The following is a 57671-nucleotide window of genomic DNA, read 5'->3' on the forward strand; positions in this document are numbered from 1 at the left end:
ATCTGTGCCCATCCGAGGCCGAAGGCTTCGGGCATTACCTGATGGAAGCGCTGAGCGTGGGCGCGGTGACGCTGGCCACCGACGGTGAGCCGATGAACGAACTGGTCAGGCCCGAGCACGGCGTGCTGATTCCGGTGGCCGAGGTGCGCCAGCGGCGTCTGGCGTCGTATTACTACGTGGATGCGGCCGGCATTGCGCAGGCGGTGGAAACCGCGCTGGCCTTGCCGCAGGCGCAGCTGGATCAGCTGTCGGCCAACGCGCGGGCGTTCTACCAGGCCAACGATGCCGCATTCGCCGCGCGCTTTCGCAATGCGGTGCTGGCGTCGTTGCCGGCAGATGCGGCGGAGGTCGCCACAGACGTGGCCCAGGCGGTCGTCGAGAACTGATGCCTTAATCCGGCTTGAGGCTTTCCCACGGTCGACGTGTGTCGCGTGCAGCACCGCGCGCTTGCTTGGGTCCCAGGTCTTGCACGCTGCATGACGGCGCACGCCAGCGATCGGCGCGCAGCGGCAAATGCACGACATATCGCGATGCAACGCTCTCCCTGACCAAGCGGGTACAGCCCGCCATTGCCATGTGCGTGCGGTAAGCGCATGCGCCATCCAGCCAGGGAGATTGACGATGGTCCAGACACGTTCCACAGCCGTTGCCATCAGTGCAGTGCTCGCAGTGATCGGCCTGGGCGGCTGCGCCAGTTTCTGCGGCGCGCCTTCCGGCGGGCCACCGCCGCCGCCCGCGCCACCACAGGCACAGCGTGGTCCGCCACCACCACCGCCACCGAGTGCGAGCGATCTGGCCGCGATGCAGGCCTGTGCTCAAGAGCAGGGAGTGGCCTTGCCCCCGCCAGTTGCGGCCACGCCGCATCCCGATGCGCCCACGCAGGGCATGGACCGCAGTGCGTTTGAGCGCTGTCTGGCCAGCAACGGCGTGCGGCGGCCAACGCCGTTGCCCGGCGGGCCCTGGCGCGACGGGCCGGCGCCAGATCGCCCGCACGGGCCTGGCGAACCACATGGTCCGCCACCCCACGATCCCGACTTCGACGCCGCGTTGCAGGCCTGTGCCACCGCGCAAGGCATCGCCCTGCCTGCGCCTGACGCGCCGCCCGTCGGCCCGCCACCGCCCGCGCTGTCGCAATGCCTGGAGGCCGAAGGTTTCGCGCCACCACCGCGGCACGGCTGATCGTGCTGATCACGCCTACCGTCGGTTCCAACTGCTGGCGGCGATGCTGCAGCTGGAGTGGGTTGCGCACGAGCGGCGGTCGCCCTGCGCGATGCACTGCTGGATCCGGACGAAGCGGACGCTGGCCGCGCTTGGCGGCCTCTACCTGGATCCTCTGACAACCGCCAGGCAGTCGCGAGGCCGACTGAAGCGATTTCCCTCCGTGATGCTTCAGCCGGGTCCTATCCGTACACCAGGCACCCGACGACACTCGGCAGTGTCGAGCACGCTACTGACAAGCTCTTCGCCATCGATTGCCCACTGTGTGGGCTCACCCGGTACGAATGATCGATGACGATGCGCGCAGGCAAGAGCCGGACACGATGAGTGCCGTGCCCGACGACACCATGCAGGACAACGCGGCGCTGCGGGACGAGCTTTCCGGCATGCGTCGCCTGCATGCACTACAGGTCAGCCTGGCGGCACAGGCCGATGCACGCATCGCGCTGCAGGAAATCACTGCGCTTGCCTGTGCCTTCGCGCGTACCGACTGCGGTTGCGTGCAACTGGTCAGCGCACACAACAGCGAGATGGAGTTGCGTGTCTATCGCGGACACGACGAACGCAGCGCATTCGTCCAGCAGTTCCTGAAGGACGGCTTCCAGGCGACCTGTGACACCGTGCGGCGCGAACGCCGGCAGTTGGTGATCGAGGACATCGAAACCTTCACCCCGTTAAAGGGAACCCCCGATTACGAGGCAGCGCTGTGCAGCGGCATCCGTGCTGCCCAGTTCACTCCGTTGTTCAATCGTGCCGGTGGCCTGCTGGGATTGCTCGGGACCCAGTTCACCGTGCCGTATCGGCCTGCGGAGCATGAACTCAGATTGCTCGAACTGCTCGCATGGACGGCTGCCGACTACATCGAGCGCCACCGTGCCGAGCTGGCACTGCGTACCAGCGAATCGCGGCTGGCCGCGCTGTCGGCGGCGAGTTCCGAGGTGCATTACCGCATGAGCGCCGACTGGGACGAGATGCACCAGCTGACCGCCGGCGAACGCGCTGCCGATACGATGGCGACCAACCGTTCCTGGATCATGGATTACATCCCTGCAGAGGATCAGCCGCTGGTGCGGAGCAGGATCGATGCAGGCATCCGCGCGCGCAGCGCGATCGTGTTCGAGCACCGGGTACGACGCGCCGATGGCAGCATTGCGTGGATGGCGACCAAGGCGGTACCGGCACTGGATGCGGACGGGCGCATCACCGAGTGGTTCGGTGCCGGCGCCGATGTCACCGCGCGCAAGCAGGCCGAGGAACACCTACGCGAGAGCGAGGCGCGGCTGACCTATGTGCTCGATCAGGTTCCGATCGGGATCGGCCTGTTCGATACGCAAGGCCGTTTCACCTACCGCAATCCACAATTGCGTGACCAGTTGGCAGAGCGGGTTCCTTCGCGCGAATCAGTGCAGGAGCAACCGCGGGCCGGCGTCGATCAGCAGGGGCAGGCGGTCGCGATCCAGGAATTTCCCTGCGCCCGCGCGCTGCGCGGCGAAGACACGACCGTGCCGGTGGATTTCATCGATCCTCGTAACGCGCAGCGCTGGTTGCGCATCACCGCGGTGGCTCTGCGCGAAGAGGATCGAGTGACCGGTGGCGTTGCGGTGGTGCAGGACGTCACGGTGCAGCGCCAGGTGCAGACGGAAGTGGGCGCGCTTGCCGAGCGCAATCGCGACATCCTCGAAAGTATTTCCGATGCCTTCTATGGCGTCGACGCGCAGGGGCGCTTCACCTACATCAATCAGAAAGCCGAGCTGCTGTGGGGGCGTGCTCGCGACCAACTGCTGGGAAACCTGCTGTGGGAGCAGTTTCCCGACTCGATCGGGTCGCTTCCGTATCAGGCGCATGTGCAGGCGTCGCAGACACGTCAGGTGGTCAGGCTGGAAGCCCTGTCGCCGGCATTGGGGTACTGGGTGGATATCAGCATCTATCCCACCAACGATGGCGGCATGTCGGTGTACTTCCGCGACATCTCCGACAAGAAACGCGCCGACGCGCGGCTGCGTGCCAGCGAAGAACGCTTCCGCACCGCATTGACGATCGAAACCGTCGGTGCGACCTACTTCGACATGGGCGGCCGCCTCACCGATGCCAACGACACCTTCCTGAAAATGAGCGGCTATAGCCGTGCCGACGTGGAAGCGGGCACGCTCTCCTGGCAGGCGCTGACCCCACCCGAAGCCAGGGACCTGTGCGAGCGGGCGTTCGAGGAACTCAAGACCAAGGGCAGTGCCACACCGTATGAGCGCGAATACCTGTGCAAGGACGGAACCCGGCGCTGGGCCCTGTTTGCGTCCAAGCGCTTGCCCGACGGCACCGGCTTCGAGTTCGTGCTCGACATCACCGACCGCAAGCTCACCGAAGCGGCGCTACGCGAAGTGCAGGACCGCAATGCCTTCCTGCTGACACTCTCCGACGCCTTGCGGCCATTGCCCGATCCGGCCGCAATCCAGGGCGAGGCCGCACGCGTGCTGGGCGAGCATCTGGACGCCGGCCGCGCCTACTACGTGGAAGTGGATGCCAGGGCGCAGCAGTACGTGGTCGAGCGCGACTGGCATCAGCCCGATGAAACCAGTCATGCGCGTCGCTTCGCGTTGACCGACTGGCCGATGCCCTGGCTGCTCGACGCGCAGACCTGGGTGGTGCGCGATGCCGCCATCGATCCTGCATTGCCCGACGATCAGCGCGCAGCCTACCTGGACAACCAGATCGCTGCGCTGATCGTGGTGCCGCTGATCAAGGGCGGCCGGCTGGTGGCCACCTTCGTGGTCAATCAACGCAGCGCACGCAACTGGAATGCCGCCGAGATCCGTCTGGCAGAGGAAACCGCCGAGCGCACCTGGGCGGCGCTGGAGCGTGCGCGTGCACAGAGCGCGCTGCTCGAAAGCGAGGAGCGCTACCGGGTGATCCTGGAGAGCGCGCTCGACTACGCAATCTTTACCACCGATACGCGCGGACACATCCAGACCTGGCCGCCGGGTGCGGAGGCGGTGTTCGGCTGGACCGCGGATGAGGCGATCGGCCAGCACATCGCGATGACCTTCGTTGCCGAAGACCGCCTGACCGGCGTGCCGCAGCGTGAGATCGAACAGGCCCACTACACCGGCGGCGCGCCGAATGTGCGCTGGCATCAATGCAAGGACGGCCGGCGCGTGTTCATCGAGGGCGCGACGCGGCCGCTGCGCGATGGCAGTGCCGAGCCGCTGGGCTATCTCAAGATCGGCCAGGACGTGACCCGGCGACGGCAGTGGGAAGATCGCCAGCAAGTGTTGCTGGCCGAGCTGCAGCACCGCACGCGTAATTTGATGGGTGTGGTGCGTGTGGTCTTCAATCGCACGCAGCGCAGCAGCAAGACCATCGCCGAGTTGGCGCTAATCTACAACGATCGCCTGGATGCCCTGGCGCGCGTGCAGGGCCTGCTGTCGCGCCTGAACGAGGGCGATCGCATCCTGTTCGACGAATTGATCCGGGTCGAGTTGTCGGCCATGGGCGCGATCGACGCGCAAGGCCATGGCGACCGCGTGACACTGGACGGCCCCGCCGGCGTGCGTCTGCGCTCCAGCACCGTGCAGACCTTTGCGCTGGCCCTGCATGAGCTGGCGACCAACGCTAACAAGTACGGCGCGCTTGCACAGGCCGGCGGCCAGTTGCGGGTGCGCTGGCGCCTGCTAGGTACCGCCAAGGGCACGCGCCTGCGCATCGAGTGGAGCGAGACCGGCGTGCACATGCCGGCGCCTGGCGAAGCGGCGCAAGGCTCCGGCTATGGTCGCGAGCTGATCGAACGCGCGCTGCCGTACCAGCTGCAGGCCGAGACGACCTACGTGCTGGGGCCGGACGGCGTGCGCTGCACCATCGAGCTGCCGGTGTCGGAGAGCATGCGTCTGGAAAGCGACGACAGCTGAAGATGCGTGCTGCGCCTGCACACGCCTGCCAGTGGTGTGCTGCAGTGCGACGACAGCGGCGGCCGGCACGCGTAATCCGCAGCAGCGCAGCAGCACGGGTCGACGAGCGGCAGGCGCCTGGATGGACGGTCAGCGCCATGGCTGGCGCGGATGTTGTTGCAGCTGGGCGCCGATCCAGGCCGCAGCCGTCTTCGGCGCTGGTTGAGCGAACTTCCTCGCGGGCATGGATTTTTTCGGGCGAATCCATATACTGCCCCCCAGTATTTAGCCGGAGCCGTCATGCCGCATTCGCCGCAGGAAAAAAAGCGGGCGCTAGCACGCGTGCGACGTCTGCGCGGGCAATGCGACGCGCTTGAGCGCGCGCTGGAGGCGGGCGCAGACTGTGCGCCTGTGCTGCAGCAGATCGCCGCAATCCGGGGTGCCGTCAACGGGCTGATGTCGCAGGTGCTCGAAGCGCATATCCGCGAGGACTTCGGCCACGCCGCCGCTTCCGACGCGCAGCGCGCCGAGCGGGTGCAGGAGCTGCTCGGGCTGGTCCGGTCCTATCTCAAATGAACTCCCACCGGGCCGGCGCCTGCCGTGCCCGTCCTTGAACCCCATCGTCAGGAGCGCCACCACATGAAATCCCGTGCAGCAGTTGCATTCGGACCCGGCAAGCCGCTGGAAATCGTCGAGATCGACGTCGCACCGCCACAGGCCGGCGAAGTGCTGGTCCGCATCACCCACACCGGTGTGTGCCACACCGACGCGTTCACGCTGTCCGGCGACGACCCGGAAGGCATCTTCCCGTCCGTGCTGGGCCACGAGGGCGGCGGCATCGTCGAGCAGGTCGGCGAGGGCGTGACCAGCGTCAAGGTCGGCGACCACGTGATCCCGCTGTACACGGCCGAATGCCGCAAGTGCAAGTTCTGCCTGTCGGGCAAGACCAACCTGTGCCAGGCCGTGCGCGCCACCCAGGGCAAGGGCCTGATGCCCGACGGCACCACGCGCTTCTCCTACAACGGCGAGCCGATCTACCACTACATGGGCTGCAGCACCTTCAGCGAGTACACCGTGGTGCCGGAGATCTCGCTGGCGGTGGTGAACCCGGAAGCGCCGCTGGAAAAGGTCTGCCTGCTCGGTTGCGGCGTCACCACCGGCATCGGCGCGGTGCACAACACCGCCAAGGTCAAGCCGGGCGAAAGCGTGGCAGTGTTCGGCCTGGGCGGCATCGGGCTGGCGGTGATCCAGGGCGCGGTGCAGGCCAAGGCCGGGCGCATCCTGGCCATCGACACCAACCCGGGCAAGTTCGATCTGGCGCGCAGCATGGGCGCTACCGATTGCATCAACCCCAAGGACTACGACAAGCCGATCCAGGAGGTCATCGTCGAGCTGACCGATGGCGGCGTGGACTTCAGCTTCGAGTGCATCGGTAACGTCAACGTGATGCGCTCGGCGCTGGAGTGTTGCCATAAGGGCTGGGGCGAGAGCGTCATCATCGGCGTGGCCGGCGCCGGCCAGGAAATCAGCACCCGTCCGTTCCAGCTGGTGACCGGCCGCGTGTGGCGCGGTTCGGCCTTCGGCGGCGTCAAGGGACGGACCCAGTTGCCGGGCATGGTGGAACAATCGATGAAGGGCGAGATCGATCTCGATCCGTTCATCACCCACACCATGCCGCTGGAAGAGATCAACGAGGCCTTCCACCTGATGCACGAAGGCAAGTCGATCCGCACCGTGATCCATTTCTGACCGTACGGCCAGGAGCGGCGCGCGGCCGCTTCCGCGCACGTGGTACCCGATACTCCGGGAGGGGCATGATGACCAGCGTCTCGATTCATCCTTCGGTAGACAGTGGTATAGCGCGTGGCGGTGCAGAAAGCTTTCAGGGCGGAACCCTTGAATGCCACTGCGCCAGCGACAAGGTGACCGTGGACGTGGCTGCGCAGACCGCGCACAACCACGCCTGCGGCTGCAGTAAATGCTGGAAGCCGGAAGGCGCGACCTTTTCGGTGATTGCGGTGGTGCCGCGCGACAAGGTCACGGTGACCGCGCATGCGGAAAAGCTCAAGATCGTCGACGAAAGCGCGGCGATCCAGCGGCATGCGTGCACCGGCTGCGGTGTGCATATGTTCGGTCGCATCGAAGACAAGGGGCACGCGTTTTACGGTCTGGACTTCATCCATACCGAGTTATCGCAGCAGTCGGGCTGGTCGCCGCCGGGCTTTGCGGCGTTCGTGTCCTCCATCATCGAAACCGGCACGCCGCCGGCGGACATGGACGGTGTGCGCGCGCGTCTCAATGAGCTCGGACTGACCCCGTACGACTGCCTGTCGCCGGGATTGATGGATGCGCTGGCCGCCAATGTGGCACGCAAGAAGGGCTTGCTGCACTGATCGCCCAACCCCGCGGCCGGCGCTCGTGCCGGCCGCAGGTTTTTATCGAAGGAATCTCATGGAACGTATCGAACACCATGCCTGTTTCGGCGGCTGGCAAGATGTCTACCGGCATCAGTCGCAGAGCCTGGACTGCAGCATGCAGGTCGGCGTCTATCTGCCCCCGCAGGCCGCCGATGGCCCGTTGCCGGTGCTGTACTGGCTGAGCGGGCTGACCTGCACCGAACAGAACTTCATCAGCAAGGCCGGCGCGCAGCGGTATGCGGCCGAGCACGGCGTGATCCTCGTCGCGCCCGACACCAGCCCGCGTGGCGACGATGTGGCCGACGCGGACGGCTACGACATCGGCAAGGGCGCCGGCTTCTATGTCGATGCCACCGAGCAGCCGTGGGCGGCGCACTACCGCATGTACGACTATGTGGTGAACGAATTGCCGGCGTTGATCGAAGCGAACTTCGCCACCAGCGGCGTGCGCGCGATCAGCGGCCACTCGATGGGTGGCCACGGCGCCTTGACCATCGCGTTGAAGAATCCGGGCCGCTATCGCAGCGTGTCGGCATTCTCGCCGATCGTGGCGCCCAGTCAGGTGCCATGGGGCGAGAAGGCATTTGGCCAGTATCTGGGTCAGGACCGCGCAGCGTGGCAAGCGTACGACGCCACTGCGTTGATCGCACAGGCACAAGAGCGCCTGCCGCTGTTGATCGATCAGGGCGATGGCGACGAATTCCTCGAGAACCAGCTGAAGACGTCGCTGTTTGAACAGGCTGCCAAGGCCGCCGGTTATCCGGTCACGGTGCGGCTGCAGCCCGGTTACGACCATAGCTACTACTTCATCGCCAGCTTTATCGGCGAACACATCGCACACCATGCCGCGGCATTGCGTGGTTGATCGTTTGGTCGAGTGCGCAGTAAATGCGTGGTGTGAGATGGTGGATGGTGGTGCGCATTGCGTTACGTTGCATTGCCGCGCTGCCGCGCTGCCGCGCTGCCGTGTTGCGTGGGCCGCGGCATGAGTAAAGCGTCGAATTGACCTCCCTTCTCCCCCTCGGGAGAAGGTGTCCCGCAGGGGCGGATGAGGGTACGGACGCATGAGCGGATGAGGGACGGGCGAAGCCCGGTGGAGCGGACAGGTGGGCTTGTAGAGCAGCCGATCTGCGCGTGGCTGCAGGGCCCTTGCCCGCCCACCCTCGCGGGACACGCCGCAAGTACGTCCATGTAGGCTCTTACGCGGCATCCATGCCGCGTAAGGTCCCGCGACGGTGAGCGGGCAAGGACCAGGCGAGATGGTCGGTGCGCTGGTGCAAGCAGAGCATGGCGTGCCGTTGTTTGGATAACGGCGTCCTGTCAGCTTTTCAATACAGCGCATTCAACAGGCAGGCTTCAACACAACGCCCTGCAAACTTCCTGGTAAGGCGCGCAAGCAGCCTTCTCGCATCTGAAGTCTGCGTCGACCAGCTGCGTCACATCATTATCTTGTCGGCTATAGCCATTGCCACAAACCAAGAACGGCTAACGCACCACCTGCGCCGCAAGCTTGCCCAATCGGCGCATCGCGCGCTCCAGCGTGTCGCTCCATGGCTGGCCGCAGGTCAGCCGCAGGTGATCTGCGTAGTCGCCACGGCTGGAGTACAGATGACCGGGCGAGGTGCCGATGCGTTCTGCCAGCGCGGCCTCGAACACGGCCTGGCCGCTACCGCCGTCGGGCAACTGCAGCCATAGCGATAACCCGCCTGCCGGGTCGCCCACGCGCGTGCCTTCCGGCCAATGCCGCACGATGGCATCGCGCAGCCGCTGCCCGTTGTCGGCCAGGGTGCGGCGCAGCTTGCGCAGATGCCGTTCCAGATCGTGTTGCGCCAGGTAATCGGCCAGTGCCAGTTGCGGCAGGCTGGCGCTGCCGACGGTGGAAAAGTACTTGGCGCGCACCAGGGCGTCGGTCCAGTCGCCACCCAGCAACCACCCCACCCGCAGGCCGGGCGAGAGCACCTTGGAGAACGAGCCGCAGGTGATCACGTTGGCATGGGTATCGAAATGGCGCAGCGGACGTGGACGTTGCCCCGACCAATCCAGTTCACCATAGATATCGTCCTCGATCACCACGGTGCCATGGCGTGCGCAGCTGTCGAGCAGTGCGCGCTTGGCGCTGTCGGGCGTGAGGCTGCCGCTTGGATTGTTGAAGTTGGGGATCAGCACCGCCGCACGCACCGGCGTGCGCTGCAGCAGCGTATCCAGACGCGCGACATCGATACCCTGGCCGGGACGGTTGGGTACTTCCAGCACCTTCAGGCGCAGTGCCGCCACCGCCTGCAGGATGCCGTGATACGTGGGCGTTTCCACCAGCACCACATCGCCCGGCGCGGTGAGCGTGCGCAGCGCCAGGCTGATCGCCTCCATCGCGCCGGCGGTGATCACTACTTCTTCCGCGTCGACGGTGGTTGCGCAGTGTGCATAACGTTGTGCGATCTGCCGGCGCAGTGCGGCGTGGCCTTGCGGCGGTGCGTAATCCAACGCCGCCGAGCGCTGGCGACGCAGCTGCCGCGACAGGGCCGCGGCCAGTTGCGCGGTGGGCAATAGCGCAGGCGCGGGGGTGGCAGTGTGCAGTGGCACCAGGTCGGTACGCGCCAAGGTGTCGAGCACGCGCTGCAAGGCCGGGTTGTCGACCACTCCCGGCTTGCGCCGACGTGTGACGGGTGCTGCGGCCGGCAATGCTGGCGTCGTGCTGCGTACGAAGTAGCCCGAGCGCGGGCGCGCCTGCACGCGCCCTTCGCGTTCCAGTTGCAGGCAGGCCTGCACGGCGGTCGCAGTGCTGATGCCATGGTTGGCGGCCAGTTGCCGGATCGAGGGCAGGCGCTCGCCGGCACGCAAGGTGCCGCCTTCGATCTGCTGCCGCAGCTGCGTGGCCAGCGATTCGTACAGCAGCATCTACGGGCGCCTTCTATCTGTATTGGTCGATTTGCAGCGTATCTGAATCTGTGATGGTCGGGTAGCACGTTGCAGACTGGCCGTGCCCGGTGAGTACGCCAGGTATGGATTTCCTTCTGTGAGGTTTGCCGTGCTGCTTCCTGTGTTTATCGTCGATGCGTTCACCACGCTGCGTTTCAAGGGCAATCCGGCAGCCGTGGTGCCATTGCAGGCCTGGTTGCCGGAGCCGGTGATGCAGGCCATCGCCAGCGAACACAACCTTTCGGAGACCGCCTTCTTCGTTCGCGACGACAGCGGGGTGTTCGACGTCCGCTGGTTTTCTCCGCTCAAGGAGGTCGGCTTCTGCGGGCATGCGACCTTGGCCAGCGCGTTCGTGATCGCGACGCACCAGCTGGCGGCGTTTCCACTGCGCTTGCGTGCGCCGGCTGTCGGTGAGATCGCCGTTGCCAGGGTGGACGAGCGCAGCTTCGAGCTGCGCTTCCCCAACCAGGAGCCGTCGCTGCTGCAGGTGGCGCCGCACGCGTTGTCTGAGTCGTTATCGATCGTGCCCCAAGCTGTCTATGCGAACGCGCAGGCGTATATCGCTGTCTACGCCGACCAAGCACAGGTGCGTGCGGTGACGCCGGATCTGGGCCGGATGCTGGCGCTGGCGCCGCGCGATGTGGCGGTCACCGCACCAGGCCTTGAGCATGATTTTGTCTCCCGCTATTTCTGGCCGTCCAACGGCGGCAGCGAAGATCCGGTCACCGGATCGATTCATGCCGCGCTTGCGCCGCTGTGGGCACGGCGGCTGGGCAAGACGCAGCTCACCGCGCTGCAGGCCTCGGCGCGTGGCGGCGAACTGCAGTGCCGGGTCGAGCCGCAGCATGTCTACGTGCGTGGCAGCGCTGTCCAGTATCTGCAGGGAACCATTGCGCTATGAGCACTCCCCTATTCGTGCATGCAGTACCGGCCGGCGCTGGGCGACGGGCGGTCTGGCAATTGCTGGTTGCCGAAGTCCTGATCGGTTCGGTCGGCGTGTTCGTCCACGAAAGCGGGCAGGATCCGGTGACGGCGGTGTTCTATCGCTGCCTGTTCGGGGCGCTGTTTCTTACCGTATGTGGCTTGGTCGGTGGACAGCTACGAGGGCTATGGCGCGAGCGTGCGCTGTTGCGCGATGCCATCATCAGCGGTGTGCTGCTGGTGTTGAATTGGGTGGCGTTGTTCGCCGGCATGGCGCGCTCGTCGATCGGCGTGGCGACCATGGTCTACCATGTGTTTCCGTTCGTGATGTTGCTGCTGGCCGCGTTGTTGCAGGGCGAGCGCACGCGGCGTGCCGATCTGGGCTGGACGTTGCTGGCATTCGTCGGCGTGGCCTGCTCGGCAAATCCGGCCCGGTTATGGCAGGCGGCCGACCGTGGCTATCTGATCGGCATTGCGCTCACGCTGTTGGCGGCGTTGCTATGCGGTGCGTCGCTGCTGATGTCGCGCCGTATCAGCCGTGAGCGGCCACTGGCAGTGGTGACGGTGCAGTGTTGGGTCGGCACGTTCCTGCTGGCCGGGTTTTCCAGCAGTGCGGCGTTGCATCCGGGCCTGCACTGGCTGTGGCTGGCGGGCCTGGGCGTGATCCACAGCGGTATCGTCTATGTGCTGTTCTACTCGTCCTATCGCCATCTGCATGTGGCCACGATTGCGGTGCTGGCGTTCGTGTACCCGCTGGTGACGCTACTGCTGGACTATCTGCTCTACGGCCACGCATTGGTGCCGGTGCAGTGGCTGGGCCTGGCGCTGATCGTGGTGGGCACGCTGGCGGTGAATCTGAAATGGCGCTGGCCGCGGCGTGTGGCAGACAGCGCACCGGTCTGAGCAAAGTGCCGCCGCGCAGTGCACGCGGCGGCCGTGGAACTCAACGCACGTCGCGCAGTTCCCAGTGGTGCCCTGCCAGGGCCTGCATGCGCTGCTTGAGCAGGTCGCCGGGGATGCTGGTGGTGGCGACCAGGTCCACACGCAGATCGCCCTGCTTGCCGGTAACCGTGGCCGACGGATCGGTCACGCCCAGGCTGGGGTCCACCGCGTCCGGGTCGGCCTGCAGCTGGCGCCAGCGATCGAACCAGGCCGGATCGCGCAAGGCGGCCTGCAACTGTTCGGCAAAGGCCTCGGCACCATGGGCACTAAAGCTCACGCTCGCATCGCCGCCGCGGGCGAGCTTGGGGTCGGGCAGGCTGATCGAGTAGCTGACAGGCATGTGCAAAGACTCTGATGGATGACTCCGGTACGTTAGTGCAGCGGCGGTGAGCGCTCCGTCGACAGGTGGGGACACGTGGGAGCCTCCAACTGCGGAGTCACGGCTTGTTCCGCGAGCGGGGAGGGCGCTGTGCGCTCGCCTCGCCAGGTTTTGACGGCATCTGGTGAGCGAGGCTGCGACTCGGAATCCCGGTTGCCTTTGTGTCCTTGTGTATTAGGGAGGAGGTCGCGCGGCTAGATCAGTTGTGGAGCGGCTGATCTGCGGCTCCACTGCAGGGCCCTTGCCCGCCCACCCTCGCAGGACACGCCGCAAGTACGTCCATGTAGGCTCTTACGCGGCATCCATGCCGCGTAAGGTCCCGCGACGGTGGGCGGGCAAGGACCAGTCCAGATGGTCGGTGTGCATGGTTTTTCAAAACAGCCGGTAACGGGTGCGGTGTCCTCGCCGCGCCCTCGACGCTGTGAGTTTGCTGCAGGGCCCTTGCCCGCCCACCATCGCAGGACACGCCGCAAGTACGTCCTTGTAGGCTCTTACGCGGCATCCATGCCGCGTAAGGTCCCGCGACGGTGAGCGGGCAAGGACCAGTCCAGATAGTCGGTGTGCACGGGCGAGCAGGGCGTGGCATGCAGTGTTTGCAGCATGGCTAATCAGTTGCCAAGACGAGCCAAGCAATCAGCAGGCTTTCGATAAAGCAACCTCAAAACGTCCTGGTGCGGTGACCTTGCCGGTTGCGGGACCCTTGGCGGCAGGGATGCCGCCGAGGAGCCTCCATGGACGGATTCACGGCGTGTCCCGCAAGCGGTGAGGGCACCGCGCCCTCGACCAACGAGGCTCTGCTCCAACCTCATAACGCCCTGACTCAAAACCTGGTCGTCCTGAGTTGGGACTAGAGGCAGAAGTTACCCGGAAACGACTGCATAGTGTGGAGACGTGACTGCAGACCGTCGCCACGCAGCATTTATGCGGAATTTACGCGGCGGCTGTCGCAGGTCCATAGCGACTTTACGCAACCCGGGCAGACACTGCGCAGGTTGGCGGAGCGGTTCCGCCGTGGACGATCCCGATGCATCCCTTGACCTGTCTGCTCCATCGCCGCTGCGCGCGCGGTGCGGCAGCGCTTTGCCTTGTCGGCCTGCAGACGCTGCATGCGCCGTCGCATCTCGCATCCATCGCGCCGCGTTGCGCGCGTCTCGGGGAGTAGCCGACATGCCTGCCTGGTTGTCCCTGTTGTGCGGCGTGGCCGTACTCGTTGCCGCCGCGTACCTGTTGTACGTGGTCCTGCGCCCCGAAGACTTCTGATGCGAGTGCGCTCCAATGATTGAAACTCTCCTTGTCTACGCGCTGGCCATCGTGCTGGCCTGGCCCCTGGGCCGCTACCTGGCAGCGGTGATGCGCGGCGCCCCGATGCCTGGCGACGTGCTGTTCGGCTGGATCGAACGGCCGTTGTATGCGTTGCTCGGTACCCGCCCGCAGCAGGGCATGTCGTGGCGTGGGTATGCGGTAGCGTTCCTGCTCAGCAACCTGGTTGTCGGCCTGCTGACCTGGGCAGTGTTCATGACCCAGGCGTGGCTGCCGTTCAACCCGGACGCCATTCCGAACATGCGCTGGGACACCGCGCTGCACACCATGGTGTCGTTCGTCACCAATACCAATCAGCAGCACTACTCGGGCCAGGCGCAATTGTCATACCTGGCGCAGATGACCGGCATCGTCGGCCTGCAGGTGGTGACGCCGATGATGGGTCTGGCATTGGCGGTGGCGACCTTGCGCGCATTGTTCGGTGGGCGAGCGGTCGCAACTGCGTCCGACACCTTGCCGGCATCCAATGCGACGGCCAGCGCCAAGCCACGGGTGGCTGGGCTGGAGGAGCCGGAGATCATGCCGCGCCCGGGGCGGCAGCAGTCGGCTTCCGGATTGGAGGCATTGCCGGAGGCAGACGTCGGCAATTACTGGGCGGATGTGATCCGCGCCAGCGTGCGTGTGTTGCTGCCGCTATGCCTGCTGTGGACCGTGCTGCTCGGCTGGCAGGGCGTGCCCTCCACGCTGCAGGGTGCGGCTACCGCCGCACCGCTGGACAGCAGCGCCGGCATGTCCAAGCAGACCATTCCGGTCGGGCCGGTTGCGGCGATGGTCGCGGTCAAGCAGCTCGGCACCAACGGTGGCGGCTGGTACGGCCCCAACAGTTCGGTGGCGTTGGAAAATCCCACGCCGCTGAGCAATCTGTTGGAGACCTTGGCGCTGGTGCTGTTGCCGATGAGCGTGGTGTTCATGGTCGGCTACCTGACCGGGCGCAAGCGTCTCACCGCGCTGGTATTCGGCACCATGCTGACGATGTCGGCCGCATCCACCGCGCTGTTGCTGTGGTCCGAAGCGCATTCGGCCAGCGCCAGCTCGGCTGCCTTGATGGAAGGCAAGGAGGTGCGTGTCGGCGCGGATGCGTCTGCGTTGTGGGCGGCCTTGACCACGCAGACCTCCAACGGCTCGGTCAATGCGATGCACGATTCGCTGGCGCCGTTGAGCGGCCTGGTCACGCTGGTGGACATGCTGATCAACGCGATCTGGGGCGGCATCGGCTGCGGCCTGCAGCAGTTCGTGGTGTATCTGCTGCTGAGCGTGTTCCTGGCCGGTTTGATGACCGGGCGCACGCCGGAGTTGTTCGGCCGCAAGATCGAAGCGCGCGAGGTGCAGTTGCTTGCGCTGCTGATCCTGCTGCAGCCATTGGTGGTGCTGGGCTTCACCGCAGTGGCGCTGGCGGTGCCGGCATTTACCGCAAATTCCAATCCCGGCTTCCACGGCATCAGCCAGGTGTTCTACGAGTACACCTCGGCCTTTGCCAACAACGGCTCGGGTTTCGAAGGCCTTGGCGATGCGACGTACTGGTGGAACCTGAGTTGCTCGGCGGTGCTGGCATTGGGCCGCTATCCCGCGCTGATCCTGCCGCTGATGGTGGCCGCGCGCATGGCAGTGAAGCGGCGCGCGCCGGAATCGGCCGGCAGCCTGCAGGTCGAAACGCCAACCTTCGCGCTGACCCTGATGGCGATCGTGCTGGTGCTCACCGTGCTGCAGTTCATGCCGGCACTGGTGCTGGGTCCTATCGCTGAACACCTCGCCCTGGCGGCGTCCTGAGAGTTTGAGCAATGTCTACGATCGATACGACTGAAAAACGCGCGCGCGGTGACGCGGCGTTGTTCGACGCCGCCGTGCTGGTGGCGGCGATGCGCGCGGCCTTCCTCAAGTTGGCGCCGCGGCACCTGCTGCGCAGCCCGGTGATGGCGGTGGTGATGGGTGGCACGCTGCTGGCGGCGGTGATCACCGCCAGCGGGTATGGCAATGCCGGGTTCGGCTGGGCGGTGACGGCGATCCTGTTCGTCACCGTGCTGTTCGGCAATTTCGCCGAGGCCATCGCCGAGGCGCGCGGGCGTGGGCAGGCCGCATCGTTGCGCCGTGCGCGCAAGGATCTGGTCGCCCGCCGGGTGGAAACCGCACTCGGCGGCCGCGAGACCCGCGTGCCGGCGGCAGAGCTGCGTCCGGGCGACTACGTGATGGTGTCCGAAGGCGAATTCGTCCCGGCCGATGGCGAGATCGTGCGCGGCGTTGCAACGATCAACGAAGCGGCGGTCACCGGCGAATCGGCACCGGTACTGCGCGAGGCCGGTACCGATCGCAGTGGCGTGATCGGCGGAACGCGCGTGCTCTCCGACGAGATCGTGTTCAAGGTCACCGCCGAGCCGGGGCATAGTTTCCTGGATCGCATGATCGCCTTGGTGGAAGGCGCCAACCGGCAGAAGACGCCGAACGAAATTGCGCTGACCCTGCTGCTGGCGGCGATGACGCTGACCTTCCTGATCGTGGTGGCCTCGCTGCCGGCGATCGCCGGCTTCGTCGGCGTCACGCTGGACCCGCTGTTGCTGATCGCGCTGTTGGTGTGCCTGATCCCGACCACCATCGGCGGGCTGTTGCCGGCGATCGGCATCGCCGGCATGAACCGCGCGCTGTCTGCCAATGTGCTGGCCAAATCCGGCAAGGCGGTGGAAGTGGCCGGCGACGTGGACGTGCTGTTGCTCGACAAGACCGGCACCATCACCTACGGCGACCGGCAGGCCACCGCGTTCCATCCGCTGGCCGGCATCGACCGTGCGCAGCTGCGCGATGCGGCAATGCTGGCCTCGCTGGCCGACCCGACGCCGGAAGGCAAGTCCATCGTCAAGCTGGCACGCCAGCAGGGCGCGGTGGCGGTCGAGCCGGAGGGCGCGCATTTCATCGGCTTCACCGCGCAGACCCGCATGTCCGGCGTGGATCTGGCCGGGCGCAGCATCCGCAAGGGTGCCGGCGATGCGATCGTGGCCTATGTGCAGGCGCAGGGCGCCACGGTGTCGCCGGAATTGAACGGCCGCATCGAAGAAGTCGCGCGTGGCGGCGCCACCCCGCTGGTGGTGGCCGAAGGCCGGCATGTGCTGGGCGTGGTCGAGCTGAGCGATGTGGTCAAGCAGGGCATCAAGGAAAAGTTTGCGCAGCTGCGTGCGATGGGCATCAAGACGGTGATGATCACCGGCGACAACCCGCTCACGGCCGCCGCGATTGCCGCCGAAGCCGGCGTGGACGACTACATCGCCCAGGCGCGCCCGGAAGACAAGCTGGCCCGCATCCGTGCCGAGCAGGCCGGCGGGCGGCTGGTGGCGATGGTCGGCGACGGCACCAACGATGCGCCGGCGCTTGCCCAGGCCGACGTGGGCCTGGCGATGAACTCCGGCACGCAGGCGGCCAAGGAGGCCGGCAACATGGTCGATCTGGATTCGGATCCGGCCAAGCTGCTGGCAGTGGTCGAAGTGGGCAAGCAGCAGCTGATCACGCGCGGTGCGTTGACCACGTTCTCGTTGGCCAACGACGTGTCCAAGTATTTCGCGATCCTGCCGGCGCTGTTTGCCGCGGCGATTCCGTCGATGGCCGCGCTCAACGTGATGCAGTTGTCCAACCCGCGGCATGCGGTGCTGGCGGCGTTGATCTTCAATGCGCTGATCATCCCGGCATTGATTCCGCTGGCGTTGCGCGGCGTGCGCTTTCGCCCGTCCAGCGCCACGGCCCTGCTGCGCCGGAACATGCTGATGTACGGCGTGGGTGGCGTGTTGCTGCCGTTTGCCGCCATCAAGTTGATCGACCTGGCGCTTGTCGCCACCCTGGGGAACTGAGTCATGACGATTTCTTCGAAAACCGGTACGTCCACGGCGCAGCCATTACGCGACGCCGGCGCCCTGCGCGGGGCGGTGATGCTGGCATTGTTCATCCTGCTGGGCCTGGGCCTGAGCTATTCGCTGGTCGCCACCGGCATCACCGGCGCACTGTTCCCCGAGCAGGCGCACGGCTCGTTGCTGCGCGATGACGCGCGTGTGGTCGGCTCGGCCCTGGTGGCGCAGCCGTTTGCCAATGCGCGCTATTTCCAGCCACGCCCCTCGGCGGCCAAGTACGACCCGAGCGCGGCGGCCGGCAGTAATCAGGCGCGTTCCAATCCCGACCTGCAAAGCCGCATTGCCGCCACGCGCGCCGAGGTGGCTGCACGCGACGGCATCGCACCGGAGGCGGTCCCGGCCGAGTTGATCACCCAATCCGGCAGTGGCCTGGATCCACACCTGAGCCCGGCCGGCGCCCAGGTCCAGTTGCGCCGCGTCGCCGCCGCGCGCGGCTGGCCGGAACAGCGCGTGGCCGCGCTGGTACAGGCCGCCACCGAACAGCCACAGTTCGGCCTGCTCGGGCAGCCGCGGGTGAATGTGCTGGCACTGAACCTGGCGCTGGATCGCGCGGGGAATGGGGAGTCGGGAATCGGGAATGGGCTAAAGCAACAGCACTAGAGCTGTCAGCTCGCGGTAGGCTGCACCAATCCCCAATCCCGCCCCCCAATCCCGGCCTCCATGATTGACGCCCGCACCCAACAAGCCGACGCGCTGATCGGCGAACTGCAGCGCGAACATGGTGGGCGCCTGACCGTTTTTCTGGGCGCAGCGCCCGGGGTGGGCAAGACCTACGCCATGCTGTCGCGGGCGCGCGAGCGCCTGCGCCAGGGCATGGACGTGGTGGCCGGGGTGGTGGAAACCCATGGCCGCAGCGAAACCGCGGCGCTGCTGGATGGCCTGCCACTGCTGCCGCGCGCCCGCATCAGCTACCAGGGCCGGGAGCTGGAAGAACTCGATCTGGACGCGTTGCTGGCGCGCAAGCCGAAGCTGGCGCTGATCGACGAGCTGGCCCATCGCAACGTGCCGGGCAGCCGGCACGAGCGGCGCTGGCAGGACATCGTGGAACTGCTCGATGCCGGCATCGATGTCTACACCACGGTCAACATCCAGCACCTGGAAAGCCTCAACGACATCGTGCTGCGCATCACCGGCGTGCGCGTGTCCGAAACCGTGCCCGATGCGGTGTTCGACCGCCTGCGCGACATCGTGCTGGTGGACCTGCCGCCGCGCGAACTGATCGAGCGCCTGCAGCAGGGCAAGGTGTATCTGCCCGAGCAGGCGACGCAGGCCTTGCAGGCGTTCTTTTCGCCCTCCAACCTCACCGCGCTGCGCGAGCTGGCGATGCAGACCGCGGCCGACCGCGTCGACAGCGATCTGCGCGACACCCAGGCCGCACGCGGTTTGCCGGGCACTGCCGCCTTGCGTCGCCGCGTGGTGGTGGCCATCGATGGCCGTGGCAGTTCGGATTATCTGGTGCGGGTGGCGCGGCGGTTGTCCGAACGACGCGATGCGCCGTGGACGGTGGTCACCGTGCAGACGCGCACCGTGGCCGACGCCGCCTGGCAGCTGGAGATCGACCGCGCGTTCGCACTGACACGTCGCCTGGGGGGCGATACCGCGCTGCTGCACGGCGCCAACGTCGCCGAAGCGTTGCTGGATTTCGCCGCGCAAAACGGCGTGTCCACGCTGGTGCTGGGGCGCACGCGCGAACGCCCGCTGGCGCGCATGTTCAACCGCACGCTGACCCAGCAACTGCTGCAGCGTGGCGCGCATTACGAACTGGTCATCGTCAGCTCCGCCGATGCGCGTGCACGCGCACGCCAGCGTTGGCGCAATCCGCGCCAGTGGCTGCAGCGTTACGACCTGGCCTTCGCGGCGATCGCCGCCGCTGCCGCGGTCGCGGTGGCGTGGGTGATCCAGCGCTGGACCGACATCGACGACCTGTCGATGGTGTTCATCGTCGCGGTGGTGCTGGTGGCCTCGCGCACGCGCATGGCTGCCGCGGTGATCGCCGCGCTGCTGAGTTTTGTCGCCTACAACTTCTTCTTCATCGAACCGCGCTTCACCCTGCACATCAGCGCGCGCCAGGGCGTGGTGACGGTATGCCTGTTCCTGATCGCCGCCCTGGTCGCCGGCCGCCTGGCCTCGCGCCTGCGCAGCCAGGTGCTGGCCTTGCGCGCCGCCAATGCGCATGCCAATGCGCTGCAGACGCTGGCCCGCGAGCTCAGCACCGCCGCCGACCTGGGGCAGGTGCTGGAAGCCGGCCGTCGCGCGTTGGCCACGGCCCTGGATGCCGAGGCCTGGTTGCGCCTGGAGCAGCGCGAAAGCGATGCACCGGCCAGCTTCGGTGCACTCGATCGCAGCGCGGCGGACTGGACCCAGCGCCACGGTCAGCCGGCCGGCCGCTTCACCGATACGCTGGCCGGCGCGCAGTGGTGGTGTCTGCCGGTGCGGCACGAACGCGGCAGCCTGGGGGTGGCCGCGCTGCGCTTTCGTCAGAGCGTGCAGCGGCCCGGCCTGGAGGAGCGTCGGCTGGCCGAAGCGATGGTGGAGGACATCGGCCAGGCGGCGCTACGCACGCGCCTGGTCGCCGATCTGGAAGGCGCGCGCGTCAGTGGCGAAACCGAGCGCCTGCGCTCGGCATTGCTGTCCTCGGTCTCGCACGATCTGCGCTCGCCGCTGGCCTCGATGATCGGCTCGGCCAGCAGCCTGGCCAGCTACGGCGATGCGATGGACGCGCAGGACCGCCACAGCCTGCTCGACACCATCCAGCTCGAAGGCGAGCGGCTGGATCGCTACATCCAGAACCTGCTCGATATGACCCGGCTCGGCCACACCGGGCTGACCTTGAAGCGCGACTGGATCGGCGTGGACGAGCTGATCGGCTCGGCCACGCGGCGGCTGCAGCGCTACCAGCCGGCGGTGCGCCTGCAACTGGATCTGGCCGCCGACCTGCCGGCGATCTGGGTGCACCCGGCACTGGTGGAACAGGCCATCTTCAACGTGCTGGAGAATGCGGCGAAATTTTCGCCAGCCGGTGTGGCCGTCACCGTGCAGGCGCGGCTGCAGGCCGGCGCCCTGCAGATCGATATCGGCGACCAGGGTCCCGGCATTCCCGAGGACGAGCGCGCGCGCATTTTCGACATGTTCTACAGCGTGGAGCGTGGCGACCGCGGCCGTCACGGCACCGGGCTGGGCCTGACCATCTGCCAGGGCATGATCGGCGCGCATGGCGGCAGCGTGGAGGCGCTGGCCGGCGCCGATGGTCACGGCACCACGATCCGCATTACGCTGCCGTTGCTCGTTCCCGCCGCGCCACCTCGCCCCGATGCCGACTGACCCCACTGCCATCCCGCCTGCCCGTGTGCTGATCGTCGACGACGAGCCGCAGATCCGCCGCTTTCTCGACATCAGCCTGCGTGCGCAGGGTTACCGCGTGCTGCAGGCCGGCACCGCCGAGGAAGGCCTGGCCACGCTGGCCGGGCAGGGCGCCGAACTGGTGGTGCTGGACATCGGCCTGCCCGATCGCGACGGCCACGAGGTGCTGCGCGAGATCCGCCAGTGGTCGAACGTGCCGGTGATCATGCTCACCGTACGCGCCGGCGAAACCGAAAAGGTCGCCGCGCTCGATGCCGGCGCCAACGACTACGTCACCAAGCCGTTCGGCGTGCAGGAACTGATGGCGCGCATCCGCGCGCTGCTGCGCCAGGCCGGCGCCGGCAGCACGGTGGAAGAGAGCGTGTTCGACGACGGCCGCCTGCACATCCACCTGGGCCTGCGCGAGGTCACCCTCGATGGCGAGGCGGTGCCCTTGAGCCGCAAGGAATACGCCTTGCTCGCGCTGCTGCTCAAGCACGCCGGCCGCGTGGTCACCCAGCCGCAACTGCTGCGCGAGGTGTGGGGGCCCACCCACGAGGAAGACACCCATTACCTGCGCATCCTGGTCGGCAAGCTGCGCCAGAAACTGCACGACGATGCCGCCGATCCGCACTACATCGTCACCGAACCGGGCGTGGGTTTGCGCTTTATCGGGGTGACGCGCTGAGCAGCGCAGCACAGCTGTTTTGTGGCGACGGCGCAGACAGCTTGAGCGAGATCCGGTCGTCCCGGACGGTGCAAAGCCGGGTGAGCATTCGATCGCGCGATGCGGGAGTCCGCAAGCACGTGGGTGCAATGCGGCCAGGACCGCGCCCTGATGGGGATGCCCTGGAACGAGACCAGGGGCGGGCCAAGGACATGGTCTGGAACGCGTTGCAGGTGCTTTCACGCCGCCGCTAATGGCATGCCAACATGCGCGGCGCAGCATGCGTCGGCATTTGGAAGAGGTGGGTGACATGCGGTATCGCTTCGGTGTGTTGTGGCTGTTGTCGGCTTGGCTGTTGTTGAGCGGCTGCGCGTTTGCACAGACCGTGCCGACGCCTGCGCAGATCATGCAGCTGCGCAGCGTGGGCGACCCCCAGATCAGTCCGGATGGTCGCCGCATTGCCTACACCGTCGCCCTCCCGCAGGCGCAAGGCAAGCCGCCGCTCAGCAAGATTTGGCAGATACCCGCACGCGGTACCGCTGCCGCGGTGCCGATGCCCTCAAGCGATGAGGCCAACGACCAGCATCCACGCTGGTCTGCGGATGGCCGAAGGCTGCTCTTCCTGTCGACGCGGCCGTTGCCGGACGACGCCACCCGCGAGCAACTGGCGCCAGCTCAGGTCTGGCAACAAATGGGAGGGTCGGCACCGCAGCTGCTGACGCGTTCGGCAGGCGAGGTCAGTGAGTTCTCGCTGTCGCCCGATGCGCGCCAGATCGCGTACCTGGCGCTGGATCCGCCCACCGCGCAGGCAACGGCCGATGCGGACGCAAAGCGCGATGCTGTGCAGATCGAGCGGCCAACCCGGTTTTCACGGGTGTGGGTGCGTGATCTGCACAGCGGCCAGACGCGTGTGCTGACGCCGCCCGGCCTGCAGGTGCACGACCTGGCCTGGTCACCGGACGGCCGGCAACTGGCGCTGCGCGTGTCCGACGGCACCACGCTCAACGACTACTGGTACGCATCGCGCGTGCAGCTGTTGGCGCTGCAGGACGGCGTGCTTAGTGCGGTGCTGGAGCCGCATGCCTCGGCATTGCCATTGCAATGGTCACCGGATGGCAGCCGGCTGCTGTATGGGCAACTTGGCGAGCACGGCATGGTGGCGCATCTGGTGGTGCACCAACTGCGCAGTCAGCGGCGTGTGGTGCTGGCACAGGACTGGCCCGGCACCTTGTGGCTGGCGCGCTGGCAAAACGACAGCAGCTTGATCGGCGAAGGGTTGCAAGGCGTACGTGGCGCCTTTCTGCGTATCGATGCCGACAGCGGGCGCTGGAAGCCGCTTGTCCGGCCGCAGATTCCGTATCAGGCATTCACCGTTGCGCGCAATGGCGATATCGCCTATCTCGGCCTGCGTGATGAACAGCCTGCCGAGGTCTGGACGCTGCGCGCTGGTCAGCTCGCGCAGCGCAGTAACACCAATCCACAGGTCGCCACCTGGGCGCACGGCCAGCTGCGCGAATTGCGCTGGACTTCATCGCGCGATGGGCGATCGATCGCGGGCGTATTGGTCACGCCGCCCGGCTGGAAGGCGGGAACGCCGTTGCCGACCTTGGTGCAGATCCACGGGGGACCGGCAGCTGCCTGGGCGTCCGGCTGGTTGGGGTCCTGGCATGACTGGGCGCAACTGCTGTCCACCCATGGTTACGCGGTGCTGTTGCCCAACCCGCGCGGGTCCGAAGGGCAGGGTGCGGCGTTTACCGAGCTGGCGCGCTACGACTGGGGCGGTGCGGATTTTCAGGATGTGCTCGACGGCGTGGACCAGCTCGAACGCGAGGGCGTAATAGATCCCGCGCGTCTGGCCATCGGCGGCTGGAGCTATGGCGGGTATCTGTCTGCATGGGCAGTGACGCAGTCATCGCGCTTCAGGACCGCCATCGTCGGCGCAGGCGTGGTCGATATCGGCGCCATGGCATTGACCACCGATGTGCCCGATTACCTGCCGGGCTATTTCGGCGACCCGGTGCGCAACCGTGTCGAATACAACGCACACTCGCCGATACGCTACGCCGACAAGGTGCAGGTGCCGGTGCTGATCCTGCATGGGCAGGCCGACCGACGCGTACCGCCATCGCAAGGCGACATGTTGTACCGCGCGCTGAAACTGCAGGGCACTGCGGTCGAGCAGGTGACCTATCCACGTGGCCCGCACTGGTTTTACGAAACCGAGCATGGCGCGGATGTGCAGCAGCGCGTGCTGGATTGGCTGGATGCGCAATTGCGTTGAGTCGTGGCGGTGCTGATCCGCAGCGCACCCTTGCTGCGGCGGGACACTCTCTCGACTTCGACTTCGACTTCGACGCCGATGATCGTGCCATCGGCGCACTGCGCTCTCCGAACCCGGAGACGAGCCAGGCCAGTGCAGCGTTCACCGGATCACGTTCGGCAATCCAGCTGCAACGCTGCAAGCCGGTCACTCAACGGGTGGCAACACCTTGCCCGGGTTGAGAATCCCGTCCGGATCCAACGCGGCCTTGATCGCGCGCATCGCCGCCAGCGTTGGTGCGCTGAAGGCCTGGGCCATGAAGTCGCGCTTGGCCACGCCGATGCCATGCTCGCCGGAGAGCGTGCCTTCCAGCGCCAGCACCAGCGCGAACAGGCGCGGCAATGCGGCATGTGCGCGCGCGTCTTCGTCGGCATCGGCCGGGTCGTACATGATGTTGACGTGCAGGTTGCCGTTGCCGGCATGGCCGAAGGCGACGATCGGCAACGCGAATTCGGCGGCAAGCGCTTCCACGCCGGCCACCAGTTCGGGGATGCGCGAGACCGGCACCACCACGTCCTCGTTGATCTTGCCCGGCTTGATCGTGCGCAATGCCGGCGACAGCGCACGCCGCGCGGCCCACAACCTGTCGCGCGCGCTGCCATCGGCGGCCACGTCCAGGCTCACCACGCCCTCGCCATCGGCGGCATCGTGCAAGGCCTGCAATGCGTAGGGCAGGGTGTCGTGATCGCCATCGGCTTCGATCAGCAGCATCGCGCCGGCCTCGGGCACATCGCTGCCGTTGCGGCGCAGTAATGCGATCGCACTGGCATCCATGAATTCCAGCATCGTCGGCGTGGTCGGTTGCGCCATGATGCGCGAGACCGCCGCCGCGGCGCTGGAAGCATCGCGATACAGCGCGCGCACGCCGGCTTGCGCGACCGCGCGCGGCGTCAGCTTCAAGGTCGCTTCGACGATGATCGCCAGGGTGCCTTCGCTGCCGACCAGCAGATGCGTCAGGTCGTAGCCGGTGGAATTTTTCGTGTACGCGCCGCCGCAGCGGATCACCTCGCCGGTGCCGGTCACAGCGACCAGGCCGAGCACGTTGTCGCGGGTGGCGCCGTATTTCACCGCGCGCGGGCCGCCGGCATTGGTGGCCAGATTGCCGCCGACGCTGCAGATGTCCGCGCTGGACGGATCCGGCGGCCAGAACAGGCCATGCGGCTGCAAGGCCTGCTGCAATTGGCCGTTGAGCAGGCCCGGTTGCACGATGGCGCAGCGATCGGCCGGACGCAGTGCAAGGATGCGAACCATGCGTGCCATCGACACCACCACGCCGCCGGAAAACGGCACCGCCGCACCGGTGGTGCCGGTGCCGGCGCCGCGCGCCACGATCGGCACGCCATGCGCGCGGCAGGCCTGCACGATCGCCACCACATCCTCGGTATCGCCGGGCAAGGCGACGGCGGCGGGCAATGCCCAGCGGCGCGAATCGTCCTCGCCATAGCGGCGCCGCGCGTCGTCACCGGTCAACCAGCCATCGGGGCCAAGCCGCGCGGCCAGCAACGCGGCCAGGGCAGTGGGAAGCACATCGGTCATGAAGTGTGATCCTGTGGTGCCGCGCGCTGGATGCATTTCCATCCCAGCACCGCGACGGTGAGCGGCAGCCAGACCCAGCGCAGCTCGGAGAGCAGCGTGGCAAGGCCGCGCGCATTGAAGAAACCGTTGGCGAAGGGCGACACGCGAATCGGCCGCCATGGCGCGAACCAGCGCGCCTCGCTCCAGGGCCAGGTCAGTGCAACGCCAAGTCCGCCGGAGGTCATCGCATCCAGCAGCGGATGCGACGCGGCGCAGACGAACAAGAACGCTGCTGCCTGCAGCGCGTCCGCACGCAACAGGCGATGCGCAACACCACCCAGCAGCGCGATCAGCCCGGCGAACAGCAACGAGTGGCTGGCACCGCGATGGCCGAACGCATCCGCATACGGAACATGCAACGCGAACGCCAGCACATCGGCATCGGGCAACATCGCCGCGACGATGCCGGCACCGAGCAGGCGCGGCGGCAGGCGGCCGCGTTCACTGGCGCACCAGAGCGCCAGCGGCACCGCGGCATGGGTGATGATGGTCGGCATCGCGCGTGAGTCGTTCGTCAGCAATCGTCGGCGCGGAAGGCGTCGCGGATCCAGTTCAGCACCGGCGGCTCGCCGCTGGCTTCCACCACATCGAAGCGGCACGGCAAGGTCGCCAGTGCCGGGTGATGGGCAAGGAATAATTGCGCGGCCAGCACCAGCTTGCGGCGCTTGCGCGCATCCACCGATGCCGCGCCGCCGCCGAAGCGGTTGTCGCGGCGATAACGCACTTCCACGAACACCAGTGCCTGGTCGTCGCGCATCACCAGGTCCAGTTCGCCGCCGCGGTAGTTGGCATTGCCCACCACCAGCTGCAACCCGGCCTGCTCCAGCAGCGTGCGTGCGGCGGCCTCCACCGCCGCACCCCGCTGCTGGCGCGCTGCCGGCATGGCGTCAACGGCCGTCGGCGATCGGCACCGGGCGGCCACCGTTGAAGGTGGACCAGGCCGGGGTGCGCAGCACGTTGCCGAAGCCATCCAGATGCAGCGTGCCGGTAGCGCCGCGCAGGCCGCCGTCGGTGCCGGTGGCGAGTTTTTCCAGATATGCGCTGATCTTCCAGGCGTCGTAGCCGAACGCGAACAGGCGCGCGCCGGGTCCGCGTGCGCTGGGCAGCGTGCTGGCGACCTGGGTCGAGGCCGGCAGCCCGGACACGCCCAGCGCGGTCCAGGTCTCGCTCGGGTAGATGATGCCGTCCAGGGCCAGGTCGTCTTCGACCTTGCCGGTGCCGGCCACCAGCTGCGAGGTGCCCACGCGCGACTTGCCGGCAAATCCGCTCAACGCCAGTTGCGGCGCCAGCGCGCGCGCGGTGTTGCCGCGCACCGCCAGGAATACCGCATCGGCAGCACCGTAGTTGCGCAGCTGCGCACCGATGTCGCCCGGTACCTCGGCCACGCTGATGCTGCCGGCGACGCTGCCGCCGCGTTCGCTGAAGCGGTCGCGGAAGGCCTTGATGGTGCGCTTGCCGTTGTCGTCGCTGGTGCCGACGATCAGCACGTTGCGGCGCTCGCGCGAGAGCAGGTATTCGGCGGCCATGATGCCGTCGTCTTCCGGCGCCAGCGAGAAGCCGGCGCTGCCGCTGGGCGGTGCCTTGTTGTCGGTGGGGCGGTTGAGCGCCAGCACCGGCACTGCCAATTGGCCGCGCGCGAACACGGCGCTGACCTCGTCGCGACCCAGCGGGCCGACCACGTAGTCGACCCCGGCGCTCACCGCCTTGTCGTAGGCGGCATTGGCGCCGGCGGCGGTGCCGGCGGTATCGAAGAAGCGCAGTTCCGGGCGGCGGCGGGTTTCGGCGTAGTAACCGGCCAGCAGGCCGTCGCGCACCGGCGCCGAGGCGGTCGCCAGGCTGCCGCTGAGCGGGAGCAGCACGCCCAGCTTGACCGGCGGGCGATAGCCGTCGCGTTCGGCCGGCGGGCGCTTGCTGGTGTCAAAGCCCCATTGCGCGTCGCGATCGAAGGCGCGTGGCAGCGCCAGCCCGCGGCTGATCAAGGCGCGGCCGGCAAAGTTGTACAGCGGGTCGCCCGCCGGCAGCGCCGCGGTGCGGCCCTTCAGCGTGGCATCGTCGAGTGCGGCGAGCAGGCGCACGATCGCGCGCTGGTTCTCGCTGCGCGGGGTGCCGGTCAGGCTGGCATCGGCGCGTGCGCGGTCGGCGGCGGCCCCGAACAGGTCGCCGGTGCCTTCCAGTGCGGCGGCGCGTGCCAGCAGCCAGCGGGTCTGCAGCGGCTGCGGCAGGCCTTGCGGGCTGTCGCCCAGGGCCTGCAACGCCTGCGCGGCCTGCTTGTCGATCACCGCCAGCTCGCCGGTCAGCAGCGCGAAGCGGGCGCGGTCTTCGCCGCTGAGATGGCGCGGGGTGACCTGCGCCAGCAGCGTGCGCGCACGCGCGTCATCGCCGGCGTCGTGCCAGCCGAACGCAGACGCGGCCAGCAGGCGGCTGCGCTGCGCACCACTGGCGCTGGCCGCCTCGGCTTCCAGTTGCTGCGCCGCCTCGCGCGGCTTGCCCTGGTCCAGCAACGCCAGCGCCGCGCTCTGGGTCGGCGAGGCGGTCTGGGTCACGCTGCTGGTGGCGCAACCGGCGGCCAGCATCACCATCAGCGACAGGGCGGAGATCCTTGCAACACGCTTGTTCATTTCAGATCCATTGGACGGGGCCCGCCGGGGCGGACCGTTAAAAACGCTACGATTCTACCCTTTGCCCTACGGAATACCGTTGATGACCTCCCCCGGAACCCTGCACGTGGTCGCCACGCCGATCGGCAACCTGGCCGACCTGTCGCCGCGTGCGCAGGAGGTGCTGCGTGGCGTGGCCGCGATCTGCGCCGAAGACACCCGCCATACCCGCCAGCTGCTCGGCCATTTCGGCATCGACCGCCCGTTGCTGGCCCTGCACGACCACAACGAAGAGGCCATGTCCGAGCGCATCGTCGCGCGCCTGCGCGAGGGCGAGTCGCTGGCCATCGTCAGCGACGCCGGCACCCCGCTGGTCAGCGACCCCGGCTTCAAGCTGGTGCGCGCCGCCCGTGCGGCCGGGATCCGGGTCAGCCCGGTGCCGGGTGCCTGCGCCGCCATCGCCGCGCTCAGCGTGGCCGGCCTGCCCAGCGACCGTTTCGGCTTCGAGGGCTTTTTGCCAGCCAAGAGCGCCGCCCGCCGCGAGCGCCTGGCGCACCTGGCCGGGGAGACCCGCACCTTGGTGTTCTACGAGTCCTCGCACCGCATCGTCGAGTCGCTGGCCGACCTGCGCGGGGCCTTCGGCGACGAACGCCCGGCGGTAATCGCCCGCGAGCTGACCAAGCTGTTCGAAACCGTGCTCGACGGCACCCTGGCCGAGCTGCAGGCCAGGGTCGAAGCCGACGATAACCAGCGCAAGGGCGAGTTCGTGGTGATGGTGCAGGGCGCCGCCGACGCCGCCGAAGGCCAGCTGGCCGAAGGCCGCCGCGTCTACGCCAAGCTGGCCGAACACCTGCCGCCGTCCACCGCCGCCAAGCTGGCCGCCGAGCTGACCGGTGCGCCGCGCAAGGCCTTGTACGGCGGCTAGGTGTGCCGTTGCAGGAGCAGGTTGACGTGCACTGGGATTTTTCTCGGTAGGGCCTCTCGCGCCCGGGTGCGCTCCTACCGGCAATTGCGGGCCTACCGGCGATGGCGGGGCTGGCAGCGTTGCGCCGTTCTGCACGGTGGCGATAGCGTATAGTGCGCCCCGGCGGAGTCGGCCAGACAGTCGCGTCACTCGCAAGAGTGCCGAGGAAAGTCCGGGCTCCATAGGGCAAGGTGCCAGGTAACGCCTGGGCGGCGCAAGCCGACGGAAAGTGCAACAGAAAGATACCGCCTACGTCCCTCGTCACCCCTCTGCCGCCACTGAAACGTGTCGGCGATGCACAGGCATCGCCAAGTGCGTTCGGAGGCAGTAGAGGGGTGGCGAGGGGCCGGTAAGGGTGAAATGGTGCGGTAAGAGCGCACCGCGAGTCCGGTAACGGACCGGCACGGCAAACCCCACCTGGAGCAAGACCAAATAGGGATCCATTGGCGTGGCCCGCGCTGGATCCGGGTAGGTTGCTTGAGCGCTGCGGTGACGTAGCGCCTAGACGAATGACTGTCCACGACAGAACCCGGCTTACCGGCCGGCTCCGCCACCTTCTTTCGGGCGTTCGCCCTTCTTAACGCGGGGCCCCTCTGGGGGCCAGAATTCCGCGGCTGTGTCGCTGCCTTCTTTGGGCGTTCGCCCCAAGACCACACCCACGCTTCGTACCGCCTTCGGCAGTACAAAACGCGGGCCCCGCTCCGGGCATGCCAGAACCCCGCGGCTGTTTCGCCACCTTCTTTGGGCGTTCGCCCCAAGAAGACACCCACGCTTCGTACCGCCTTCGGCAGTACAAAACGCGGGCCCCGCTCCGGGCACGCCAGAACCCCGCGGCTATCGCCGCGCCCCCTTGACTCAAGGGGGCTTGCACTTGGGTGCGTTGCCGGGTGCCTTGCCTTGGCTGCGATCACTGTGCGCTGCTTGCTGCGGTCATTGTCGACGCGTCCCGACGATGTCCAGCCGCGTTTCGCCCTGGAAGATCCCCGCGGGGCCGAAGCGGCGTTCGTGGATGAAGCCGCTGCCCTGGTGGTCCACCGCGACAATGGTGCTGGCGCGGGTGCCATAGCTGGAGCCGTTGATGAAGGCGGCCGAGAGCAGGCGTTCGGTGGGCAGGTCCACGCCGGTGTGGGGCAGGGCGGCGTCGGGCGCGATGGCGGGGTTGCCCAGGGCGCTCCACAACGGTTGCAGATCGTCGCTACCTGCCGCGCACCAGTCGTGCAGGACTGCAGTCAGCGCGGCGGTCTTGGGCCAGTGAGCGTCCAGCGGGCCGTTGGACATCCCGTGGATGCCCGGCGCCAAGGTGCGTGCCAACGGCGGGTGGTTGCTGAGGTGTTCGCAGCGCTCGGCGTCGCACAGCAATAGATTGAATGGCGGGAATTCGTGCGCGGCCGCTGCCAGGTCGCCGGCGTACACGGCCGCGTCCAGGCTGCCGGCCAGGTAATCGGCAATGAGATGCCCGCGCGAGCGGCCGGACGCGGTGGCGAGCGGGTCGCGCACATTGGTCACCACCGCGGCGCGGCCGTCGCTGCCCAACCCCACCCAACTGCCGCCCGAGCGCAGGTCGCGGCCCGCCAGCACGCCGTCGGCGGGTGCCGGCCAGCGCGCCAGCGCAGCGGTCGGCCGGTCATGGAATTCATCGCGGTTGCCCGCCAGCAGCAGACGCCAACGCGGGTGGGTTTTCCAGGCAAGAGCGACCAGGCACATAGGTCTCATTGTCGCCTGTTTGCGCAATGCCCATGTGCAGCTGGCGCAGTGTGAAGTGAGACTGCGGTCGGGTTTACATGGCCTTCACGCCCCTGAATTTTTGTTCAATCTCAAAATCTGAGATGAAACAGCAACTTGTGGATAACCTTTGAACAAGTCTCTAAAGAGTGCTGCAACTCATTGATGCGACTGGCGATTTATGACCTTCAAAGTTGTTGACAACCTTTGACGCGCTGCTAAGGTGGGCAACGGAGGGAAAACCAGGTGTTTTGTGGTTTTTCGTGGTTCAATGATCCCCCAGCGGGTATTCGAGGTTGTATTCGGTGTTTCAGGGCGAGACTGCCATCACGGTGGACGACAAGGGGCGTATGGCGGTGCCAACCGCGTACCGCGACCTGGTCACGCGTGTGAGCGGCAATCGCCTGGTACTCACCTACAACCCGTTCGAAGCCGGGTGCCTGTGGCTGTACGCGGAAAAGGAGTGGGAGCGGGTGCGTGACGATGTGATGTCCAAGCCCAATACCCAGCGCGTGATCCGCACGCTGCAGCAGAAGCTGGTGGGTTCTTCCGCAGTGCTGGAGTTGGACGCCAATGGCCGTCTGAGCATCCCGGCCAGCCACCGCAATGCGGTCGGCATCGAGAAGAAGGCCGTGCTGCTGGGCATGGGCGACAAATTCGAACTCTGGAGCGAGCAGGCACATCGCGCACTGATCCAGCAGACATTGTCTGACGGGGATCTGGGCGATGAATTGCTCGATCTCAGGTTGTGAGCCGGGGTGCCCGGATGCGCGGTGAAGCGCAGCCCGGTCACCCGGTGTCGCAGCCACCGGCGGCCCATGTGCCGGTGCTGTACACGCAGGTTCTGGACGGCCTGCAGGTGATCGAAAACGGAACCTATCTCGATGGCACGTTCGGACGTGGCGGACACGCCCGTGGCGTGCTGCAACATCTTGGCCCGGGAGGTCGACTGCTGGTGATGGACAAGGACCCCGACGCGATCGCCGTGGCCGAACAGTCGTTCGGTGACGATGCGCGCGTGTCCATCCATCGCGGCAGCTTCGCCGGCCTCGGCCAGGTGGTCGCTGCGGCAACCGTCGACGGCATCCTGCTGGATCTTGGCGTGTCCTCGCCGCAGCTGGACGTGGCCGGGCGCGGTTTCAGTTTCGGCAAGGACGGCCCGCTGGACATGCGCATGGATCCGGACGCCGGCCAGAGCGCGGCCGAGTGGCTCGCGCATGCCAGCGACCGCGACATCGCCGACGTGCTGTGGACCTATGGCGAAGAGCGCCAGAGCCGTCGCATCGCGCGCGCCATCGTGGCCCGCCGCGCCGAACAGCCGCTGCTGCGCACCGCGCAACTGGCCGAGCTGATCGCCTCGGTGATGCCGCGCGGCGACAGCAAGACCCATCCGGCCACGCGCAGCTTCCAGGCGATCCGCATCTACATCAACCGCGAGCTGGACGATCTGGAAGCCGGCCTGGACGCCGCCCTGGGCGCGCTCAAGCCCGGCGGCCGCCTGGCGGTGATCAGCTTCCACTCACTGGAAGACCGCATCGTCAAGCAGTTCATGGCCCGCTACGCCAAGGCCCCGCCGAGCAACCGCCGCCTGCCCGAAGCGCAGCCGTTCGTGCCGACGCTGCAGCTGATCAGCGGCGCCATCAAGGCCGAAGACGCCGAACTGAGCATCAACCCGCGCGCCCGCAGCGCGGTGTTGCGGGTGGCCGAGAAGCTGGGAATGGGGAATGGAGAATCGGGAATGGGCAAAGGCAACAGTGCCGCTGCTTTCCGAATCCCGAATCCCGAATCCCGATTCCCGGCGTCTCAAGGAGACGCCGCATGAGCCGCCTGCTGCTCATCGTGCTGCTTGCCTGCAGCATCGCCTCGGCGATCGGGGTCGTGTACATGCGCCACATGCATCGCAAGCTGTTCGTGCAGCTGTCCAAGCTCGAGCACACGCGCGATGAATTGAATATCGAATTCGGCCGGCTGCAGCTGGAGCAGGCCACCTGGGCGGAAAGCAATCGCGTGGATCAGGTTGCGCGTGCGCGCATCGGGATGAAGTTCCCGGAGACCAACGACATCGTGGTGGTGCGCCCATGAGCGGACGCCAGGACAGCCGTTTTGCACGGCGTCGCTGCCCGCAGGGTGGCGCACACACAGGTACGCCCATGACAAAACGGCAGGACAGCCGTTTTGCACGGCGTAGCCGCCCGCAGGGTGGCGCACACGGAGGTGCGCCATGAAGGCCGGCCGCAACCGCGCGCGCAGCAACTTCAATCTGCGTGGCCGCCTGACGCTGGTCGGCATCGCGCTGGGCCTGTGCTCGGTGACGCTGATCGGCCGGGCGGCGTTCGTGCAGCTGGTCAACCGCGATTTCTACCAGCGCCAGGGCGAAGCGCGCTATCTGCGCGAACTGCCGATCGCCACCTCGCGCGGCATGATCACCGACCGCAACGGCGAGCCGCTGGCGGTGTCCACGCCGGTGGAATCGATCTGGGTCAATCCGCAGGAACTGTTGCGCAACCCGGACCGCATCCCCGAGCTGGCCAAGGCGCTCGGCCAGCCGCTGGACGAGTTGAACGCCAAGCTGGCGCAGAAGGCCGGCAAGGAATTCATGTACCTGCAGCGCCGGATCAACCCGGACAAGGCACATGCCATTGTCGACCTGAAGATCCCCGGTGTGTTCTCGCAGCGCGAGTTCCGTCGCTTCTATCCGCAAGGCGAGGCGATGGCCCACGTGCTGGGCTTCACCAATATCGACGACCGCGGCCAGGAAGGCCTGGAGCTGGCCTTCGACGAATGGCTGCGCGGCAAGCCGGGCTCCAAGAAGGTGGTGCGCGATGCGCGCGGCGCGATCGTGGAGAGCGTGGATCTGGTACGTCCGGCCCAGCCAGGCAAGGACCTGACGCTGAGCATCGACCGCCGCATCCAGTTCCTGGCCTACAAGGAACTGCGCAACGCGCTGGTCGAAAACAATGCTGCCGGCGGTTCGATGGTGGTGATGGATGTGGCCACCGGCGAAGTGCTGGCGATGGTCAACCTGCCCACCTACAACCCCAACGCGGTCACCGGCATCAACCCGTCGGCGCGCCGCAACCGTGCGGTCACCGATCTGGTCGAGCCGGGCTCGACGATGAAGCCGCTGACCGTGGCCACCGCGCTGACCGCCGGTGTGGTGACCAAGGACACCGTCATCGATACCAACCCCGGCTACATGTCGGTGGGGCGCTTCACCATCCGCGATGTGCCGCGCAACAACGGCGTGCTCAACGTCACCGGCGTGATCACCCGCAGCTCCAACATCGGCGCGGCCAAGATCGCCGCCAAGGTGCCGGACCAGACCTTCTATCAGTCGATCCGCAACTTCGGTTACGGCGCTGCGCCGCACAGCGGTTTTCCCGGCGAATCGGCCGGCGTGGTGCTGCAGCCGGCGCGCTGGAGCGGCCCGTCCAAGACCACCATGTCCTACGGCTATGGCCTGTCGGTGACGCCGCTGCAGATCGCGCAGGCCTACGCCACGCTGGGCAACGGCGGCAAGCTGACGCCGCCGACCTTCGTGCGCGGCCAGCACAACGAAACCCGCCAGGTGGTCACCCCCGAAGTGGCGCGCCAGGTCATCGACATGATGGAAACCGTGGTCACCCAGGGCGGCGCCAAGGGCGCGGCGATCCTGGGCTATCACGTGGCCGGCAAGACCGGTACCGCGCGCAAGAACGGCGCCAACGGGTACGAGCGCGGGCATTACAACGCGCTGTTCGCCGGCCTGGTGCCGGCCACGCGGCCGCGCTTTGCCACCGTCATCGTGATCAACGATCCGCAGGGCAAGGTGTATTACGGCGGCCTGGTGTCGGCGCCGGTGTTCCACAAGGTGATGGAAGGCGCGCTGCGGCTGATGGACGTGCCGCCGGACGACATCCAGTCGTGGCTGGCCGCGCAGGCCGCCGGCAAGACCGGGCAGCCGGTGGTCAAGCCGCAGCCGGCCGATCTGGACCCGGCATTGGTGCCGGACCCGGTGGATGAAGTGTCTGCGGGTATTCCCACCGCACTCGCACCGGCTGCATTGCCCGCACCCGCCCAGCCTGCACCGTTGCAGGAGAGCCGCCAGTGAGCCGCAGCATGCCGCTGTCGCAGTTGTTGCCGGACGTGCCGCTTGCGCACGAGGTGCAGGTGTCGGGCCTGGTGATGGACAGCCGTGCGGTGCGTGCGGGCGATGCCTTCGTGGCGATCGCCGGTTTCGGTGCGCATGGCCTGGGCTTCGTCGACCAGGCGCGCGCCAATGGCGCGGCGGCGGTGTTGTTCGAGCCACCGGCGCCGGCCGATCTGCCGGCACCGGCCGACGCGATCGCGGTGCCGGGCCTGCGTGCGCGCCTGGGCGCGATGGCCGATCAGTTCCACGGCCAGCCCTCGCGGGCGATGCGCATGGTCGGCGTCACTGGTACCAACGGCAAGACCTCCACCGTGCAATTGCTGGCGCAGGCCCTGACGCTGCTCGGCACCCCTGCCGGCACGCTAGGCACCCTGGGTGTCGGCCTGTACGGCAGCGCCGTGCCGACCGGTTTCACCACGCCGCTGGTGCTGCAGACGCATGCCTTGCTGGCGCAGTTGCGCGACGCGGGCGCGCAGGCAGTGGCGATGGAAGTCAGCTCGCATGCGCTGGACCAGGGCCGCGTGGATGCGGTGCATTTCGACGTGGCGGTGTTCACCAATCTCACCCGCGACCATCTCGATTACCACGGCGACATGGCCCAGTACGGCGCGGCCAAGGCCAGGCTGTTCACGCGCGCCGGATTGAAGGCTGCGGTGGTGAACCTGGACGATGACTTCGGCCGCACGCTGCTGGCTTCGCTCGACCCCGCGCTGCGCGCGATCGGCGTGAGCTCGCGCGCGCAGGCCCAGGCAAGCGTGCGTGCGCAGGCACTGCAGCTGGATCACAACGGCATCAATTTCGCACTGCATCTCGACGGCCAGGTGCATCCGGTGCACTCGCCGCTGCTGGGCCGCTTCAACGTGGACAACCTGCTGGCCGTGGCCGGTGCGTTGTCTGCGCTGCAGATCGCGCCGGCGCAGATCGCCGAAGTGCTCGGTCGGTTGCAGCCGATCCACGGCCGCATGAATCGCCTCGGTGGCGCGCATGGCGCACCGCTGGTGGTCGTCGACTACGCACACACGCCCGACGCGCTGGAACAGGCATTGGCCAGCCTGCGCTCGCATGCACAGGACCGGCTGATCTGTGTGTTCGGTTGTGGTGGCGAGCGCGACACCGGCAAGCGCCCGCAGATGGCGGCCATTGCCGAGGTCAATGCCGACGTGGCGATCGTCACCGACGACAACCCGCGTGGCGAAGATGGCGATGTGATCGTGGCCGATATCCTGCGTGGCTTCGCACGCCCGGATGCGGCCATCGTGCAGCGCGACCGCGCCGCGGCGATCCATCAGGCCATCAGCATGGCCAGCGCCTCCGACATCGTGCTGATCGCCGGCAAGGGCCACGAGCCGTACCAGGAAGTCGCCGGCGTGCGGCATGCCTTCGACGACGCCATCGTGGCGGCGCAGGCCTTGTTGCCGCGCACCGTACTGGGAGTGCGCGCATGAAGCTCACGCCGCTGTCGTTGATCGCCCACTGGGCCGGTGGCGAGCTGCATGGCGACGACGCCATGATCGACACCGTCGGCAACGACACCCGCACGCTGGCCAACGGCAGCCTGTACGTGGCGCTGCGCGGCGAGCGTTTCGACGGACACGACTTTGCCGCAGACGCGGTGGCGCACGGCGCCAGCGGGTTGCTGGTGAGCCGCCTGCTGCCGGCGCTGAGCGTGCCGCAGGTGCTGGTGGAAAATACCGAACTGGCGCTGGCGCGGATCGCGGCCGGCATGCAGCGCGACCGCGCCACGCGGGTGATCGCCTTGACCGGCTCCAACGGCAAGACCAGCGTCAAGGCTCTGCTGCTGGCCATCCTGACCGAGGCCGGGCGTGTCGACGGCACCACCGTGTACGCCACGCCGGGCAACCGCAACAACGAGATCGGCCTGCCGCTGGCAGTGATCGCCGCGCCGGACGATGCGGACCTGGCGATTTACGAAATGGGCGCCGGCAAGCCGGGCGATATCGCCTATCTCACCGAGATCGCGCAGCCGCACGTGGCCCTGGTCAACAACATCGCCCCCGCCCATCTGGAACGCCTGGGCAGCCTGCTCGGCGTCGCCCGCACCAAGGGCGCCATCTACGCCGCATTGCCGGCCGATGGCGTGGCGGTGATCAATGCCGACGATGCCTTCGGTGCCTGGTTCGAGCAGCAACTGCATGCGCAGCCGGTGCAGGGCCGCCGCGTGTTGCGCTACGGCCTGCAGGCCAGTGCCGACATCACCGCGCATGGCTTGCGGCTGCAGGCCAGTGGCGCGCAATTCACCCTGGTGACCCCGCAAGGCCAGGCGCAGATCGCGCTGCCGTTGCCGGGCCGCCACAACGTGCTCAACGCGCTGGCCGCGGCCGGCCTGGCCTTGGGTGCGGGCATCGCCCTGCCGATCATCGCCGCCGGCCTGGCGCAGGTGCGCCCTGTGGCCGGTCGTCAGATCACCCACGCCCTGCCTGGCGGCGCGGTGCTGATCGACGACAGCTACAACGCCAACCCCGGCTCGCTGGATGCCGCCATCGACACCCTGGCTGCTGCGCCTGGCCAAGGCTGGCTGGTGCTCGGCGACATGCGTGAACTCGGCCCGGAAGGCGCGGCCCTGCATGCCGCCGCCGGACGTCGCGCGCGCGCGGCCAAGCTGCAGCGCCTGTACGCGCTGGGCGAGCTCAGTGCCGCCGCCGCACAGGCGTTCGGCGAGGGCGGCCGCGTGTTCGCCACCCATGCCGCGTTGATCGCGGCCTTGCAGGCGGATCTGGCGCAGCTCGCCGTTTCGCCGACCCAAACGCAGGAATCTTCTTCGATGTACGAACACACCGGTGCGGCGGCGCAGACTGCCGCCACCACGGCGCAAACCCCGCCCACGCTGCTGGTGAAAGGCTCCCGTGGCAGCGCCATGGACCGCATCGTCGCCACGCTGCTCGCCCCGGCGGAGGACGCATCCCATGCTGCTTGAGCTGGCGCGTTGGCTGCAGCAACTGGAGAGCCTGTTCGGGCTGTTCAACTATCTGACTTTCCGCGGCATCCTGGCCGCGCTGACCGCGCTATTCCTGTCGCTGTGGATGGGCCCGGCGGTGATCCGCAAGCTGGCCCAGTTCAAGGGTGGCCAGCCGATCCGCCAGGACGGCCCGCAGACGCATTTTTCCAAGGCCGGCACCCCGACCATGGGCGGCTCGCTGATCCTGCTGACGGTGACTTTGTCGGTGCTGCTGTGGGGCGATTTGCGCAACCGTTACGTGTGGTTGGTGCTGGCGGTGATGGTCTGTTTCGGTGCGATCGGCTGGTACGACGACTGGATCAAGATCGTGCGCCGCGATCCCAACGGCCTGAAGTCGCGCTGGAAGTATCTGCTGCAGTCGATCTTCGGCCTGGCCGCGGGCCTGTTCCTGTACTACACCGCCGATGTGCCGGCCGCGATCACCTTCTACATCCCGATGTTCAAGTCGATCGCGCTGCCATTGGCCGGCGTGAGCTTTGTGGTGATCGCCTATTTCTGGATCGTCGGCTTCTCCAACGCGGTCAACCTGACCGACGGCCTGGACGGCCTGGCGATCATGCCGACCGTGCTGGTGGCCTGCGCGCTGGGCGTGTTCGCCTACGCCTCGGGCAATGTGGTGTTTGCCGAATACCTGAAGATCCCGCTGATTCCCGGGGCCGGCGAGCTGATCATCATCTGCTCGGCGATCGCCGGCGCAGGCCTGGGCTTTCTGTGGTTCAACACCTATCCCGCCATGGTGTTCATGGGCGATATCGGCGCGCTGTCGCTGGGCGCAGTGCTCGGCACCATCGCGGTGATCGTGCGCCAGGAGCTGGTGCTGGTGATCATGGGCGGGGTGTTCGTGATCGAAACGCTGTCGGTGATGATCCAGGTCGCCAGCTTCAAGCTGACCGGCAAGCGCGTGTTCCGCATGGCGCCGATCCATCACCACTTCGAACTCAAGGGCTGGCCGGAGCCGCGCGTGATCGTGCGCTTCTGGATCATTTCAGTGGTGCTGGTGCTGATCGGCCTTGCCACGTTGAAGGTGCGCTGATGAACGACATGTCCCGCCAGGCCACGCGACTGGACGCCATCGGCGGCCGCTACGACCCGTGGCTGCTCGGGGCCGCGGCCACGCTCGCCTCGCTGGGCGTGGTGATGGTGGCGTCCAGCTCGATCGAGCTGTCCGACAACCCGTTCTATTACTTGACCCGCCATCTGCTGTTCCTGGGCATCGGCGTGGGCCTGGCGTTCTGGGCGATGCGCACCGAGCTCAAGACCATCGAGCAGTACAACCAGGTGTTGCTGCTGGCCTGCTTCGGCCTGCTGATGGTGGTGTTCGTGCCCGGCCTGGGCAGCAGCGTCAACGGCGCCAAGCGCTGGATCAACCTGGGCGTGTCGAAATTCCAGACCGTTGAAGCGGTCAAGGTGCTCTACATCGTGTGGCTGTCCAGCTACCTGGTGCGCTTTCGCGACGAGGTCAATGCAACCTGGCCGGCGATGCTCAAGCCGCTGGGCGTGGCGATCGCACTGGTCGGCCTGCTGCTGATGCAGCCGGACTTCGGCTCGTCCACGCTGCTGCTGGCGATCACCGCCGGCATGCTGGTGCTGGGCGGGGTGAACCTGCCGCGCATGTCGATGCCGATCGTGTTCGGCCTGCCGGTGTTTGCCTTCATCGCGATCCTGGAGCCGTACCGGCTGCGTCGCATCACCTCGTTCCTGGACCCGTGGGCCGACCAGCTCGGCTCCGGCTATCAGCTGTCCAACGCCTTGATGGCGGTCGGCCGTGGCCAGTGGACCGGCGTGGGCCTGGGTGCCTCGGTGCAGAAGCTCAACTACCTGCCCGAAGCGCATACCGACTTCATCTTCTCGGTCATCGCCGAGGAGCTCGGCTTTGTCGGCGTGTGCGGGGTGATTTCGCTGTACGCGCTGCTGGTCGGCCGCGCGTTCTGGCTGGGCATGCGCTGCGTGGAAATGAAGCGTCACTTCTCCGGCTACATCGCCTTCGGCATCGGCTTGTGGATCAGCCTGCAGAGCTTTGTTTCGGTAGGCGTGAACCTGGGCATCCTGCCGACCAAGGGCCTGACCCTGCCGCTGATTTCCTCCGGCGGTTCGTCGGTGCTGATGACCTGCGTGGCGATGGGCCTGCTGCTGCGCGTGTCCTACGAAATGGATCGTGCCGAGCGCCTGCGCAGCAAGTTGTCGCCGCAGGGTGCGGGCGCAGCGTCGGCCGAGCCGGTGGTCGAGTCGGCCGCGCCGGCCTACGCGCCTGCGCGCAAACCGCAGCGCGAGCCGGTTGCCGCCGCACCCGCGCCGGCACCGGTTGCTGCAGCCTCGGCCACGTCTGCGCATGCGTCCGAGTTCCTGCGCGGCACCAGCCGCATGCAGCCGCGCGTGGAACCGACCTTCGGGAGGATTGCATGAGCGCTCATGCAAATCCCGCGCAAACGCCTGCATATCCAGGTGCGGGGATCCGACCAGTGATGATTCTGGCTGGCGGCACCGGCGGGCATATCTTCCCGGGTCTGGCCGTGGCCAAGGTGCTGCGCGCGCGTGGCGTGCCGGTGACCTGGCTGGGCGCCGACGGCGCGATGGAAACCCGGCTGGTGCCGCAGCACGATATTCAACTCGACACGCTGGCCATCAGCGGCCTGCGTGGCAAGGGCCTGGTGAAATTGCTCGGTGCGCCGGTGCGGGTGATGCGCGCAGTGCGCGCTGCCGGCTTCGTGCTGCGCAAGCGCCAGCCGCGTGCGGTGATCAGTTTCGGCGGCTTTGCGGCCGGCCCGGGCGGCCTGGCAGCGCGGCTGCTCGGCGTGCCGTTGCTGGTGCATGAGCAGAACCGCGCGCCCGGCATGACCAACAAGGTGTTGTCGCGGTTTGCGCGCCGTGTGCTGACCGGTTTCCCGGGCAGCTTCGCCGGCGAAGAAGCGGTGGGCAATCCGGTGCGTGCGGAAATCGCAGCGCTTCCCGCGCCGGCCACGCGTCTGCTCGGCCGTGGCAATGCCGTACGTGTGCTGGTGCTCGGTGGCAGCCAGGGCGCACGCGCATTGAACCAGGCCGTGCCGGCGGCACTGGCCGCGCTCGGTCACCCGGATGTCGAGCTGCGACACCAGTGCGGTGAAAAGCTGCGTGCCGAAGCCGAGGCCGCGTACGCGCAGGCGGGCGTCAACGCCAGCGTCGAACCCTTCATCGCCGACATGGCCGCCGCCTACGCCTGGGCCGATCTGGTCGTGTGCCGCGCCGGTGCCTCCACGCTGGCCGAACTGTGCGCCGCCGGCATCGGCAGCGTGCTGGTGCCCTTCGCCGCCGCGGTGGATGACCACCAGACCCGTAATGCCGAATACCTGGTCGGCGCCGACGCCGCCGTGCTGCTCAAGCAGGACGACACCCTGGCCGCGCGCCTGCAGCAGGTCTTGCAGACCCTGCTCGCCGACCCCGCCCGCCGCCTGGCGATGGCCCAGGCCGCCCGCACCCTGGCCAAGCCGGACGCCGCCGAACGCATCGCCGACATCATTCTTCAGGAAGCCGGGAGTGGTGAATCGGGAATGGGGAATGGGCAGAGCTCAGAACAATTGCAGGAACAGACAGTGATGCAAGAAAACAAGCGTACCGGTCAGGCGCTCAACGCCGCCGGTGCCTCGCTTTATACGATTCCCGATTCCCAATTCCCGATTCGCACCTCCACTGGAGGTGCCGCGTGATCCGCCGTCTGCAGGACAGTGGCGACCTGGTGCGTGCATTTCCGCGCGTGCATTTCGTCGGTATCGGCGGCACTGGCATGAGCGGCATTGCCGAGGTGATGCTGACGCTGGGCTACGAAGTTTCCGGCTCGGACAACTCCGATAACGTGGCGACGCGGCGGTTGGCCAAGCTGGGTGCGCGGGTGATGCGCGGGCATTCGGCGGCCAACGTGCTCGGCACCGATTGCGTGGTGGTGTCCAGCGCGATCCGCGAAGACAACCCCGAGCTGATGGAAGCGCGCAGCCAGCGCATTCCGATCATGCCGCGTGCGGCGATGCTGGCCGAGCTGATGCGGTTCCGTCGCGGCATCGCGGTGGCCGGCACGCATGGCAAGACCACCACCACCAGCCTGGCCGCAGCGGTGCTGAGCGAGGGCGGGCTGGATCCGACCTTCGTCATCGGCGGGCAGTTGCTGGCCGCCGGCGCCAACGCCAAACTCGGTGGCGGCCAGTGGCTGGTGGCCGAGGCCGACGAGAGCGACGGCAGCTTCCTGCGCCTGAATCCGCTGATGGCGGTGATCACCAACATCGATTCGGATCACCTGGAAAACTACGGCAACGATTTCGCACGCATCCAGGCCGCCTTCGCCGAGTTCCTGCAGCGCCTGCCGTTCTACGGCCTGGCGTTGCTGTGCATCGACGACCCGGAAGTGGCCGCGCTGGCCGGCAAGACGCCGCGCCACGTGATGAGCTACGGCATGAGCGAAAACGCCGACGTACGCGCCGAAGACGTGGTGCAGGACGGCCCGCGCATGCGCTTCACGCTGCGTCTGCCCGAAGGCACCACCACGCCGGTGACGCTGGCCTTGCCGGGCCGTCACAACGTGCTCAACGCACTGGCGGCCGCTGCGATCGGCTGGCAGCTGGGCGTGGCGCCGGAGACCATTGCGCGTGCGCTGGAAAACTTCGCCGGCATCGGCCGCCGCTTCAACGACCTGGGCGAAGTCACCACCAGTACCGGTGCGCGCGTGCGCGTGGTCGACGACTACGGCCACCATCCGCGCGAGCTGGAAGCGGTGTTCGCCGCCGCCCGTGGCGGCTGGCCGGACAAGCGTCTGGTCGTCGCATTCCAGCCGCATCGCTACAGCCGTACCCGCGATCAGTTCGATGCCTTCGCCGCGGTGCTGAGCACCGTCGATGCGCTGGTGCTGAGCGAGGTCTATCCGGCCGGCGAAGCACCGATTCCAGGCGCCGATGCGCGCGCGCTGGCGCGTGCGATCCGTGCGCGCGGCCGCAGCGAACCGGTGGTGGTCGGGCAGATTTCCGGCCTGGCCGAAGTGCTGCCGGACGTGCTGCAGGACGGCGATCTGCTGCTGATGATGGGCGCCGGCGATATCGGCTATGTCGCGCAGCACATCATCAACAACGGTTTCACCGGAGCGAGCGCATGAGCGCGGTGATTCCCAACGCACGTACCAGCGATCCGGCCGCGTTCGGCCGCGTCGCCGTGCTGCTCGGCGGTACCTCGTCCGAGCGCGAAGTGTCGTTGAACTCCGGCAGCAACGTGCTCGACGCACTGCGCGCGCGCGGTGTCGACGCGCAGCCGGTCGATGGCATTCCGGCCCTGGCGCAGGCCCTGGTCGAAAAACGCTTCGATCGCGTCTTCAACGTGTTGCACGGCCATAACGGCGGCGGCGAAGACGGCATCGTGCAAGGCCTGATGGAAGCCTTCAAGGTGCCGTACACCGGCTCCAACGTGCTGGGTTCGGCGTTGAGCATGGACAAGATCCGCACCAAGCAGGTGTGGCTGTCACTGGGCCTGTCCACGCCGCGCTATGCGCGCCTGGCCGCCGGTGCCAGCGCTGACGACATCCATGCCGCCGCCCGGCAGATCGGCTTGCCGGTGATCGTCAAGCCGGCCAACGAAGGCTCCAGCGTCGGCATCAGCCGCGTGTTCGACCAGGCCCAGCTCGAACAAGCCGTGGTACTGGCGGCGCGCTACGACGGCGCGCTGCTGATGGAGCAGCTGATCGAAGGCGACGAACTCACCGTGGCCGTGCTCGGCGAGGTCGCGCTGCCGTCCATCCGCATCGTGCCCAAGGGCCAGTGGTACGACTACAACGCCAAGTATCTGGCCGACGACACCCAGTACCTGTGCCCGGGCCTGGACGGCGATGCCGAGACGCAACTGCGCCAGCTCGCCCTGGACGCCTTCCGCGCCGCCGGTGCCCGCGGCTGGGGCCGCGTCGACGTGATGCGCGACCGTGCCAGCGGCCAGCTGTATCTGCTGGAGGTCAACACCGCCCCGGGCATGACCAGTCACTCGCTGGTGCCCAAGGCCGCGCGCCAGCTCGGCATCGATTTCGAGGAACTGGTCTGGCGCGTGCTGGAGCAGACGCTATGACGCAGGGAATGGGGAATCGGAAATCGGGAATCGCAAAAGCGACAGCCGGCAGTGCGCCGCTGTTGACGATTCCCTATTCCCGATTCCCCATTCCCGCGCGCGGAGCGCGCGCATGAACGCCACCCTGCGCATCCTGGCGTGGTTGCTCGCGGTGGCGCTGGTCGCGTTGCCGGTGGTAGCCGTGCTCAATGGCTGGGTCGGTGCCGAGCGTTGGCCGTTGGCGCGCTTGCGGGTGTCGGGCGACTTCAAGCGGGTGCCGGCCGAAGAGTTGCGCGCGGTGGTCCTGCCATATGCGCGCGCGGGCTTTTTCGCGGTGAAGTTGCAGAACGCGCAGGACGCCATCGCGCGCCTGCCGTGGGTGGAAAGTGCGCAGGTGCGCAAGCGCTGGCCGGACGTGCTGGAAGTGCACGTCACCGAGCACAAGCCGTTCGCGCGCTGGGGCACCGACCGCATGTTGTCCGAGCAGGGCCGGCTGTTCCGCACCCCGCCGTTGTTGAAGGATTTCAAGTTGCCGCAACTCGGTGGCCCCGACAGCAAGACCCAGGACGTGGTGGCGCTCTACAACGAATCGCGCGCACTGTTCGCGCCGACCGGGCTGGATGTGGAGCGTCTGGAAATGGACGCACGCGGCAGCTGGTCGCTGGGCCTGAGCAACGGCGTGCAGATCGTGATCGGCCGCGACGATGCGCGCGCGCGCCTGCAGCGCTTCGCCCGCGTGCTGCCGCAACTGGCCGACCCGCAACGCCCGATCGCGCGCGCCGACCTGCGCTACACCAACGGCTTCACAGTCGAACGACGAATGGAGAGTGGGGAATCGGGAATGGATAAGAAACCCAAGCCGGCGTCGCCCGCTGCGCCTCACGCACTTGTCCTCAATTCTCCTCGCCTCCGTGCACCGCTGTTGACCATTCCCCATTCGCTATTCCCTATTCCCGGCTTTAAGACATGAACCGCAAAGGCGACAAATCCCTCATCGTTGGACTGGACATCGGCACCTCCAAGGTCGTCGCGCTGGTCGGCGAGTACTCGCCCGGCAATCCGATCGAAGTGATCGGCATCGGTTCGCATGAATCGCGCGGTCTCAAGCGCGGCGTGGTGGTGGACATCGAATCCACCGTGCAGTCGATCCAGCGCGCGGTGGAAGAGGCCGAGCTGATGGCCGGCTGCGAGATCCGCTCGGTGTACGCGTCGATTTCCGGCAACCACGTGCAGTGCAAGAACTCGCCCGGCATCGTGCCGATCCGCGACGGCGAAGTGACCTGGAGCGATCTGGAGCGCGTGCTGGATGCGGCCAAGGCCGTGGCCATTCCTGCCGACCAGCGCATCCTGCATGCGATCCCGCGCGAGTACGTGCTGGACGATTCGCAGGAAGGCATCCGCAATCCGGTCGGCATGACCGGCGTGCGCCTGGAGGTGCACGCGCATCTGGTGGTGTGCGCGCAGTCGGCTGCGGCCAACATCACCAAGTGCGTGCAGAAGTGCGGCCTGCAGGTGGACGATCTGGTGCTGTCGTCGTTGGCCTCCAGCGTGGCGGTCCTGACCGCCGACGAGCGCGAACTGGGCGTGGTGCTGGTGGACATCGGCGCCGGCACCACCGACCTTGCGGTCTACGTGCAGGGCGCGATCTGCCACACCGCCTCGCTGCCGATCGCCGGCGACCACGTCACCAACGACATCGCGCACATGCTGCGCACGCCCACCCCGGAAGCCGAGCAGATCAAGGTGCGCTACGCCTGTGCGCTGGCGCAGCTGGCCACCGCCGAAGAAAGCATCCAGGTGCCGTCGGTCGGCGATCGCCCGCCGCGTCGCATGCCGCGACATGCGCTCGCGCAGGCGGTGCAGGGCCGTTACGAGGAAATCTTCGAAATGGTGCAGGCCGAACTGCGCCGTTCCGGTTTCGAGGAAATGGTGCGCGCCGGCATGGTGCTCACCGGCGGTGCGTCGAAGATGGAAGGCGTGGTCGAACTGGCCGAAGAAATGTTGCAGATGCCGGTGCGCGTGGGCATTCCCCAGCACGTCACCGGCCTGGGCGAAGTCGTCGGCAACCCGGTGCACGCCTCCGGCGTGGGCCTGCTGCTGATGGGCAGCCAGATCGAACACCCACGCCGCCCGTCGATCCCGACCGGCCGCGCCGGGAGCTTGTTCAAGAAATTGAAGAACTGGTATCGCGGGGAATTCTGAAGAATCGGGAATCGGGATTCGAGAATTGGTTGAAGCAAAGGCAAAGCGGTTGCGGCAGATTTGAGTGGAGAGCGGTGAGAGCGGGCAGAGCGTAGTTTTTTTGCGGTTCCGTCGAGGAAGCAGTGGTTGGCGTGGAGGTGATTCGCTGTTGCGATTCCCCATTCCCAACTTCCCATTCCCGGCATTCAAACAACAACATTCGCCGACATGCGGGTGTTGGGCTGGCGAACGGAGCAATCCGATTCCCCATTCCCGATTCCCCATTCACGGCATCTAAAGAGGACACTGACATGGCACATTTTGAACTGATCGAAAAGATGGCTCCCAACGCGGTAATCAAGGTCGTTGGCGTGGGCGGCGGCGGCGGCAACGCGGTTGCGCACATGGTCAACACCAATGTCGATGGCGTGGAGTTCATCACCGCCAACACCGACTCGCAGGCGATCAAGAACTGCGGCGCCAAGCTGCAGCTGCAGCTCGGCACCAACGTCACCAAGGGCCTGGGCGCGGGCGCCAATCCGGAAGTCGGCCGCCAGGCCGCGCTGGAAGACCGCGAGCGCATCATGGACGCGCTGCAGGGTGCGGACATGGTGTTCATCACCGCCGGCATGGGCGGCGGCACCGGCACCGGCGCAGCGCCGGTGGTTGCACAGCTGGCCAAGGAAATGGGCATCCTGACCGTGGCCGTGGTCACCAAGCCGTTCCCCTTCGAAGGCCGTCGCCGCATGCAGGTTGCGCTCAAGGGCATCGAGGAACTGAGCCAGCATTGCGACTCGCTGATCACCATCCCCAATGAAAAGCTGATCACCGTGCTTGGCCGCAACGCCACCATGATCCAGGCCTTCCGCGCCGCCAACGACGTGCTGCAGGGCGCCGTGCAGGGCATTGCCGATCTGATCGTGCGTCCGGGTCTGATCAACGTCGACTTCGCCGACGTGCGCACCGTGATGTCGGAAATGGGCCTGGCCATGATGGGCACCGGTTCGGCTCGCGGCGACGATCGCGCGCAGGCCGCTGCCGAAGCCGCCATCCAGAACCCGCTGCTGGACGACGTCAACCTGGCCGGTGCCAATGGCATCCTGGTCAACATCACCGCCGGCCCGGACTTCACCATGTCCGAGTTCGACGAGATCGGCCGCACCATCGAGGCGTTCGCCTCGGAAGATGCGACCGTGGTCGTCGGCACCGTGCTCGACCCGGACATGCAGGACGAAGTGCGCGTCACCGTGGTGGCCACCGGCCTGAACCGTGCGGTTGCCCGCCAGACCCAGCGTCCGGACCAGCGCGCGCCGATCAAGCTGGTGCGCAATGCCACCACCGGCCAGCCGGAGTTCGGCGATTTCGACACCAGCGGCGGCGATGCGGTGTCCAAGGCCGTTGGCGGCAGCATGGGCCTGGGCCTGCGTCGTCCGAGCAGCGACTCGGTCGGCAGCGGCAGCAACAACGGCGGCGGTTCGGCTGCGCCGGCCGCAGACCTGCCCAACGACTACCTGGATATCCCGGCGTTCCTGCGCCGCCAGGCCGACTGAGGATCGTCGGCTGCGTCGCTACGGCGGCGCGGTCCGTTCCGCCCCGGGGTTCGCCTCGGGGTGCAGTGCCATGTCCTTTCTGCCGGATCGGCCACGATCCGGCAGCTTTTGCAGTGGCGTGACCCGGGAATTACAGTTCCCGTCACGCGCGACTTGTTAAAATTCAGATAATCTCTACGGATTAGACAGCCGGTTCAGCGTCTGTCTGCATTGTTCATCCAGACTTCGCATATGACCCAGCAACGCACTCTCAAGAACACCATTCGCGCCACCGGCGTCGGCCTGCACAGCGGCGACAAGGTGTACATGACGCTACGGCCGGCTCCGGTCGATCATGGCGTGGTGTTCCGGCGTGTGGACCTGGAGCCGATCGTCGAAGTCCCCGCCGATGCCGAGCTGGTCACCGAGACCACGCTGTGCACCGGCCTGACCTGCAATGGCGCCAAGATCCAGACCGTCGAGCACCTGATGTCGGCACTGGCCGGCCTGGGTGTGGACAATGTCATCGTCGAACTGTCCTCGGCCGAGTTGCCGATCATGGACGGTTCGTCCGGCCCGTTCGTATTCCTGCTGCAGTCGGCAGGCATCGTCGAGCAGAACAAGGCCAAGCGCTTCATCCGCATCAAGCAGACGGTGGAAGTGCGCGAGGGCGACAAGATCGCGCGCTTCGAGCCGTACGAGGGCTACAAGCTCGGCTTCACCATCGAATTCAACCACCCGATGATCCCGGCCAAGCAGTCGCGCCAGGAAATCGAGTTCTCCACCTCGGCCTACGTCAAGGAAATCTCGCGCGCCCGCACCTTCGGCTTCATGCGCGACCTTGAATACATGCGCGAGCGCAATCTGGGCCTGGGCGGTTCGATGGACAATGCCATCGTGCTGGACGAGTTCCGCGTGCTCAACGAGGACGGCCTGCGCTACACCAACGAATTCGTGCGGCACAAGATCCTGGACGCCATCGGCGACCTGTATCTGGCTGGCGGCGCCATTCTGGGCGCCTACGAAGGCTTCAAGTCCGGCCACGCGCTCAACAACAAGCTGGTGCGTGCGCTACTGGCGGATCAGGCCGCCTGGGAATGGGTCAGCTTCCCCGAAGGCACCGTGCAGCCGCCGGTCACCTACGCCAGCCCCGTCTACGCCTGATGTCGGGGAATGCCGCAGTCGGCGTTTGAAGTGTGAACTGCGTCGGATTACCGGCCCGTTCTTAACTTTTATTTAAGACTTCTCTAACTCCTGCGTGGCTGAGGCCCGCTAGGATGCGTCGGGTCGTGCGCGGTCTTCGCAATTCTTTCACGCTGCGGCGGCCGCTTCGCACCATTGGCGCGACGCTCACCGTTTGGTGGGTGGAACGTCCTGCAGGGAGGCCAGCGCATCGCGCAGACCTCTGTGCGTGGCCTCCGAGACGGGGCGCGGACGCTCGCGATTCTGCTGCATTGGGGAATGCAGCGGGGTGGTGGTGGTCTTGATGGTCACTGCGGTGGCCTTCAGTCCGATGGATCGGGCGGCATCCAGTAATTGGGTCTCGGCAAGTCGCAACTTGGCATGCCAGACAGGTGAATCAACCAGAAAAACGAGCTGTTCGTCTCTGACATTGGCCAGCCGGCAACGGGTGGCCAGATGGGGCGGTAACAGGGGGCGCAACTGCCGGTCCAGCGCATCGAGCCACAACGCTCGGCGCAAGGGGTCGCCAGCCTTTTCACCCAACGCGGCCTCGATGGCCGGTTGTGGGACGGAAGGGTTGCGTGCGTTGGACTTGGGCTTGGACATGACACTCATATGGCGTTGAAGAAAGTTGTAATCAAATCTCGCGAAACCCGGGCGCAGCGGTTGGCACGCCAGTTCCAGGGCTTTGCCGCGGATCGACCGATGGTAGTCCTCGGCGCCGTGCTTGGGCTGGGCATGTTGATCGGCGTCGGTGCCAGCACCGCCACCGGCATGGTGACCAATTCCGCGTTGCAGGCCAAGGTTGCCCGGCAGCAGGCCGAACTGGCCCAGGCGCAGCGCGCCTCGCAGGCGCAGGTCAACGCACTGGCCGCGCGCATGGGCGAGCTGCAGGCGCAGGCCACCCGTCTCAATGCATTGGGCGAGCGGCTGACCGAAATGGGCAAGCTGAAGGACGGCGAGTTCGACTTCGACGCCCCGGTCGGCGTCGGTGGCGGCGATGAGCCGGTCAGCGATATGCCGGTCGAGTCGCTCAAGCAGACGCTGGGGCAGGTCGAACAGCAGTTCTCCGCCTCCGGCCAGCAACTGAACGTGCTGGCCGCGCTGATGTTCGATCATCAGCTCGAGCAGAATTCGGTGCCCTCGCGGATGCCGATCCGCAACACCTACATCACCTCCGGCTTCGGCGGCCGCGCCGATCCGTTCGACGGTGGTTCGGCCTTCCACAAGGGCGTGGACTTCCATGCCAACGTGGGCGACCCGGTGATGTCGGTCGCCGACGGCGTGGTCAGCTATGCCGGCGTGCGCGGTGGCTACGGCAACGTGGTGGAAGTGGATCACGGCAACGGCTATGTGACCCGCTACGCGCACAACTCGCGCCTGGTGGTGAAGGTGGGCGACCTGGTTCGCGCCGGCCAGCAGGTGGCCCGGGCCGGATCCAGCGGGCGCTCCACTGGCGCCCACGTGCACTTCGAGGTGTGGGCGGACGGGCGGGTGGTCAATCCGCGCAAGTTCCTGGGCGATACCAACACGCCGGTGGGCCGCCGCGGGCGCGGTTGACGACGGCGCGGGCGGCGCTTGATTCGTGAAGGCCCGCCCCAAGCTACAATAGGGTGTTGCCATCGACAGGGCGCAGTGCGCCCTGTTTCGTTTACGGCGGCCGGGTCTTGGGGACCGGCGTCGGTCAAACCGTTCCTTTTCAACCGGTTTCTTCAATGATCAACAGTCTGCTTACCCGTGTCTTTGGCAGTCGTAACGAACGCCAGCTGCGCCAGCTCAACCGCCTCGTCACCCAGATCAATGCGCTGGAGCCGACGATCGAGAAGCTCTCCGACGCCGAGCTGCAAGCCAAGACCCCGGAGTTCAAGCAGCGACTTGCCGCCGGCGAGTCCCTGGACAAGATTCTTCCCGAAGCCTTTGCGGTGTGCCGCGAGGCCAGCCGCCGCGTGCTCGGCATGCGCCATTACGACGTGCAGCTGATCGGCGGCATGGTGCTGCACCTTGGCAAGATCGCCGAGATGCGCACCGGTGAAGGCAAGACCCTGGTCGCCACGCTGCCGGTGTACCTCAACGCGCTGCAGGGCGAGGGCGTGCATGTGGTCACGGTCAACGACTACCTGGCGCGCCGCGACGCCGCGCAGATGGGCAAGCTGTACAACTGGCTGGGCCTGAGCGTGGGCGTGGTGTATCCGGGCATGCCGCACAGCGACAAGCGCGAGGCCTACGGCAGCGACATCACCTACGGCACCAACAACGAGTTCGGTTTCGATTACCTGCGCGACAACATGGCGCTGTCCAAGGCCGACCGTTACCAGCGCAACCTGCATTACTCGATCGTCGACGAAGTCGACTCGATCCTGATCGACGAGGCGCGTACCCCGCTGATCATCTCCGGCCCGGCCGACGAGTCGCCGGAGCTGTACATCCGCGTCAACCGCATCGTGCCGCAGCTGACCAGGCAGGAAAGCGAAGAGGGCGAGGGCGACTTCTGGATCGACGAGAAGGGCAAGCAGGTGCATCTGTCCGAGGCGGGCATGGGCCACGCCGAAGAACTGCTGATGCAGGCCGGCATCCTTGAAAATGCCGAAGACGGCCTGTATGCCGCGCAGAACCTGAGCGTGGTGCATCACCTCAATGCCGCGCTGCGCGCGCATGCGATCTATCAGCGCGACGTGGACTACATCGTGCGCGATGGCGAGGTGGTGATCGTCGATGAATTCACCGGCCGCACGCTGAGCGGGCGCCGTTGGTCCGACGGCCTGCACCAGGCGGTCGAGGCCAAGGAAGGCGTGCCGGTGCAGCGCGAGAACCAGACGCTGGCCAGCATCACCTTCCAGAACCTGTTCCGCATGTACAAGAAGCTGTCCGGCATGACCGGTACGGCCGACACCGAAGCCTACGAATTCCAGAGTATCTACGGCCTGGAAGTGGTGGTGATCCCGACCAACCGCCCGACCGTGCGCAAGGACCATCCGGACCAGGTGTTCCTCAACCGCAAGGGCAAGTTCAACGCGGTGCTGGCCGACATCGAAGACTGCGCCAAGCGTGGCCAGCCGGTGCTGGTGGGTACCACCTCGATCGAGACCTCGGAGATGCTGTCCGAGCACCTGCGCAAGGCCGGGGTCAAGCACGAAGTGCTCAACGCCAAGCAGCACGAGCGCGAAGCCACCATCGTGGCCAACGCCGGCCAGCCAGGCGCGGTGACCATCGCCACCAACATGGCCGGCCGCGGTACCGACATCGTGCTGGGCGGTTCGCTGGAAACCGAGCTGCATGCCATGGGCGACGATATCAGCGACGAGCAGCGCCTTGCGGCCAAGATCGAATGGCAGCGTCGTCACGATGCGGTCAAGGCGGCCGGCGGCCTGCACATCATCGGTACCGAGCGGCACGAATCGCGTCGTATCGACAATCAGCTGCGCGGCCGTGCCGGTCGTCAGGGCGACCCGGGTTCGTCGCGCTTCTATCTGTCGCTGGAAGACAACCTGATGCGCATCTTTGCCTCGGACTGGGTCCAGAAGGCGATGCGCATGATGGGCATGAAGGAAGACGACGTCATCGAAGATCGCCTGGTCAGCCGGCAGATCGAAAAGGCGCAGCGCAAGGTGGAAGCGCACAACTTCGACATCCGCAAGAACCTGCTGGACTTCGACGACGTCAACAACGACCAGCGCAAGGTGATCTACGCCCAGCGCGACGAATTGCTGGATGCCGAATCGGTCAAGGACAACGTCGACGGCATCCGTGGCGATGTGATCTACGACCTGGTCGCACGCTTCGTGCCGCCCAACTCTGTCGATGAGCAGTGGGACCTGAAGGGTCTGGAAGCCACGCTGGAATCGGAGCTGGGCATGCCGCTGGCGCTGAGCGAGATGGCACGCACGCAGGAAGAACTGGACGCCGAGCAGATTGCGGCCAAGGTGCAGGCAGCGGTGGATGCGCACTTTGCCGAGAAGGAAGCGGCGGTGGGCAACGACACCATGCGCGCATTGGAAAAGCACGTGATGCTGACCGTGCTCGACCAGGGCTGGAAGGAGCATCTGGCCAAGATGGATTATCTGCGCCAGGGCATCTATCTGCGCGGGTATGCGCAGAAGCAGCCCAAGCAGGAATACAAGAAGGAAGCCTTCGAGCTGTTCTCGGAGATGCTGGAGAACGTCAAGCGCGAAGTGATCAACCTGCTGGCGCGCGTGCGCATCCGCAGCGAAGAGGAAGTGGCCGAGCTGGAAGAGCAGGAGCGTCTGCAGGCGCAGGCGCGCTTGATGGCCTCGCAGTTCCAGCATCAGGACGCCGGCGGCTACGGTGCCGACGAGGAAGTGGAACAGATGCAGGGCGGCAACGCCCCGGTGCCGGTGTCGCAGGTAACCCGCGACGAGCCCAAGGTGGGCCGTAACGATCCGTGCCCCTGCGGCAGTGGCAAGAAGTACAAGCACTGCCACGGTCAACTCAGCTGAGCTGAGTTGACCGTGGTGCAGCCCGCTTGGCGGGCTGCACACCAGGCGTCCGCGTAGCGGACGCCTGGTGCACGGTTCTTGCTTCCGATCCCCGCGCCTTTGGCGCGCCCCCTTACCAGGGGGGCTCTGCTTACGGATGGGATCCTGAGGGGGTCTTGAAGCAGGAAAGGGGATATCGCAGACCGGGTACGAGGCCACGCTCAGGTTTCGCCGCCTTTGGCCAATTCCCTGCGAAGGCATGGCTTGCATCGTTGCCAGGCAACGACGGGACACCAACCGCATAGACGCTGGAAGCGTCCGGCGAGCTGTCTTGCGGCGGGCCTCGGCACGGCAGGTCCGTCACACGCTGTCCATCTCTCGCGGCGCCAACGGCGCCTTCCGCATGCAGGCGTCTCCGCCGGTGCCACTGCGGGGCGTATGCTCGATCCACATCCTGCGTGGAGTGCGGTCATGGCGCTGCTGTCCAGCCAGCAATTGAAGGTGTTCGTGCCTGCGCGCGACTACGCGGTGTCGCAGCGGTTCTATCGCGCGCTGGGGTTCGTGCAGGAGGACGAGGTAGGCAATGTGACCTGCTTCCGGCATGGCGCGCATTGCGCATTCCTGCTGCAGAATTTCTATCTGCGCGAACTGGCCGAGAACCTGATGCTGCACCTGTGGGTGGACGATGCCGACAGCTGGTGGCAGCACGTGCACGACACCGGCCTGGGCACGCAGTTCGGGGTGAGCTGCAGCGCGCTGGAAGATCGGCCGTGGGGCGCACGCGATTTCACCTTGCACGATCCCAGCGGCGTGCTCTGGCGCATCGGCCATCCACTGTAGGCCGGGATTGGAGATTGGGGATTCGGGATTGGCAGAAGCACACGTGCTGCGCTTTGACCAATCTCGAATCCCCAATCCCCAATCCCCGCCCTCAAGCGATTGCACTGAACGGCTCACTCGCGGCACTCTTGTGCCATGCCTGATTCTCTAAGATCCATCCACGTCGTTGCCGGCGTGATCACCGACGCCCGCGGCCGCATCCTGCTGACCCGCCGTACCGAAACCCGCGACATGCCCGGCCTGTGGGAGTTTCCGGGTGGCAAGCGCGAACCTGGCGAAACCTCCGAACAGGCATTGGTGCGCGAACTCAACGAAGAGCTCGGTATCGAGGCGCAGGTCGGCGAGTGGCTGATGGACGTGCCGCAGTTGTATCCGGACAAGCGGCTGCGCCTGGAAGTGCGCCACATCACCGCATGGAAAGGCAGTCCGCGCGGCCGCGAAGGTCAGGCGATGACCTGGGTGGCCGCCGACAAGCTGACCCGTTATTCGATGCCGCCGGCCGATGTGCCGGTGGTCGGTGTGCTGCGCCAGCCCGACCGCTATCTGATCACGCCTGAGCCGGACGATGACGTGCTGTGGCTGGAAGGTCTGGAGCGTGCGCTGCAGGACGGCATCACGCGCATCCAGTTGCGTGCGCGGCAGGCCGAACCGGCGCGCTGGCAGGCCATGCTGCAGCAGGTGATGCGCCTGCGCGGCCGTGCGCGCGCGCAACTGCTGCTCAACCGCGACATCGCACTGGCCAGCGAACTCGGCATCGGCGTGCATCTGGGTTCGGAGCAACTGGCCAGCCTGCAGCAGCGCCCGTTGCCGGCCGAGCAGCCGGTCGCCGCTTCCTGTCACGGGCTGGAAGACCTGCGCCACGCCCAGCGTCTTGGCTGCGATTTTGCGGTGCTGGGCCCGGTGCAGGCGACCGCGTCGCATCCGGGGGCGACACCCTTGGGATGGGATGGGTTCGAACGCTTGCGCGAGCAGGTCTCCTTGCCGATCTACGCACTCGGTGGCATGCAGGTCGACGACCTGCGCGAAGCCCGTTCGCATGGCGCGCAAGGCATCGCGGCGATTCGCGCGCTTTGGCCGCAGTGACCCTGCAGTCAGCGATCCTGGTGGTGTTCGGTGGATTGCCGGGCGTCGGCAAGAGTTCCATTGCCCGGGCGCTACTGACGCAATGCACTGCGTTTTATTTGCGTATCGATACGATCGAGCAGTCACTACGCGAAAGTGGTGCGCTCGCCAACTACGTCGGAGCAGCCGGCTACATGACCGCCTACGCACTTGCCCAGGCCAATCTGCAACTGGGTCACGTGGTGGTCGCCGATTGCGTGAACCCGTTGCCGGTCACCCGTGAAGCGTGGCGCGATGTAGCTCGTCGCACACGGAGCCGTTTGCTGGAGATCGAGGTAGTGTGCAGCGATCGCAACGTGCATCGGCAGCGCGTGGAATCGCGGCAAAGCGACGTGGTCGGATTGCGCGTGCCGGATTGGGCCTCGGTGCTCGCGCATGACTACGTGGCCTGGACCGAGCCGCACTGGGTGATCGACAGCGCCGTGCTGAGCCCGCAGCAGGCGGCCACGCAGATCATGGGCCGGCTTGTCGCATAGCCTGCAAGCGTCACCTATGAGGCATGAGGTTCGGGGTCTCTGAGCCGATACGCTCACTGCCTCGCAGCCCACACCACCATCGTCACCATCACCGATTGCCGGGGCAATGCGCCGTCGCATGCACTTGGCCGCTGCAATCCGCTCACGCCGGGCGCTGCGCTAAAACGTCACCCAGAAGCAGTTGTACTGCCGGCGCAGCCGCAACACGCTGCTTGCTGGCGCACCGCTGGCGAGGTTCTGTTCCAAACGCAGGCCCCAGGGGCGCGGGCGGCTTGGCGGTGCCGGGAGTGGGGCGTCGATGGCGCTGCCGTCCAGGGATGGAACCTCTGCCGTGCCGGCATCGGCTTCCCAGGTCGGCGGATCGCGTTGCGGGTACATCGGCACGATGTCCAGCAATGGGCGTTGCACGATCGCCTCCAGCCGGCTCAGCACCTGATTGGCGGCGGCGTCGGACTGGCCGCTCCACAGGTAGAGGCTGGAGAGCCGATTGACGTCGCGGCTGTCCACCGCCAGTTGCAGCAACGACACCAGTTCGCTCAGCCGGCGCGGGCAGCCGTAGCGATACAGGCCGGTGTTGCCCTGCGTGCGCGGGGCCGGCGGCGGGCGCGCCGCGGCGCCGACATCTTCGCAGCGGCGGTCGGTGAACATGGTCTGCCCGTCCGCTGTCACGCAGCGACGGATCTCCTGCGCCTGCACGCGCGTGGCCGGGCACAGGCAGAACAACAGCAGTAACGGCAGCAGGAGGCGAGGCATCGGCGCAGCGTAACGGGCCGTGCGTGAGCCGGCGAGCAACACGCCGGGACCGTGGCAGCTTGCACGGCGTTTGCGCATCACGCGTGCGTTTGCCGATGACGTGCCCGCACAGATACGCCCGCTGAGGGCATGGCTTTGACCGGCCTGCTCAGCGCCCGAGTAGCTGCAGCACCTGCGTGGTCGGCTTGGCCAGGTTGAGCGTGTAGAAGTGCAGGGCAGGCGCGCCACCGGCGATCAGGCGCTCGCACACGGTGGCGACCACTTCCGCACCGAAGGCGCGCACCGCATCGGCATCGTCGCCGTAGGACTGCATCTTCTTGCTGATCCAGCGCGGAATTTCTGCACCGCACTGCTCGGAAAAGCGCCGCAGCTGCGAGAAATTGGAGATCGGCATGATGCCGGGGATGATCGGGATCTCCACGCCCATGCGCTGCACGGCGTCGCGGAAATGAAAGTACGCGTCGGCGTTGTAGAAATACTGGGTGATCGCGGCATCTGCGCCGGCATCCACCTTGGCCTTGAAGTAACGCAGATCACTGAGCGCATCGGTCGCCTGCGGATGGGTCTCCGGATACGCACCGACCTCGATCCGGAACGCATCGCCGTGCTCGGCGCGGATGAAGGCGATCAGGTCCGAGGCGTAACGCAGGTCGCCCGGATGGCCCATGCCCGAAGGCAGGTCGCCGCGCAGCGCGACGATGCGGGTACAGCCGATTGCGCGATACAGCTTGAGCAGCTCGCGGATCTCCTGGCGGCTGCCGCCGACGCAGGACAGATGCGGGGCGGCTTCGAAACCGTGCTTCTGCTTGAGGTGACGCACCGTCTCGGAGGTGTAGCTGAGCGTGGAGCCGCCGGCACCGAAGGTGCATGACACGTATTCCGGCGCGTAGCCCTTCAACCTGGCCGCCGTGCGGTCCAGCTGGGCGCGCTGGTCGTCGGTCTTGGGCG

Annotated in this window: 47 protein-coding genes and 1 other RNA gene (2 of these 48 only partly in view); 38 read left to right on the forward strand and 10 right to left on the reverse strand. The window is 66.8% G+C overall.

Features of this window, described 5'->3' with window-relative positions; genetic code table 11:
- From ABQY64_RS04090 to fghA, 7 genes are all read left to right on the forward strand, one after another.
- Positions 1–386, forward strand: partial view of a glycosyltransferase gene (locus ABQY64_RS04090; RefSeq protein WP_349780322.1) — the end only. Its footprint begins 715 nt before the window's first position; the window shows 386 of its 1101 coding nt (coding positions 716–1101); the start codon falls outside the window, past its left edge; it ends in the stop codon at positions 384–386.
- A 235-nt stretch (positions 387–621) separates the two neighbouring features.
- Positions 622–1179 (forward strand): hypothetical protein, encoded by a 558-nt coding sequence (locus ABQY64_RS04095; protein WP_374151341.1) that lies wholly within the window; start codon positions 622–624, stop codon positions 1177–1179.
- Positions 1180–1541: 362 nt separating this feature from the next.
- A complete protein-coding gene (locus tag ABQY64_RS04100; protein ID WP_349780324.1) occupies positions 1542–5117 on the forward strand; it encodes a PAS domain S-box protein in 3576 nt (1191 codons plus the stop codon).
- A gap of 279 nt (positions 5118–5396) precedes the next feature.
- Entirely contained in the window at positions 5397–5672 is a 276-nt protein-coding gene (gene frmR / locus ABQY64_RS04105; protein ID WP_016902624.1) for a formaldehyde-responsive transcriptional repressor FrmR, read from the forward strand.
- A gap of 63 nt (positions 5673–5735) precedes the next feature.
- Entirely contained in the window at positions 5736–6845 is a 1110-nt protein-coding gene (locus tag ABQY64_RS04110; RefSeq protein WP_016902625.1) for an S-(hydroxymethyl)glutathione dehydrogenase/class III alcohol dehydrogenase, read from the forward strand.
- A 68-nt stretch (positions 6846–6913) separates the two neighbouring features.
- Positions 6914–7489, forward strand: a complete 576-nt coding sequence (gfa, locus tag ABQY64_RS04115; RefSeq protein WP_102255721.1) for an S-(hydroxymethyl)glutathione synthase — start codon at positions 6914–6916, stop codon at positions 7487–7489.
- A 58-nt stretch (positions 7490–7547) separates the two neighbouring features.
- Positions 7548–8378, forward strand: coding sequence for an S-formylglutathione hydrolase (gene fghA, locus ABQY64_RS04120; RefSeq protein WP_104571669.1), 831 nt, complete (start codon positions 7548–7550; stop codon positions 8376–8378).
- A 620-nt stretch (positions 8379–8998) separates the two neighbouring features.
- On the opposite strand, the gene ABQY64_RS04125 is transcribed toward fghA, so the two are convergent.
- Positions 8999–10408 (reverse strand): PLP-dependent aminotransferase family protein, encoded by a 1410-nt coding sequence (locus tag ABQY64_RS04125; RefSeq protein WP_065050074.1) that lies wholly within the window; start codon positions 10406–10408, stop codon positions 8999–9001.
- Positions 10409–10538: 130 nt separating this feature from the next.
- Between ABQY64_RS04125 and ABQY64_RS04130 the strand changes: the two genes are divergently transcribed.
- A complete protein-coding gene (locus ABQY64_RS04130) occupies positions 10539–11330 on the forward strand; it encodes a PhzF family phenazine biosynthesis protein (RefSeq protein WP_349780325.1) in 792 nt (263 codons plus the stop codon).
- Positions 11327–12253 carry a DMT family transporter gene (locus ABQY64_RS04135; protein ID WP_349780326.1) on the forward strand — a complete coding sequence of 309 codons (927 nt, stop codon included), beginning with the start codon at positions 11327–11329 and terminating at the stop codon, positions 12251–12253. Before ABQY64_RS04130 ends, ABQY64_RS04135 begins: the two co-directional genes overlap by 4 nt.
- A 40-nt stretch (positions 12254–12293) precedes the next feature.
- Here the strand turns inward: ABQY64_RS04135 and ABQY64_RS04140 are convergent, their stop codons facing one another.
- Complete coding sequence (locus ABQY64_RS04140) at positions 12294–12632, reverse strand: hypothetical protein (RefSeq protein WP_039509881.1); 339 nt, start codon at positions 12630–12632, stop codon at positions 12294–12296.
- A gap of 1206 nt (positions 12633–13838) precedes the next feature.
- On the opposite strand from ABQY64_RS04140, the gene ABQY64_RS04145 reads away from it, so the two are divergent.
- From ABQY64_RS04145 to ABQY64_RS04175, 7 genes are all read left to right on the forward strand, one after another.
- Entirely contained in the window at positions 13839–13931 is a 93-nt protein-coding gene (locus tag ABQY64_RS04145; protein WP_006452907.1) for a potassium-transporting ATPase subunit F, read from the forward strand.
- Between the two features lie 15 nt (positions 13932–13946).
- The gene (gene kdpA / locus ABQY64_RS04150) at positions 13947–15758 is read left to right on the forward strand and encodes a potassium-transporting ATPase subunit KdpA (RefSeq protein WP_349780327.1); all 1812 of its coding nucleotides are present in this window, start codon (positions 13947–13949) and stop codon (positions 15756–15758) included.
- An 11-nt stretch (positions 15759–15769) separates the two neighbouring features.
- Entirely contained in the window at positions 15770–17818 is a 2049-nt protein-coding gene (kdpB, locus tag ABQY64_RS04155) for a potassium-transporting ATPase subunit KdpB (protein WP_039515790.1), read from the forward strand.
- A 3-nt stretch (positions 17819–17821) separates the two neighbouring features.
- Complete coding sequence (kdpC, locus tag ABQY64_RS04160; protein WP_065048133.1) at positions 17822–18475, forward strand: potassium-transporting ATPase subunit KdpC; 654 nt, start codon at positions 17822–17824, stop codon at positions 18473–18475.
- Between the two features lie 60 nt (positions 18476–18535).
- Entirely contained in the window at positions 18536–21196 is a 2661-nt protein-coding gene (locus tag ABQY64_RS04165; protein WP_167708437.1) for a sensor histidine kinase KdpD, read from the forward strand.
- Positions 21186–21902 carry a response regulator gene (locus ABQY64_RS04170; RefSeq protein WP_016903095.1) on the forward strand — a complete coding sequence of 239 codons (717 nt, stop codon included), beginning with the start codon at positions 21186–21188 and terminating at the stop codon, positions 21900–21902. The genes ABQY64_RS04165 and ABQY64_RS04170 overlap by 11 nt, the downstream gene beginning before the upstream one ends.
- A 289-nt stretch (positions 21903–22191) precedes the next feature.
- Positions 22192–24162 (forward strand): S9 family peptidase, encoded by a 1971-nt coding sequence (locus tag ABQY64_RS04175; RefSeq protein WP_349780328.1) that lies wholly within the window; start codon positions 22192–22194, stop codon positions 24160–24162.
- Positions 24163–24348: 186 nt separating this feature from the next.
- Here ABQY64_RS04175 and ABQY64_RS04180 read toward each other — a convergent pair whose 3' ends face one another.
- Genes ABQY64_RS04180 through ABQY64_RS04195 form a run of 4 tightly spaced genes read right to left on the reverse strand, consistent with a single transcriptional unit; the run spans position 24349 to position 28394 of the window.
- The gene (locus tag ABQY64_RS04180; RefSeq protein ID WP_349780329.1) at positions 24349–25737 is read right to left on the reverse strand and encodes an FAD-linked oxidase C-terminal domain-containing protein; all 1389 of its coding nucleotides are present in this window, start codon (positions 25735–25737) and stop codon (positions 24349–24351) included.
- A complete protein-coding gene (locus ABQY64_RS04185; RefSeq protein WP_167704750.1) occupies positions 25734–26273 on the reverse strand; it encodes a metal-dependent hydrolase in 540 nt (179 codons plus the stop codon). The genes ABQY64_RS04180 and ABQY64_RS04185 overlap by 4 nt, the downstream gene beginning before the upstream one ends.
- Before the next feature lie 17 nt (positions 26274–26290).
- Complete coding sequence (locus tag ABQY64_RS04190) at positions 26291–26659, reverse strand: YraN family protein (protein WP_167704749.1); 369 nt, start codon at positions 26657–26659, stop codon at positions 26291–26293.
- Between the two features lie 4 nt (positions 26660–26663).
- The gene (locus tag ABQY64_RS04195) at positions 26664–28394 is read right to left on the reverse strand and encodes a penicillin-binding protein activator (RefSeq protein ID WP_126961620.1); all 1731 of its coding nucleotides are present in this window, start codon (positions 28392–28394) and stop codon (positions 26664–26666) included.
- An 82-nt stretch (positions 28395–28476) separates the two neighbouring features.
- Between ABQY64_RS04195 and rsmI the strand changes: the two genes are divergently transcribed.
- Complete coding sequence (gene rsmI, locus ABQY64_RS04200; protein ID WP_039523544.1) at positions 28477–29298, forward strand: 16S rRNA (cytidine(1402)-2'-O)-methyltransferase; 822 nt, start codon at positions 28477–28479, stop codon at positions 29296–29298.
- Positions 29299–29462: 164 nt separating this feature from the next.
- Positions 29463–29890: RNase P RNA component class A (gene rnpB, locus ABQY64_RS04205), an RNA gene on the forward strand.
- A 377-nt stretch (positions 29891–30267) separates the two neighbouring features.
- Here rnpB and ABQY64_RS04210 read toward each other — a convergent pair.
- A complete protein-coding gene (locus ABQY64_RS04210) occupies positions 30268–31041 on the reverse strand; it encodes an NRDE family protein (RefSeq protein WP_349780381.1) in 774 nt (257 codons plus the stop codon).
- Between the two features lie 314 nt (positions 31042–31355).
- Between ABQY64_RS04210 and mraZ the strand changes: the two genes are divergently transcribed.
- The 15 genes from mraZ to lpxC all read left to right on the forward strand — a co-directional run bounded on the left by mraZ (position 31356) and on the right by lpxC (position 49081).
- Positions 31356–31811 (forward strand): division/cell wall cluster transcriptional repressor MraZ, encoded by a 456-nt coding sequence (gene mraZ, locus ABQY64_RS04215; protein WP_024939430.1) that lies wholly within the window; start codon positions 31356–31358, stop codon positions 31809–31811.
- Between the two features lie 14 nt (positions 31812–31825).
- The gene (rsmH, locus tag ABQY64_RS04220; RefSeq protein ID WP_349780382.1) at positions 31826–32881 is read left to right on the forward strand and encodes a 16S rRNA (cytosine(1402)-N(4))-methyltransferase RsmH; all 1056 of its coding nucleotides are present in this window, start codon (positions 31826–31828) and stop codon (positions 32879–32881) included.
- Positions 32878–33141, forward strand: a complete 264-nt coding sequence (ftsL, locus tag ABQY64_RS04225; protein WP_005991913.1) for a cell division protein FtsL — start codon at positions 32878–32880, stop codon at positions 33139–33141. The genes rsmH and ftsL overlap by 4 nt, the downstream gene beginning before the upstream one ends.
- A 139-nt stretch (positions 33142–33280) precedes the next feature.
- Positions 33281–35149, forward strand: coding sequence for a penicillin-binding protein 2 (locus ABQY64_RS04230; RefSeq protein WP_016903085.1), 1869 nt, complete (start codon positions 33281–33283; stop codon positions 35147–35149).
- Positions 35150–35157: 8 nt separating this feature from the next.
- Positions 35158–36633 carry a UDP-N-acetylmuramoyl-L-alanyl-D-glutamate--2,6-diaminopimelate ligase gene (locus tag ABQY64_RS04235; protein ID WP_161961389.1) on the forward strand — a complete coding sequence of 492 codons (1476 nt, stop codon included), beginning with the start codon at positions 35158–35160 and terminating at the stop codon, positions 36631–36633.
- Positions 36630–38123, forward strand: a complete 1494-nt coding sequence (gene murF / locus ABQY64_RS04240) for a UDP-N-acetylmuramoyl-tripeptide--D-alanyl-D-alanine ligase (RefSeq protein WP_349780330.1) — start codon at positions 36630–36632, stop codon at positions 38121–38123. Before ABQY64_RS04235 ends, murF begins: the two co-directional genes overlap by 4 nt.
- Positions 38113–39198, forward strand: a complete 1086-nt coding sequence (gene mraY, locus ABQY64_RS04245; protein WP_016903082.1) for a phospho-N-acetylmuramoyl-pentapeptide-transferase — start codon at positions 38113–38115, stop codon at positions 39196–39198. Before murF ends, mraY begins: the two co-directional genes overlap by 11 nt.
- Entirely contained in the window at positions 39198–40568 is a 1371-nt protein-coding gene (gene ftsW / locus ABQY64_RS04250) for a putative lipid II flippase FtsW (RefSeq protein WP_349780331.1), read from the forward strand. The genes mraY and ftsW overlap by 1 nt, the downstream gene beginning before the upstream one ends.
- Positions 40565–41845 carry an undecaprenyldiphospho-muramoylpentapeptide beta-N-acetylglucosaminyltransferase gene (gene murG, locus ABQY64_RS04255; protein ID WP_349780332.1) on the forward strand — a complete coding sequence of 427 codons (1281 nt, stop codon included), beginning with the start codon at positions 40565–40567 and terminating at the stop codon, positions 41843–41845. Before ftsW ends, murG begins: the two co-directional genes overlap by 4 nt.
- Positions 41842–43275, forward strand: coding sequence for a UDP-N-acetylmuramate--L-alanine ligase (murC, locus tag ABQY64_RS04260; protein ID WP_016902185.1), 1434 nt, complete (start codon positions 41842–41844; stop codon positions 43273–43275). The genes murG and murC overlap by 4 nt, the downstream gene beginning before the upstream one ends.
- On the forward strand, positions 43272–44228 hold the full coding sequence (locus ABQY64_RS04265) for a D-alanine--D-alanine ligase (protein ID WP_047128132.1): 957 nt from the start codon (positions 43272–43274) through the stop codon (positions 44226–44228). Before murC ends, ABQY64_RS04265 begins: the two co-directional genes overlap by 4 nt.
- Positions 44229–44340: 112 nt before the next feature.
- Positions 44341–45177 carry a cell division protein FtsQ/DivIB gene (locus tag ABQY64_RS04270; protein WP_047126005.1) on the forward strand — a complete coding sequence of 279 codons (837 nt, stop codon included), beginning with the start codon at positions 44341–44343 and terminating at the stop codon, positions 45175–45177.
- Positions 45174–46409 carry a cell division protein FtsA gene (gene ftsA / locus ABQY64_RS04275; protein WP_003485272.1) on the forward strand — a complete coding sequence of 412 codons (1236 nt, stop codon included), beginning with the start codon at positions 45174–45176 and terminating at the stop codon, positions 46407–46409. The genes ABQY64_RS04270 and ftsA overlap by 4 nt, the downstream gene beginning before the upstream one ends.
- Positions 46410–46699: 290 nt before the next feature.
- Complete coding sequence (gene ftsZ, locus ABQY64_RS04280; protein WP_016902188.1) at positions 46700–47938, forward strand: cell division protein FtsZ; 1239 nt, start codon at positions 46700–46702, stop codon at positions 47936–47938.
- A gap of 231 nt (positions 47939–48169) precedes the next feature.
- Positions 48170–49081 carry a UDP-3-O-acyl-N-acetylglucosamine deacetylase gene (gene lpxC, locus ABQY64_RS04285; RefSeq protein ID WP_016902189.1) on the forward strand — a complete coding sequence of 304 codons (912 nt, stop codon included), beginning with the start codon at positions 48170–48172 and terminating at the stop codon, positions 49079–49081.
- A 186-nt stretch (positions 49082–49267) separates the two neighbouring features.
- On the opposite strand, the gene ABQY64_RS04290 is transcribed toward lpxC, so the two are convergent.
- Positions 49268–49714, reverse strand: a complete 447-nt coding sequence (locus ABQY64_RS04290) for a DUF721 domain-containing protein (protein ID WP_024938332.1) — start codon at positions 49712–49714, stop codon at positions 49268–49270.
- Between ABQY64_RS04290 and ABQY64_RS04295 the strand changes: the two genes are divergently transcribed.
- The 5 genes from ABQY64_RS04295 to ABQY64_RS04315 all read left to right on the forward strand — a co-directional run bounded on the left by ABQY64_RS04295 (position 49715) and on the right by ABQY64_RS04315 (position 55970).
- Positions 49715–50659, forward strand: coding sequence for a M23 family metallopeptidase (locus ABQY64_RS04295; protein ID WP_039530674.1), 945 nt, complete (start codon positions 49715–49717; stop codon positions 50657–50659). It abuts the gene before it with no gap.
- A gap of 155 nt (positions 50660–50814) precedes the next feature.
- Positions 50815–53553: a preprotein translocase subunit SecA gene (gene secA / locus ABQY64_RS04300; protein ID WP_349780333.1), complete on the forward strand. Its 2739-nt coding sequence runs from the start codon at positions 50815–50817 to the stop codon at positions 53551–53553.
- A 450-nt stretch (positions 53554–54003) separates the two neighbouring features.
- Positions 54004–54372 (forward strand): VOC family protein, encoded by a 369-nt coding sequence (locus tag ABQY64_RS04305; RefSeq protein ID WP_349780334.1) that lies wholly within the window; start codon positions 54004–54006, stop codon positions 54370–54372.
- Positions 54373–54507: 135 nt separating this feature from the next.
- Positions 54508–55455, forward strand: coding sequence for a Nudix family hydrolase (locus ABQY64_RS04310; RefSeq protein WP_349780335.1), 948 nt, complete (start codon positions 54508–54510; stop codon positions 55453–55455).
- A gap of 2 nt (positions 55456–55457) precedes the next feature.
- Complete coding sequence (locus ABQY64_RS04315; protein WP_349780383.1) at positions 55458–55970, forward strand: AAA family ATPase; 513 nt, start codon at positions 55458–55460, stop codon at positions 55968–55970.
- Between the two features lie 159 nt (positions 55971–56129).
- Here ABQY64_RS04315 and ABQY64_RS04320 read toward each other — a convergent pair whose 3' ends face one another.
- On the reverse strand, positions 56130–56801 hold the full coding sequence (locus ABQY64_RS04320; protein WP_374151342.1) for a hypothetical protein: 672 nt from the start codon (positions 56799–56801) through the stop codon (positions 56130–56132).
- Between the two features lie 70 nt (positions 56802–56871).
- On the reverse strand, positions 56872–57671 hold the 3' portion of the coding sequence (gene metF, locus ABQY64_RS04325; protein ID WP_024938327.1) for a methylenetetrahydrofolate reductase [NAD(P)H]. The gene runs 28 nt beyond the window's last position; only the last 800 of its 828 coding nucleotides appear in the window; its start codon lies beyond the right edge, outside the window — the gene reads right to left on this strand; the stop codon is at positions 56872–56874.

The sequence above is a fragment of the Xanthomonas sp. WHRI 7065 genome, assembly GCF_040203115.2.
Classification (GTDB): Bacteria; Pseudomonadota; Gammaproteobacteria; order Xanthomonadales; family Xanthomonadaceae; genus Xanthomonas; species Xanthomonas arboricola.

Excerpts from the sequence above, each read along its gene's own strand:
- ABQY64_RS04095 (WP_374151341.1), top strand. The coding sequence starts at position 622 with ATGGTCCAGACACGTTCCACAGCCGTTGCCATCAGTGCAGTGCTCGCA.
- ABQY64_RS04100 (WP_349780324.1), top strand. The coding sequence starts at position 1,542 with ATGAGTGCCGTGCCCGACGACACCATGCAGGACAACGCGGCGCTGCGG.
- frmR (WP_016902624.1), top strand. The coding sequence starts at position 5,397 with ATGCCGCATTCGCCGCAGGAAAAAAAGCGGGCGCTAGCACGCGTGCGA.
- ABQY64_RS04110 (WP_016902625.1), top strand. The coding sequence starts at position 5,736 with ATGAAATCCCGTGCAGCAGTTGCATTCGGACCCGGCAAGCCGCTGGAA.
- gfa (WP_102255721.1), top strand. The coding sequence starts at position 6,914 with ATGACCAGCGTCTCGATTCATCCTTCGGTAGACAGTGGTATAGCGCGT.
- fghA (WP_104571669.1), top strand. The coding sequence starts at position 7,548 with ATGGAACGTATCGAACACCATGCCTGTTTCGGCGGCTGGCAAGATGTC.
- ABQY64_RS04125 (WP_065050074.1), bottom strand. The coding sequence starts at position 10,408 with ATGCTGCTGTACGAATCGCTGGCCACGCAGCTGCGGCAGCAGATCGAA.
- ABQY64_RS04135 (WP_349780326.1), top strand. The coding sequence starts at position 11,327 with ATGAGCACTCCCCTATTCGTGCATGCAGTACCGGCCGGCGCTGGGCGA.
- ABQY64_RS04140 (WP_039509881.1), bottom strand. The coding sequence starts at position 12,632 with ATGCCTGTCAGCTACTCGATCAGCCTGCCCGACCCCAAGCTCGCCCGC.
- ABQY64_RS04145 (WP_006452907.1), top strand. The coding sequence starts at position 13,839 with ATGCCTGCCTGGTTGTCCCTGTTGTGCGGCGTGGCCGTACTCGTTGCC.
- kdpA (WP_349780327.1), top strand. The coding sequence starts at position 13,947 with ATGATTGAAACTCTCCTTGTCTACGCGCTGGCCATCGTGCTGGCCTGG.
- kdpB (WP_039515790.1), top strand. The coding sequence starts at position 15,770 with ATGTCTACGATCGATACGACTGAAAAACGCGCGCGCGGTGACGCGGCG.
- kdpC (WP_065048133.1), top strand. The coding sequence starts at position 17,822 with ATGACGATTTCTTCGAAAACCGGTACGTCCACGGCGCAGCCATTACGC.
- ABQY64_RS04165 (WP_167708437.1), top strand. The coding sequence starts at position 18,536 with ATGATTGACGCCCGCACCCAACAAGCCGACGCGCTGATCGGCGAACTG.
- ABQY64_RS04170 (WP_016903095.1), top strand. The coding sequence starts at position 21,186 with ATGCCGACTGACCCCACTGCCATCCCGCCTGCCCGTGTGCTGATCGTC.
- ABQY64_RS04175 (WP_349780328.1), top strand. The coding sequence starts at position 22,192 with ATGCGGTATCGCTTCGGTGTGTTGTGGCTGTTGTCGGCTTGGCTGTTG.
- ABQY64_RS04180 (WP_349780329.1), bottom strand. The coding sequence starts at position 25,737 with ATGACCGATGTGCTTCCCACTGCCCTGGCCGCGTTGCTGGCCGCGCGG.
- ABQY64_RS04185 (WP_167704750.1), bottom strand. The coding sequence starts at position 26,273 with ATGCCGACCATCATCACCCATGCCGCGGTGCCGCTGGCGCTCTGGTGC.
- ABQY64_RS04190 (WP_167704749.1), bottom strand. The coding sequence starts at position 26,659 with ATGCCGGCAGCGCGCCAGCAGCGGGGTGCGGCGGTGGAGGCCGCCGCA.
- ABQY64_RS04195 (WP_126961620.1), bottom strand. The coding sequence starts at position 28,394 with ATGAACAAGCGTGTTGCAAGGATCTCCGCCCTGTCGCTGATGGTGATG.
- rsmI (WP_039523544.1), top strand. The coding sequence starts at position 28,477 with ATGACCTCCCCCGGAACCCTGCACGTGGTCGCCACGCCGATCGGCAAC.
- ABQY64_RS04210 (WP_349780381.1), bottom strand. The coding sequence starts at position 31,041 with ATGTGCCTGGTCGCTCTTGCCTGGAAAACCCACCCGCGTTGGCGTCTG.
- rsmH (WP_349780382.1), top strand. The coding sequence starts at position 31,826 with ATGCGCGGTGAAGCGCAGCCCGGTCACCCGGTGTCGCAGCCACCGGCG.
- ftsL (WP_005991913.1), top strand. The coding sequence starts at position 32,878 with ATGAGCCGCCTGCTGCTCATCGTGCTGCTTGCCTGCAGCATCGCCTCG.
- ABQY64_RS04230 (WP_016903085.1), top strand. The coding sequence starts at position 33,281 with ATGAAGGCCGGCCGCAACCGCGCGCGCAGCAACTTCAATCTGCGTGGC.
- ABQY64_RS04235 (WP_161961389.1), top strand. The coding sequence starts at position 35,158 with ATGCCGCTGTCGCAGTTGTTGCCGGACGTGCCGCTTGCGCACGAGGTG.
- murF (WP_349780330.1), top strand. The coding sequence starts at position 36,630 with ATGAAGCTCACGCCGCTGTCGTTGATCGCCCACTGGGCCGGTGGCGAG.
- mraY (WP_016903082.1), top strand. The coding sequence starts at position 38,113 with ATGCTGCTTGAGCTGGCGCGTTGGCTGCAGCAACTGGAGAGCCTGTTC.
- ftsW (WP_349780331.1), top strand. The coding sequence starts at position 39,198 with ATGAACGACATGTCCCGCCAGGCCACGCGACTGGACGCCATCGGCGGC.
- murG (WP_349780332.1), top strand. The coding sequence starts at position 40,565 with ATGAGCGCTCATGCAAATCCCGCGCAAACGCCTGCATATCCAGGTGCG.
- ABQY64_RS04265 (WP_047128132.1), top strand. The coding sequence starts at position 43,272 with ATGAGCGCGGTGATTCCCAACGCACGTACCAGCGATCCGGCCGCGTTC.
- ABQY64_RS04270 (WP_047126005.1), top strand. The coding sequence starts at position 44,341 with ATGAACGCCACCCTGCGCATCCTGGCGTGGTTGCTCGCGGTGGCGCTG.
- ftsA (WP_003485272.1), top strand. The coding sequence starts at position 45,174 with ATGAACCGCAAAGGCGACAAATCCCTCATCGTTGGACTGGACATCGGC.
- ftsZ (WP_016902188.1), top strand. The coding sequence starts at position 46,700 with ATGGCACATTTTGAACTGATCGAAAAGATGGCTCCCAACGCGGTAATC.
- lpxC (WP_016902189.1), top strand. The coding sequence starts at position 48,170 with ATGACCCAGCAACGCACTCTCAAGAACACCATTCGCGCCACCGGCGTC.
- ABQY64_RS04290 (WP_024938332.1), bottom strand. The coding sequence starts at position 49,714 with ATGAGTGTCATGTCCAAGCCCAAGTCCAACGCACGCAACCCTTCCGTC.
- ABQY64_RS04295 (WP_039530674.1), top strand. The coding sequence starts at position 49,715 with ATGGCGTTGAAGAAAGTTGTAATCAAATCTCGCGAAACCCGGGCGCAG.
- secA (WP_349780333.1), top strand. The coding sequence starts at position 50,815 with ATGATCAACAGTCTGCTTACCCGTGTCTTTGGCAGTCGTAACGAACGC.
- ABQY64_RS04305 (WP_349780334.1), top strand. The coding sequence starts at position 54,004 with ATGGCGCTGCTGTCCAGCCAGCAATTGAAGGTGTTCGTGCCTGCGCGC.
- ABQY64_RS04310 (WP_349780335.1), top strand. The coding sequence starts at position 54,508 with ATGCCTGATTCTCTAAGATCCATCCACGTCGTTGCCGGCGTGATCACC.
- ABQY64_RS04320 (WP_374151342.1), bottom strand. The coding sequence starts at position 56,801 with ATGCGCAAACGCCGTGCAAGCTGCCACGGTCCCGGCGTGTTGCTCGCC.